The sequence below is a fragment of the Aurantimicrobium sp. INA4 genome (assembly GCF_027924525.1).
GTDB lineage: Bacteria > Actinomycetota > Actinomycetes > Actinomycetales > Microbacteriaceae > Aurantimicrobium.
In genome coordinates, this window is sequence record NZ_AP027040.1 from 286,264 (window position 1) to 343,934 (window position 57,671).

The window sequence follows — 57,671 nt, forward strand, 5'->3', positions numbered from 1 at the left end:
CAGGAAGTTATTGCCGCGAACCCAGGTCTTGCCCCACCCGCACAACAGTGGGCGTACTCTTCCTCGTTGGCAACCTCCACCGCAGTACTGGATGGAAGTCCAGCGTCGTCTGTGCAGTTGGTCTTTAGTAACCAGTCCGAGAACATGTGGACCTACGATGCTGCGTCGGGCAAATACCTGCGCACCCAGTGGGGCGGTCCCGACCTTGACCTCACCGGAGCTCAGCTGAGCACCAGCAACGTCGTTGTCATGAAGGTGAACGTGGACGAATTCGTTGGCGTTCCCCGCACCCGCATGGTTGATAGTGGCGAGATGTGGGTTCTCTCTGGCGGCAAGGCTGTCCACGGAACCTGGAGTAAAGCTGCAACTGCTGCGCCGATTGTGTTCAAGGGAGATAACGGTGTGACCGTGCGTCTGGCACCTGGAAACACCTGGATCGAAATGGTTCCCAACGATTCCTACGTTCCCGGTGGAAGCGTGACCATCAACCCTTAGAGTCGAACTCAGAGTTCTGTTCAGATAACCCCCAGCACATGCTGGGGGTTATCTGTTTCGCACTGAGCGTACACACTTGCACTCTGGTGCAGAGAGTGCCAATATTGAATTAGCACTCGAAAGAACTGAGTGCTAATCCTTTGCAGTATTCGTTACGTCCGGGAGGGACGAAAAACAACCATGGCAAAACTAATTGCTTTTGATGAAGAGGCACGTCGCGGTCTAGAGCGCGGTCTGAACATCCTCGCTGACACCGTCAAGGTCACCCTTGGCCCACGTGGACGCAATGTCGTCCTCGAGAAGAAGTGGGGCGCCCCCACGATTACTAACGATGGTGTGTCCATCGCTAAGGAAATCGAACTGGACGACCCCTTCGAAAAGATCGGCGCTGAGCTGGTCAAGGAAGTTGCCAAGAAGACCGATGACGTTGCTGGTGACGGAACCACCACCGCAACCGTTCTCGCTCAGGCACTCGTTCGCGAAGGTCTTCGCAACGTTGCTGCTGGCGCAGACCCCATCTCGCTCAAGCGCGGTATCGAGAAGGCTGTTGCAGCTGTATCTGAGGAACTGATCAACAACGCTAAAGAGGTTGAGACCAAGGAAGAGATCGCTGCAACTGCTTCTATCTCTGCAGCTGACCCCGAGATCGGTGCACTGATCGCTGAAGCTATCGACAAGGTTGGTAAGGAAGGTGTGGTCACCGTTGAGGAGTCCAACGCTTTCGGAACCGAGCTCGAGCTCACCGAAGGTATGCGCTTCGACAAGGGTTACCTCTCCGCATACTTCGTCACTGACCCAGAGCGTCAGGAAGCAGTCTTCGAAGACCCCTACATCCTGATTGTCAACAGCAAGGTTTCTAACATCAAGGACCTGCTGCCCATCGTGGACAAAGTTATTCAGACTGGTAAGCAGCTGCTCATCATCGCTGAAGACGTTGACGGTGAAGCGCTGGCAACTCTGGTTGTCAACAAGATCCGTGGCATCTTCAAGTCTGTAGCTGTCAAGGCTCCAGGCTTCGGTGACCGCCGCAAGGCCATGCTTCAGGACATCGCTATCCTCACCGGTGGTCAGGTTATTGCTGAAGAGGTCGGTCTCAAGCTCGAGAACGTTGAACTCGACATGCTGGGTAAGGCTCGCAAGGTTGTTATCACCAAGGACGAGACCACCATCGTTGAGGGTGCTGGCGACGCAGACCAGATTGCTGGCCGCGTAGCTCAGATCCGTGCCGAGATTGACAACACTGACTCCGACTACGACCGCGAGAAGCTCCAGGAGCGCCTGGCTAAGCTCGCCGGTGGTGTTGCAGTGATCAAGGCAGGTGCTGCTACTGAGGTTGAACTCAAGGAGCGCAAGCACCGCATTGAGGACGCTGTCCGCAACGCGAAGGCTGCTGTTGAAGAGGGCATCGTCCCCGGTGGTGGTGTTGCACTGATCCAGGCTGGCAAGACTGCTTTCGAGAAGCTCTCGCTGACTGGTGACGAAGCAACCGGTGCGAACATTGTTCGCGTCGCTATCGAAGCACCTCTTCGCCAGATTGCTCTCAACGCAGGACACGAGCCCGGCGTTGTCGTCGACAAGGTTCGTTCACTCAACATCGGCTGGGGCCTCAACGCCGCAACCGACGAGTACGTTGACCTGCTCTCTGCTGGCATCATCGACCCTGCGAAGGTAACCCGCTCTGCTCTGCAGAACGCCGCATCTATCGCAGCACTGTTCCTCACCACTGAGGCAGTAGTCGCTGAGAAGCCAGAGAAGGCTGCTCCACCTATGGGTGACCCCTCCGGTGGAATGGACTTCTAAGTCACACACCAACTAAAGAACGCCTCCCCGCCGATTGGGGAGGCGTTCTTTGTATGTATCCCGCTAGCCGCGAAACATTCGCGCAGTAGCGAGCTCAATGTCCATATAGTGCTGCGCGGCGAGGGAAAGTGCGTGATTGATGGAGCTGAGGTTCTCATCGACCCGTGCAGCCGTTGATCGCCATTCTGAGACCACCGCTTGAAAAGCTGTGGCAGCCGAACCACTCCAGGAGCTTTGCAGGTTGGTGAGCTGTGCGTGCAAAGCTGTGACCTCGGACTGAATGCGGGCTATGGATTGTTGGGCTTGGGCGCTCGCGGTACTGACAGCATCGCTGTCGACGTGAAACATAGGCATGACTACTCCTCCAGGATGTTCGTGATGGAAAGAGCGCATCCGATCCCTAAGCATGAGGGGGAGTGCTGCGGACCGGATGCGCTCTGGTGATGACGATAGAGCGCGAGAAGATCCAGCCGTGGAGCCTGTCTTGCTTCTGTGGAGGAGTTAGAGCTCGGTAGGGGTGTGGACGAGAGGAAGACTGACAGAGAAGGTTGCCCCGCCACCCTTGGTTGCGGTGACCTTGATGTCTCCGCCATGAGCCTTCACAATCGAGGCCACGATGGCTAGACCCAGACCGCTACCGCCTGTCTCGCGCGCACGAGAGTTGTCGGCACGATAGAAGCGTTCAAAGATTTTCTCGCGCAGTTGCTTGGGGATTCCTTCACCGTGATCAACGATGGAGATGGTGGCGTTTTTTGCCCCTTCGTTGTGAGAGACAACAAGTTCCAGCGGTGAGCCCACTGGGGTAAATCGCAAGGCATTACCCATCAGGTTGGTGACAACCTGGCGAATCTTGTTTTCTTCGGCTTGAATTTCGACCGAGTCACCGCTGACGGTGATGGTGCGCTCAGGATCAAAAGCTCCGGCATCCAATGCTGCATCCTGGGCAACCGTGAGGAGGTCGAAGGTGCTGATTTCGAGGGGACGGCTCTCATCCATGCGTGCTAGTTCCAGGAGGTCCTCAACGAGGGCACCCATGCGAATGGCTTCCTTCTCGATGCGGTCCATGGCTTGAGCTACATCCTCAGGTGTTTGGAGAGCACCCATGCGATAAAGCTCGGCATAGCCGCGGACAGAAACCAGGGGAGTGCGTAGCTCATGGCTTGCGTCACCGACGAAGCGCTGCATTTGATCAATCGTGCGTGCACGATCAGCAAAGGCGCGGTCAATGCGAGCAAGCATGATGTTGAGAGAGCGGTTCAGTCGCCCCACCTCGGTGTTGGTGGGAGCACTGGCAGGCAAACGAAGACTCAGGTTGCCGTCAGCAATCGCCACAGCTGTTTCTTCCACTTGGCGCAGCGGGGCAAAGGTTGTGGTGACCAAGAAGCGTGTCAGCAATGCTCCCACAATCACGATGGCAATGCCGAGGCCCAAGAAGATGGAGAGATAGGTAGTCATCAGCCGGTCCACGCTTGCGGTGGACAGCGCAACGACTACGGTGCCGAGTGTTCCAGTGGAATCATCGAAGGTGACGGGCACGGCAATCGCATGAAAAAGGGTGCGATTGTTTTCAGACTTGATGGGGAAGATGGCACCGTCAAGAGTTCCCGCCTGAGCAACAGTGATGCCGTTGGGGAGGTCGGGACGGCTGGCAGCGGGCTTATCTGACCAGTTTTGTTCAAGCAGTATTCCGCTGGCGCTATAGACCGCGTAGTAGTAGTCCGTGGGAGCTGTCTGCTGGGTTGTGCCAGTTTTGCTCAACTGCAGCACGCTGGAAAGATCCTGCTCCACAGCCTTGAGCTGGGTATCGAGCTGTCCGATCAAGGCGGGCTTGAGCATGGCCATGGTTCCGATGCCCGAAACCAGCAATCCAATCGTCAGCAACAACACAGTGACGCCGGTCACCTTGGTGCGCAAGGAGATGGCGTTCCATGTGTCTGTGAGATTGAAAGGCATCACTAGCAATCTAAGCAGGTGAGGTGTGTAAATGCTGAAAGGGCGAGATCCCTGGGAGGGAGTCTCGCCCTTTCTTATGGCGTTGGAGGCGCTGTGTTAGGAAGCTTTGGCAACCTTGAGCATGTAACCGAAGCCACGCTTGGTGGCAATCAGTGGCTCGGTGGAGACGGCATCAAGCTTGCGACGCAGGTAGGAGACATAAGACTCCACAATTCCTGCATCACCGTTGAAGTCGTATTCCCACACGTGGTCAAGGATTTGTGCTTTGCTCAGCACGCGGTTGGGGTTGAGCATGAGGTAACGCAGCAGCTTGAACTCGGTGGGGCTCAGTTCCACCACGCTGTCGTTGACAACGACTTCGTGAGTGTCCTGATCCATGGTGATCTCACCTGCACGAATGAGTGCTTCTTCATCTGCTTGCATGGTGCGACGCAGAATCGCTTTGATACGGGCCACAATCTCGTCGAGGCTAAACGGCTTCGTGACGTAGTCGTCACCTCCGACGGTCAGACCTGTGATCTTGTCTTGGGTGTCATCCTTGGCGGTGAGGAAAAGAATCGGTGCGGTGTATCCGGAGGAGCGCAAACGCTTGGTCACAGAAAAACCGTTCATGTCTGGGAGCATGACGTCGAGGACGATGAGGTCAGGTTCTTCTGCAAGCACTGCAGAAATCGCTGCGGCACCGTTTCCGACTGCCTGAACGTTGAACCCGGAGAAGCGAAGGCTGGTGGTCAGCAGGTCGCGAATGTTGGGTTCGTCATCAACTATGAGGATTTTTGGATTTTCCATGCCTCTAGTATCTGACTGTTTCCTGAACGTAACCTGAGATTTTTTAGGAAGGCATCTGTGCGCAACCTGTGGACAGGCGTATTCCCAGTGGTTAAGCGGGAGATTGCCAGAAATTAGATGGTGTGACCGTCAATAATTTCGTAGGAATACCCTTGCTCAGCCAAGAAACGTTGACGGTTCAGCGCGTAATCCTGATCGACTGTGTCTCTGGCAACCAAGGTGTAGAAGGTCGCGGTGAAACCACTCTTCTTGGGGCGCAACAGGCGACCCAAGCGTTGAGCTTCCTCTTGGCGTGAGCCAAAAGCACCTGAAACCTGAATAGCCACACTGGCCTCAGGAAGGTCCACCGAGAAGTTCGCCACCTTGCTGACCACCAAGACAGGCTCAGTACCATCACGGAACGCATTGAATAGGCGTTCACGCTCATCAACCGGAGTTGAACCAGTAATCTCGGGAACCCCCAAGGCATCCCCAAGCTCAGCGAGCTGGTCCAGATATTGACCAATCACGAGCACACGCTCACCGGGGTGGGCAGCAATGAGTTTCTTTGCAATCTCAATCTTGCGCGGAGATGTTGCGGCCAGGCGGTAACGCTCAGCATCACTAGCTGCGGCATAGATCAAGCGCTCCTCGGGATCGAGGTCAATGCGAATCTCTTTACACTCGGCTGGAGAAATGAAACCTTCTTGCTCAATTTCTTTCCAGGGCGCATCAAAACGTTTGGGACCAATCAGGCTAAACACGTCTGATTCACGGCCGTCCTCGCGCACCAGCGTCGCCGTCAAGCCCAGACGGCGTCGAGCTTGCAGCTCCGCCGTCAGCTTGAACACCGGCGCTGGCAGAAGGTGAACCTCGTCATAGATCACTAGACCCCAGTCGAGCGCATCCAGCAGAGCCAGGTGCGCAAATTCTCCACCGCGCTTAGCGGTGAGGATTTGATAGGTCGCGATGGTGACCGGTTTGATCTCTTTGGTTGCACCGGAGTACTCGCCAATTTCATCAGGCGTTAGTGAGGTGCGCTTGAGAAGTTCATCCCGCCACTGGCGAGCTGAAACAGTATTGGTGACCAGAATCAACGTGTCTGTCTTTGTGGCAGCCATCGCGCCGGCACCAACCAAGGTCTTTCCCGCACCACAGGGCAGCACGACAACACCGGAACCGCCCTCAAGGAAGTTGGACACGGCCTTCTCTTGGTAGTGACGCAGTGCCCACCCATTTGTGGCGAGATCGATGTCATGGTGAGCACCGGGCTTGTATCCGGCATTATCTTCAGCCGGCCACCCCAGCTTGAGAAGTTCCTGCTTGAGTTGTCCTCGAGCCCAGGCAGCTACTTCGTAGCTGCCATCCTCGCGGCGACCCACCAGCAAGTCGGAGACCTTCTTCGATCGCGATACTTCACCCAGCACAGCATTGTCTGTGCCACGAAGAATGAGCACACCCTCAGCATCGCGTTCTATCGTGAGGCGACCATAACGATTGACGGTCTCCTCGATATCAATCGAGACAGTGGCCGGGATTGCATACTTCGAATACTTCTCGAGAGTTCCCAAAATTTCTTCTGCGGTGTGCCCAGCAGCACGCGCATTCCACAGCCCCAAACGGGTAATGCGATAGGTGTGGATGTGCTCGGGAGCACGTTCAAGCTCGGCAAAGACAGCTAGGTCATGGCGGGCATCTGCGGCCTGCGGGTGAGCGACTTCCAGTAAAACGGAACGGTCGCTTTGAACAATGAGCGGTCCTTCGGGCATCTCTCTACGTTACTCCCGTTGGAGCAAGCAAGTTGACCGCCCTAGGCCATGCGAACAGAGGTGATGTGGCTTGCAGGAAGTGTTCTCTCCACCTCGGTGGTTCGATCCAGACAGCGCAGGCGTCCATTGGAGAAGCCTTTGGGCTCGATGGTGAACTCACGTTCGCCATCGGGCATGCTGACGCTCACAATCAGAATGCTCTTGTTGCGCACAGCAAGATCAAGCTGACGCGCAATCCAGGTGGCATCATCGGTGGTGCCAGCTTCGCGGCTTCCACGCAGACGCTCAATCAAAACAGTGGTGGCAGAGGGTGCGTCGGGCAGAATCTCAGGTGGTGTGCGCACAGGTCGTGAAGAAACAATGTTTCCGGCCTTGTCGACCAGTTGTGCCGAATACTTTGCTTCCAGCAAAGCATTGAGCACCACCTCAGTAGAGTGCGTACACACCAAGGTGTTCTCATAAGCTCGGCGCAAGGACAGAGCAGTCAGTGCGCGATCGGCTGCGATGGTGCGCAGCACCAACGGGTCGATTGCGGTGACGACCGCGCCAGATACACCTTGGCTAACGGTGATGGATCCAAAACGCTCACCGAGGTCGGTGATGAAGTAGCTCACAGCTTGGGGAATGTCTGTCGCGGCGAGGGCGCTGAGACGCTTGACTATCTCTGCAGCGCTGATGCCCTGAGAAAGCAGAGCATTCACTCCGTGAGAAGTGATGCGGTAGGTGCTGGCAATGCCGCGCGACTCCACAACACAGAGTTGCCTCATGAACTGCTCATCTTCAGGAGTCAGGGGACTAGGAGCAATCACCGTGAAGTCATGCTGCACGAAGACATGTGTGGCATAGGGAGGAATGAGCGCCGAGACAGCTTGCTCGGCATCAATGAGGTCACCGGTGACCACAGCACGGCCAATCTCGGTGACGATGCCCTGCACCTCAAGACCCAGCAGCTGAGCATGTTCCACTGCCGCCTGCATCTCGCTTTCGAGCCACTGGTGACCCAACGGATAGGTTGCTGTAACCCAGTCTGCGAGGGGGCGTCCCCAGTCACCGTTGGCGTGAAGTGCTTCACGCAGTTGAGGCGATAAAGATCGAGACCAACCTGATGCCATACTGACCCATTTGCCAGCCAAAGGTGTTTGTTGCCATGTTTCCACTGCCTGACCGGGTATCCACCAGTTTGAGACGACGGCAACGAGTCCTGCCTTGTTGCTCAGCGCGAGAAGAGACAGAGGGTTGCTCACCTGCGGAGGAAGCAGCGAAGACAGGCGTTGTTGATCCTGTGCGCTGAGGCCACCACGGGCAAGTTGCTTGACGGGGTGAGATTCCAAGCTGGCAATCACATCTTCCAGCGAGGACGTAATAGCCAGAGCCTGCTCAATAGCTGCTGCAGCTTTGACGGGCTCGAGTTGTTGTGTGGGGGAGGGAGGAACAGGGGTTGTGGGGAACTCTGGAAGGTTGTTCACAGCCTGAGCAACCTCGGGATACACCATCGTTTCTTCATCACCAAGAAGTTCTGACTTCAACACTGCAGACAGCTCTGCTGAAGCAGGGCGAGGACTGTGAGAGATCTCACGAAGTTCCTGCAACAACGTCACCGGGATGCGTTGCAAAGCGCGCTGCAGCGACTCGTCGCCCAGCAGCGCGTCAGCAACGTCGAAGTAGTCCTTGAGCCCAGAAACAGAACTGAGTCGCCAGCTCAGTAATTGCTGAAGCTGCTGATCATCCAACGCACGCAGGCTTTTGGAGAGAGTGAGAGAAGAAGACACTGAGTGCGCGGCTTAGCGTGAACTCTTAGAGGCGTCGCGACGGCGACGAATGATGTTCACAATAATCAAGGTCATCAACAGTAAGAACGCAATGGGCAGACCAATGCCAGGCAAAACGAGGATGAATTCGCCGACTGGGCTGGTCAAATCAAGTTGGGTGATTCCTGCAGTGATGATGGCGAGGAATGCCAATACGGAGACGGCGACGATGGACACAACCATGGTGCCGAGGATGCGTTCTAAACGAGTTGCTTCGTAGGTGTCTTCTGTAGCCATACTTCTAAGGATAGGTGCCACTTGTTACTCCTGAGTAAACTGGAGCTTGCACCAAACGCAGGAGGAAACCATGCCAACCGGCAAAGTGAAGTTTTACGACGAGGAAAAAGGCTTCGGCTTTATCTCAACAGACGACGGTCAGGAAGTATTCCTGCACGTCTCCGCCCTGCCCGAAGGTGTGAAGGTTCGTCCCGGAACCCGCCTCGAGTTTGGTATTGCAGAGGGCAAGCGCGGTGCACAAGCACTGTCCGTTCGTGTACTCGATGCACCCGCAGGTCGCGAGAAGCTGGACCGTAAACCAGCTGACGACATGGCGATCATTGTGGAAGATTTGGTCAAGCTGCTGGACGGTATTGGCAACAACCTCAAGCGTGGAAACTACCCAGACAAGGCCCACAGCGCCAAGATTGCTGCGCTGCTGCGCCGCGTAGCAGATGACTTTGATGTCTAAAGCTTTCCCTCAACTCACCGCGCTGCACCAAACCCTGGCTCTTGCCGCGCTGCATGAAATTACCACCCCAGAAAGCATTGGCGAACTTGAGGTGGAAACCATCGACCACGATGGCATTGCCACGCTGCAATACGCCTGCAAGCTTGATGGCTATCCCAACTGGCGTTGGAATGTGAGCCTGGCCACACTCGAAGGTGAAGACCCCACGGTGATGGAAGCAGAGCTTTTGCCTGCCGAGGGTGCACTTGTTGCCCCCGAGTGGATTCCATGGTCTGTGCGCCTTGCTGAATTCTTGGAAGCACAGAAGCAGGCTGCTGCTGCAGGTATTGAACTGGATGAGGAGCTCCCTGAAGGGCTGCTCGATCTGGCCGAGGGTGCGCTTGATGGCACTGTCCTCGATGACGAACTGGAAGATCTCAACGACAGTGATCACGGTGAGGATGACGAGGATGACGATCTTGACGAGGACGATGACGACCTCGATGAGGACGACCTCGACGAAGATGACGAAGACGATGAGGATGATGACGAGGAAGACCTCGTCTCAGCTCCCACCCACGGTGGAGATATCGACGGAGTCGATATTGATGACCTCGATGACAGCGCGAACGCTGAGCACGAGGACTAGCTCACTCTAGAGACGCTCGACGACGTATTCGATGGAGCTAATCAACGCCGCGACATCGCTAGGTTCAATTGCTGTGAACGTTGCCACACGCAATTGGTTGCGGCCAAGCTTGCGATAAGGCTCGGTGTCAACAATTCCGTTAGCGCGAAGAATCTTGGCGACAGCAGCAGCGTCAACGTCATTGGTGAAGTCAATCGTGACAACAACTTGAGAACGGTGCTCAGGGTTCGAAACAAATGGGGTCGCGTAGTCAACGCGGTCAGCCCAGTTGTAGAGCAGGTTTGAAGATTCTTTGGTGCGCGCATCTGCCCAGTCCAAACCACCGGAAGCATTCATCCAGTCGATTTGCTCTTCGAGCAACACCAAGGTTGCCACCGCAGGAGTATTGAGGGTCTGCTCGAGGCGGGAGTTATCGATAGCGTTCTTCAGGCTCAAGAACTCAGGGATGTAACGGTCACTAGCAGCAATGCGCTCAACCCGTTCAATGGCGGCGGGGGAGAACAGGGCAAACCAGAGGCCGCCATCAGAAGCAAAGTTTTTCTGCGGAGCAAAGTAGTAGACATCTGTTTCGGCTGCATCAATCTTGATGCCGCCGGCTGCGCTGGTGGCGTCCACCACGGTGAGGGCGTCCGCATCGCCGTGAACGCGAGTCACCGGAGACACCACACCGGTTGAGGTTTCATTGTGTGCCCAGGCGTAGACATCTATTCCTGCTGAGGCCTGTGGTTCAGCACGTGAGCCAGCTGGTGCTTCAATCACCTGTGGGGCGGTTAGCCACGGAGCTTTAGCTGCTGCCGCGAACTTGCCACCAAACTCTCCACAAACCATGTTTTGGCTCTGCTTTTCGATGAGAGAAAACGCAGCAGCATCCCAGAACGCGGTGGAACCACCGTTACCGAGCAAAACTTCATAGCCGTCGGGCAGATTGAACAGCTCAGACAGTCCCGAGCGAACGCGACCAACCATGTTCTTGATGGGTGCTTGGCGGTGGCTGGTACCCAGAAGCTCTGCACCACGGCCAGCAAGAGCTGCCACCTGCTCAGGGCGAACCTTGGATGGTCCGCAGCCGAAACGGCCGTCAACGGGAAGAAGTTCGCTGGGGATGGTGATCTCTGCCATTACATAATTCTAGGGTTTGGCCGAAGGCGATTTTTCCGGCGGAGCGTGCTCGGTAAAGTAGTGACTATGACGGATCTGATCGACACCACCGAGATGTATCTGCGCACCATCCTCGAACTCGAGGAAGAGAACATTGTTCCCATGCGTGCGCGCATCTCTGAGCGCGTGGGCCATTCTGGCCCCACTGTGTCTCAGACCGTGGCACGCATGGAGCGTGACGGTTTAGTGCTCGTCTCTGATGATCGTCATCTTGAGCTCACCGATGAGGGGCGCTCAAAGGCTGTGCATGTGATGCGCAAGCACCGCCTTGCGGAACGTTTGCTCAGCGACATTATTGGCCTGGAGTGGGAATACGTTCACGACGAAGCCTGCCGCTGGGAACACGTGATGAGCGACAAGGTGGAGCGCCGCATTCTGGAGATGCTGGGCAACCCAACCCAATCTCCCTACGGCAACCCCATCCCAGGTTTGGATGAGTTAGGTCTCACTCCTGCTGAAGGCTTCCTCGATGGCGTAGCTAATCTCTTGGATCTGCTGCAAGCCTCGGGAGAAGAAAGCACCGGTGTCGTTCGACGCTTGGGTGAACCTGCACAAATCAACCCTGAGTTGCTTCACGAGTTTGCTGAGGCAGGGTTGATTCCTGGCTCCACAATCTTCTTCACTCGTGACGGTGATCGGGTCCGTGTCCGGGCTGAGGGTTACACGGGTTCACTCGATTTACCCCTAGATGTTGCGGTTCACGTTTTCGTCGAACACAGCCTGTAGTAATTCACTGCGTTACCAATCTGTGACTTTGACGTGTCGCTGATGTGACTTTGAGGTCGTCCTCGCGTAGTCTGGGGAAGCTTTCACACCACAGTTAAGGTGCGGAAGATTCATAACGAGACGTCCCAACCCCCGTCTCTCGGTATGAACAATGACGCGAATTTCGCATCGTGACGGGGTAAGAGACCTAGCTTGTTGGGGCGCCGGAGGTTCCAACTTTGGCCGAATTAGGTAACGACAAAATCATGTCGCGTCGAGCACGCAAGCTCGCAAATAAAAAAAGCTTTAAGAAAAGCGCTCGCAGCGCATTTACGTCCGTCAAGGAATCTGCCAGCTCTGCCATGGCAGTTGCATCTCAAGCTGTAACAAACAAAGACCCTCGTGAGTCTCGCGAGCGCCGTTCTTTCTCGAGTTCTGGATTATTCCGTGCGGGCGTCATGACTGTTGCTGCTGGAATAGTCGCAACAATTGCTATTCCTGCCTATGCGTTCAACCCTGAAACTCGTGATCAGGAACTGCTCCAAAACTCTGCCTCGACGGTGTACCAGCGCAGCAGTGGGCAAGATGCTGAAGTTTCGGCAGAAGCTGCGTCAATTACTGCTGGCCGTGATGGCTACGCCATCACAGCAGCATCACGTGCGGCAACGAATGTTTCTGGTGGCTCCTCCTATGCCTCAGTGATGGCTAATCCGCCAAACCCAAACTTCAGCCTGGCTGGCATCTTTGCTGAAGGTTTGAAGTACATCGGAACTCCATACGTTTATGCCGGAAGCTCTCCAGCTGGATTCGACTGTTCTGGTTTCACGATGTACGTCTATGGAACCTTCGGTGTTTCTCTTCCCCACAACTCGCAGTCTCAGGCAGCAATGGGAACCCCCATTTCTGAAGCGGACGCCCAGCCTGGCGACATTGTCTGGATGCCTGGCCACGTTGGTCTGTGGGGTGGCCCCGGAATGATTCTCGATGCACCCGTTCCTGGTGGAACTGTGCAACTGCGCAAGATCTGGACCTCTGATTACCGAATCATCCGCATAGGTATCTAACTCCAGAACGTTTCGTGAACGCTGAATAACATTTCGGCGTGGCACTGGCCTGTGTTCTGGAAGAGGAATACTCTAACTCTCAAGCATCGTGAGAAATCGCGGAGGGTTACATGAAACTACACGACCGAATAGGCGGGCTCATACGAGCGCGTCTTCGCTAGGGCATTGTCTGTATTGACGGTGCCCTTTTGTGTTTCTTGACCAACCACGGTTGATGCGACCATTCGGCAAGTAGCCTGCACGCCATGCAGGCCCCAACTCGAAAAGGCCCCACATGCGAACACTGGTACTCAACGCGGGATATGAACCTCTTGCTATCGTGTCTTTCCGTCGAGCGCTCATGCTGGTCATGAGTCAGAAAGCGACCGTCCTGCGTGCCGACAGCGAGCATCCCGTCGAAGCCATCACGGCACGCTTCGATCGTCCTTCCGTCATTGTTCTTTCTCGCTATGTTCGTGTTCCCTATTCCCGCAGGGTTCCTCTGACCAGGCGCGGAGTACTGCGGCGTGACGGACATCACTGCGCCTACTGCGGCAAGAGCGCTAACACCATCGACCACGTGATTCCCAAATCACGCGGTGGGGCAGAGTCGTGGGAAAACCTCGTGGCGTGCTGTTTCAAATGCAACAACATCAAGTCTGATCGCACCCCCCAAGAGATGGGGTGGCGTTTGCGCATTACCCCTCGGATGCCGGCTGGACCAAGCTGGTTTGCCATGGGGCTTGAACACCGCGATACCGCATGGGATGACTACCTCGCCTCAGCTGCCTAGCTGGCTGCGGGTCGTAGAATGAGATACACGCCTCTGTAGCTCAATGGAAGAGCACCTCCGTCCTAAGGAGTTGGTTGGGAGTTCGAGTCTCTTCAGGGGCACTCAATAAGGTCAGTTTTTCTCGCCGGAGAAAGCTGACCTTTTGTGTTGCGTGTGGAAAACAATATATTCAGAATACGTTCTGAAGTATGATGAGTATATGTCAGTCACTCTTGATCGCAAGGTTTTTCAATCTTCTGAGCTTTCCCGTCAACCCCTGCCCGTTTTCGAAGCAGCCACAGTAGAACCTGTTGAAATAACGCGCCGGGATGATGACACATTAGTGTTGATGAGTAAGCGCGAAAACGATGCACGTGATCGGTTGCTCGAGTTAGCTGCCCAGATAATCGCCATTACTGTTGAGGACGACCCACGCCCGCTAGGGGAGAGGTGTGCTGATGTCTTCAATTGGATGTGGGCGTTAGATGCCGTGGATCGTGAGCAGTGTGCGCTGGATCTCATTCGTGCTTCTCGAGCATCTTTTGCTACGAAAAAGGCATACCTTGCCATGACTGAATTGGCTTCCTGGCAAGCAACAGCTGCTGCTTTGGCAGATGGCCTCACCAACCAGCCGATTCAATGGCTTGAAATTAATGAGTCAGTCGAGAAGCCCTAGAGATGGCCATGGGAGAGAGGGTAGATCGGCCTCTCAAAAAATCTGAATTTCAGATTGTGTACGGATCCTCTGGTGCGAAAAAAGGCTGGAGAGATCTGCTCGCTACACAACGATCCCAGTTGGTAGATGCATGGAATTTACTCACAACTGACCCCATGGCTAACACTGCTCAGATTCACCCGCTCAAAGGCAGTTTGGGGATCGTTACTCGTGGCGGGGTTGAACATGTTCAGCGCCAGTGTGAACTATCCCAAGGTGCGCGCATCTGGTTTTACGTCGAAGGATCACAGGTGGTGATTGTGAAAGTTCACACTCACCATCCGAATCAAACAAAGTAGTCGGTCTCTCCGGAGAATATCCAGAGACTGTCTCTTGTTCTTGCTGCCAAAGAGCTTGGCGAAGAATCCAGGTTCTGCTTCGTGACCTTGGCAGCGTTGGTTCTTGGGGATGCCACGCATCACTTGATCGACATGCTGGCCGCAACCAGCCCAGGTTGCTTTTCCGCACTTGCGGCAGCTGACTTCTCTACACATTCGTGGCTCCTTTACGCCGTCATTATTATACCCCCGGGGGTATAGCTCATGCCACACTTGATTCATGACCGAAAAGCGTGGCGCCAGGAACCTGACCGTTCGCTCAGATGAGCGACCTCAGGTTCGTCCCACCCCCGAAGGGTGGACGCAGAATGTTGACGCTGAGGGTCGCCCTACACTTCAATTCGAGGCGCCCAAGCGTGGCGCTAAGCCGCCTGTTCACCTAGCTGACCTCACACCTGAGGAGCGCAAAGCTCAAGTTACAGAACTAGGTCTTCCTGGCTTTCGTGCCAAGCAGATCAGCACGCACTACTTCTCTCACTACACGAGTGACCCCGAGAAGATGACCGACCTGCCTGCGGCAGGACGTGCTGAGTTAGTGGAGTCACTGCTGCCCCCGCTGATGACTGAGGTCAAGCGACTGAGCACCGATAACGGCGACACGATCAAGTTTTTGTGGCGATTGTTTGACGGGGCTCTCGTTGAGTCTGTGCTCATGCGCTATCCCGGACGCATCACGCTGTGTGTGTCTTCCCAAGCAGGCTGCGGCATGAACTGCCCATTCTGTGCAACAGGCCAGGCAGGTTTGACACGCAATATGTCGGCCGCAGAAATTGTGGACCAGGTCGTCCGCGCTAATGCTGTGATTGCCGCTGGTGAGCTTGGTGGTAAGCGCCGATCTGACGAAGGCCAGCCTGAACGCGTGAGCAACATTGTGTTTATGGGCATGGGTGAGCCATTGGCCAATTACAACCGACTCATGACGGCGGTGCGCACTATGCTGGCACCGCAACCAGAGGGCTTGGGTATGTCAGCGCGTCACATCACCGTCTCTTCAGTGGGACTTGCCCCCGCTATTCATAAGCTGGCAGACGAAGGTCTGCAACTAACTTTTGCGCTCTCCCTGCACGCACCCGATGACGAACTGCGTGATGAGCTCATCCCGGTGAATTCACGCTGGAAAGTCGATGAAGCACTAGATGCTGCCTATGCCTATTACGAAAAGACAGGTCGTCGCGTTTCCATCGAATACGCACTCATCAAAGACATGAACGACCACGCCTGGCGCGCCGATCTTCTCGCAGAGAAGCTCAATGCGCGCGGACGTGGCTGGGTTCACGTCAACCCCATCCCGCTCAATCCCACCCCGGGATCCATCTGGACTTCGTCAGAACCGTCGATTATGCGTGAATTTGTTCGACGTCTTGAAGAGCGTGGTATTCCCACCACGCTTCGAGACACTCGAGGTAAAGAAATTGACGGGGCCTGCGGGCAATTAGCGGCAGCTGACTAAACGCTCCAAAGGTGCCAAAAATAGGTGTCACTACAGGGATTCTTCCCCCTGCAGACATAGTGTTTTGATGTGTGGCCACGGAATCGACGCTCTGACGACGAGTCGTTAGAACCAGAAGAGACTGCCTCGAATATTGGCGAGCAGATCTCTCTCGATGACGACCCATTTCCTGAGCTCTCTGCCGAGAAAGATGAAGCAGTAGATCTGCTTGCTCCCACCGCCGGCAGCCTCAACTCCGCACTCTCCAACATCAATGTTGCTGAGCCAGTGTGGAACCAGTGGCGTGAAGAACTTTCCGTGGTTGGTGGTACCTCACCACTGATTCAATTTGTGGACACTCCCCGCACCAGGATTGAACTCACCTCGATTCACCCTGGCGGTTTGCCCTCATTTATTTCTGGCAAGCCCACCTTGCTCTCTAGTTTGATTCGCGAAGAGTTTGCTCTGCGTAACGCCAGATTGGCTGCGGCTGCCGTGACGGCTAAGTGCACCGAACTGCGTTCCATGCGCAGTATCGAATCTGTCTATTTGGCCCTCGGCATTGCTAAGTGGACGTTCCAAGACCGCGAGTATTGTGGCCCAGTCTTGCTGCGCCCAATGACTTTGCGTCGCTATGGCAAAGATTTTGAACTCAAACTCAGTGGCCAGCCTTTCCTGAACCCACAACTAGCCCGCGCTCTAGAGAGCCAATTGGGCATTGCCTTAGATGCGGACTCTTTTGTTGCGTTGGCAAACCTTGATGGCATGTTCAACCCGCTGCCGGTGATGGAGCGCCTTCGTGGATTGACCCAACATGTCCCCAGTTTCGAGGTCGAGCCTCGACTGGTTGCCTCGAGCTTTGCTGATCTTTCTGCTGCGATGGTTGCTGACGTTCGTGACCTGGCACACCCCATCTTGGATGCATTAGCCGGCAACATCACCGCCCGCACTCGTTTGACTGAAAGCCACAAAGAAGCTGTGGTCATTGGTCAGGATGAGCGTCCCCCAGCAACTGACACACTCCTTCTTGATGCTGATTCAGAACAAGAAAGCATCGTGGCAGAAATTGCTGCCGGTAATTCCCTGGTGGTCAAAACTCTTCCAGGAACTGGTGGAACCCAAACAATTGTGAACGCCATCGGTGTTCTCACTGCTGCCCACAAGCGTGTTCTGGTGGTGGGTGCTCGCCGGTCGAGCCTGGACTCAATTCACCACCGCCTGGCACAAGTCGGCCTAGAGGGTCTCACCGTTTCTCCACGCACCCTGCGTCGCGATCTCATCAACGCCATCTTGCGCAATGAGAAAGCAACCCGCCCTAACGTCACCGACGTCGACGACGCCCTGCTTCGATTGCGCAAGGTTCTGCTGGACTACCGCGGTTCACTCACTCGTCAAGACGAGGTGTTGGGTGTCTCGGTATTGGATGCCCTCGAGCAACTTTCCCATCTGAGCCTGTTGCCCACGCCACCGTCCACCACCGCACGCCTGCCACGCCGCGCAATTGAAGGACTGGCTAACTCCAGGCCTGAAGCAGCAGCAAGTCTCATCAAGGCGGCAGCGCTCGGTGAATTCCGTTACGGCCCAGATGACTCACCCTGGTACGGTGCAAACTTCCCCACCGCAGAAGAGACCACCGCAGCACACGAGCAGGCGAAGCGCCTTCACCAAACTGAGCTTCCCAAGCTGCTGGAGCGTGCAGAGGAAGTCTTTGGCCGCACCAAGATGCGTCCCTTCGAGAACCTCGAAGAACTCGGCATCTACATCACCTTGCTGGTTGATATTCGCGAGACGCTCGATAAGTTCTTGCCCTCGGTTTATGACCGCCCACTGACCGAACTCATTACCGCGACCTCTGGCCGCGGAAGTGGCATGAGCGGTGGAGATCGCCGTCGTCTGAAAAAGCTTGCCTACGAATATGTGCGCCCTGGAGCAAACGTTCCCGACATGCATGAGGCACTCATCGAGATTCAACAGCAGCGCGTGCTCTGGCAGCGCTATGTTGTGGCCGGCGCTGTTCCTGAGGTTCCTGTTGGTATTGCAGACCTGCAAAGCGCCTACGACAAGGTGGTTGCTGAGCTTGTTGTTCTTGATATTGCGCTGGGACTCAACGGTACTGACCAGTCTTTCCTCAAGCTTCCTATCGCTGCACTGACCAACAAAGTTTCAGGTTTGGCAGCAGAGTCGGAAGTTCTCAATAACTTGCAAGAGCGCACCGCGCTCTTAGCTCACCTGCGTGAGCTTGACCTGGATGTTCTTCTTGCAGACCTATCTGCACGTCACGTTCCCGAAGAGGAAGTCGCAGACGAACTCGAACTCGCCTGGTGGCAATCAGTTCTCGAGGGAATGCTCACTTCGGACAAGGCACTGCTCGGTGCCAACACGAGCATCTTGGATCGTCTCGAATCAGACTTCCGTCTCGTTGACGATGCTCACGCCTCGGCAAATGGTGGACTCCTCGCTGCTCGTTTAGCTGAACTATGGAAGATCGGCTTGGTTGATCTTCCCGATGAAGCAGAACGTTTACGTCAGGCTTTGCGTGGTGACTACCTCAGCCCCCAACAACTTGTTGAGCTTGCTCCACGCTTAGCTAAGTCGATTGCGCCAGTGTGGTTGTGCTCACCCTATGAGGCCCACCTCATTCCCGACACTGTTGGCTTTGATGCCGTGTTCCTCGTTGATGCCGGTGCAACCACGGTTGCCGAGAACGCTGGCGCGATTCGTCGCGGCAGCAGTGTTGTGGTCTTTGGTGATCCTGTTACTCAGACTCCCTCACGTTTCGAAACTGGTATGGGGGAATTTGAAAACCCACTTGCGCCGGTGACCGATGCCGACGCCTGGCACAGTAAATCTGCTCTGGCACAGTTCAGCGGCATACTGCCAGCACGCACACTCACCAAGAGTTACCGTGCCGGTGGTGAAGATCTGGCAGATGTTGTTAACCGCCGCTTCTATGGTGGAAAGATTTCCTCCCTGCCCTGGGCGGGAACATTCCTGGGTCACTCAAGTCTGCGCCTGCACTACATCGCCGACGGAACAGGCATGCCAGACTCTGCCACCGGTGCAGTGGAAAGCGTGGATGCGGAAGTTTCACGCGTGGTAGAGCTCGTTCTAGAACACGCAACTGAACGCCCCACCGAATCCCTGATGGTCATCACTGCAAGCCCTAAGCATGCGGTTCGAGTTGAGCAGTCTGTGCTCTCGGCGTTTGCTCGCCGTCCAGATTTAGCCGAGTTCATTCTTGAGGATCGTGCTGAATCCTTCGCTGTGATGACGCTTGAGCAGGCTGTTGCACAAAGCCGTGACCGCGTGATCTTCTCTATTGGTTACGGTCGCACCCCACACGGTCGACTGCTCTCTGACTTTGGTGCTCTTGCTCTTCCCGGCGGTGAGCGTTTGCTCGCCGTGGGTATGACGCGTGCGCGTCGCTCCATGGAGATTGTTTCTTGCTTCCGCCCCGGTGACATCGATGAAAGTCGCCTCTCAGACGGGATGCGTGCCCTGGCAGAAGTTCTCACCGAGACAGAAAAGCCACACACCACCGAGCTGGGCACAGACTCACCAGAACCCATGCTCATCGATTTGGCTCAGCGCTTGCAGCGCCGTGGCCTGCACGTCTCTCTCAACCATGCAGGTGAGATTGCCCTGGCTGCCTCCTATCAGGGGCGCGCCGTCGCGGTAGAGACCGATGCTGTTCTTGCCAAGGGTTCACTGCGTGAATCATTGCGTTTGCGTCCAGAAATGTTGCGTCGTCTTGGCTGGCACTACATCCGTATTCACGCTTTTGAACTCTTTGCTGACCCCGAAGCTGTTGCCACGCGCGTTGCTGCGCTAATCGGTGTCGAGCCCACAGAAGACGACCACTTCACTGGTCCAATCGATCTAACTCAGGTAGAAACCGTTGTGGACAGTGCCGACAACGACGTTGTCGAAGAAGAGGTCACCATTACGGAAGTTACCTCGACACCAAGCAGTGAACCTGATGCCATCACGGCACCGATTGATCTGCCCGAGAAATAATGCCTACCCAGCCTGAACAAGAGCCCAAGCCTCGTTCGCGCACCAACCGCCGAGTTCAATGGCAACCAGAAGGTGCCAGAGTCGACCCAGCTTTTGTGGATTCTCCTATCGAAGAGACTGGTGAAGATTGGGCTGAGCGTCAGCTCAGCAACGACGAACAGCTCAAACGGGATAAACCGCCCCACTGGGGTTAGTTCGTCGACGAACTGCTTCCACCAGAGGAGCTGCTGCTTCCACTGCTGCCAGTAGAAGAACCACTAGAGCTCTGACGTGAATCGGTTCGATAAAAACCTGAACCATTGAAGGTCACCCCGACCATGTTGAACAGTTTGCGAAGCTTTCCTTTGCAGCTGGGGCATTCGGTCAGGCTGTCCTCGCTGAGGGACTGCTGAATATCGAACGCGTTATCGCACTGCGTGCAGCGGTAAGAGTAGGTAGGCACAAGATCTCCGAATGAGTCGCGTTAGAAGGTAATCAGGGCGGAAGGGGTAACCACACCGGTCACCGGTTGGTCGTGAACTTCCTGAGGCAGAGAATCAACATATTCACTGTCGAATACAAGAGCATAAACAGGTGGGCGTTTTCCCATAGAGCCCAAGGTCTTATCGAAATAACCGCGACCCCAGCCCATGCGCACACCCTTTTTATCCACGGCAGATGCCGGAACAATAATCAGATCAACATCGTTGATGGCGATGGGGCCAATGAGTTCACCGGTGGGCTCGGGGATTCCATATAGACCCACGTTCTCATCGGGGGAGTCATTGGCGATAGCCCAGTCCAATAAACCGTCATCGCGGCTCACTGGCAAAAGCACTTCAATCCCGTTGTCATAAGCCCAAGAAAGAAAAGGTCTAGTTTCAGGTTCACTCGGTGTTGCCAAATAGCACGAGAGGCGTTTCACGCCCCGTGCTGCCACAAGATTCTTGAGGTGTTCAGTGAGCTTGGTGGTGGCCTCATCACGTTCATGCTGAGGCATCACCCGACGGCGGTCACGAATCTCGGCACGCAAAGCCTGCTTTGCAGTGACCAGATCTTCAGACATATCCATATTCTATTCGCCAGTAAAGAAGCCCAATCCTGTGGTTAGGCTTAGAGACATGGCAGCCATCATTCCCACACTGCGTGAAGGCCGTGTGAGTATTCGGGGAATCAAAACCCGTGATGCCAAAAAGCTCGAAGAAGAACTCATGCGCAACCGCGCCTGGTTGCGCCAGTGGGAAGCCACCGTTCCGCAAAGCTTTGTCAGCTTTGACACCAAAGCAGGAATACGCAACCTGCTCGCCCACGCACGCGTGGGGGCAGGTATTCCTTTCGCCATTGAATACGAGGGTGAATTGGTGGGCCAACTCAATGTTTCTGCCATTGCCTACGGGTCACTCTCTTCAGCGCAGCTGGGTTATTGGGTCGCCGAGCGCGTTGCCGGCCAAGGTGTGACCCCCACTGCTGTTGCGCTTGCCACCGACTACTGCCTGCACAACCTCGGACTCCACCGGATGGAAATCTGCATCCGTCCAGAAAACACCGCCTCGCTGCGCATCGTGGAGAAACTGGGCTTCCGCTACGAAGGTCTTCGCCGCCGCTATATACACATCAACGGTGACTGGCGCGACCACTTTGCTTTTGCACTCACCCAGGAAGAAGTCCCGGGTGGAGTGCTTGAGAGATGGAAGAGCGGCAACGTTCCCGAAGGAATCGGCACAGTCCCTGAAGCCGACTTTGATTTGCTGGGCTAAACCTCCTCAGAAACACACCCCGGGCTTACAGTAATCCGGCTCGATTCACTCGTACCTTAGAAGTCATGAGTGGTGATTTTCTTAGCGGAGGGATGGTATTCGTAATCGCAGCCGCCCTGTGGATTATGTATCTCATCCCTACCTACCTCCGTCGCAAGAACTTCGATGCGACCGAACGCAACGCCGTGCGCATGCAACAAACCATCCGCGCCCTGGCAGAAACTGCCGATGTCCCTGAGGAGATTCGCGTGGAAGCTTCCGCTCGCGCCGTGATCGAACAAAAGCGTGTCCTTCGACAAGCCGAAGCAGCCGCCCGCGCAGAAATGCGCCACGCAGCAGCACGGGCTGTGGGCTATGACGAGCAAGCCGTCATTGCCGCTCGCCGCGCTCGCCGCAACCGTTTTGCCAGTGCACTTTTCCTAGCTGCAACAGTGGTCGGCATCATTGCTGGGTCCATCATCTTGGCAACCGGTGGAAGCTGGGAAACACTCGCTATTTCCTGCCTCGCGTTCGCTCTTGCTTTGGTTATCCAAGAAGTTGTTGTTTCTTCCACCACCGCACAGGCAGCACCTGCGGCGTCGAACCGGTACGCCTCCGAATTCTTTGACCAGTCCCACTTCAAACCTGCACAGGTGTCACGAAGCTGGACTCCTACTGCATTGCCTCGTCCGCTGCACCTGTCTGAGGGCACGCTTTCCCAGGCGGTCGTGCAATCACAGATTGCTGCCGAGCGCATGCGCCAGTCTGCACAAGAATCTGCACTGGTTGAGCGCATGAGCATGGATCAGGCTGGACTTGAGCAGCTGCGTCGCACCGCAACCACTCCTCCGGTTCGTACCGAAGCACCTGCACCAGAGGTTGCTTCACGCCTAGCTGGTATGGGTGTGGTGGACTCCACTGCTTCTGCAGAGCTCGATCTGGACGCAGTTCTGCGTCGTCGTCGCGCCGGTTAAGTTAAACCGCTCAAACTTCCGCGGTACATTTGCTCTATGAGCACTCGTCGCGTAGTCATCACTGGAGCTAGTTCAGGTATCGGCCAGGCTAGCGCCCGGCTTTTTGCCCAGCACGGCTGGAATGTGGTGGGTGTTGCCCGCCGTGCAGACCGCCTTGCAGAACTCGAAGCAGATGCTGGCGTCAGCACCTTCGTTGCTGATGTGACCAAGCAAGAGGATGTCGACTCCCTCCGGGATTTCCTTGCGGACTCTGGTCCCGTGCACGCGCTGGTGAACAATGCCGGTGGCGCTTTTGGCGCATCCAGCGTGGAAGAGAGCGATCCTGCCGATTGGCAAAAGATGTTTGATGTGAATGTGTTGGGTGTGCAGCGGGTGACCAGTGCCCTGCTGCCGCTGCTGCGCAAGGCGGCAGCTGGTGGGCACGCCGACATCATGACCGTGACCTCCACAGCAGGTTTTGTTCCCTATGAGGGAGGCGGTGGATATAACGCAGCCAAGTTTGCTGCCCACGCTGTGGTGGGAGTCTTGCGTCTTGAACTTGCCGGTGAACCCATTCGCGTGATGGAGATTGCACCGGGCATGGTCAAGACCGATGAGTTTGCTCTCAACCGTCTCGCAGGTGACACCAGCAAAGTTGATGCGCTCTATGCCGGGGTGGAAGCACCGCTGGTTGCCGAAGATATTGCCGAGGCCATCGTCCACGCACTCGAGCTTCCTGGACACGTGAACTTGGACATGATCACGATTCGCCCCGTCGCTCAAGCAGCACAGCACAAGCTCATTCGTGGCGAACTCAAACCAAAGGCATAAGCATGGAATCGCTTTCGCGTCACACCGACTACGGCAATGTTCCCTTCGATGAGAACATTGCTCTGACAAACCCTCTCGAGCAGTTTGCGCAGTGGCTCACCCAGGCTGAAGCAGAAGACATCTTTGAACCGAACGCGATGGTTGCCAGCACGATTGACCCCGATGGCAACGTGAGCTCGCGCACGGTCTTGCTCAAAGGTTTAGATGAGAGTGGCTTCCAATTTGTCACCAACTACACCTCACGTAAGGGCAAGGCGCTCCTGGCCAACCCCAGTATTTCCCTGCTATTTCCCTGGTATAGCCTCAAGCGCCAAGTGATTGTTTACGGCACCGCCATCAAAGCCAGTGATGCCCTGAGCGATGAAATGTGGAACAGGCGCCCACAGGGCGCCCAGCTTGCCTCCGCAGCGAGTAATCAGTCTGAGCCGATTGCCTCACGCGCAGATCTCGATGCTCAGCTGGCTGAACTGGAGAAGCAGTATCCAGAAGGCACGGCTGTTCCCCGGCCAGAACACTGGGGTGCTTTTCATGTGGAGCCGCATGCCATTGAGTTTTGGCAGGGACGTTCCATGAGATTCCACGATCGTATCCGATACGACCTTGTGGATGGCCTCTGGCAGATAACGCGCCTACAGCCCTAGGCTGAAGGACATGGCAACTCCGTTCACCACGTATTCCCTCGACCAGCTTCGCACCCGCACCAGCGCTAAGTGGAGACAATACGGGCCGGATGTGTTGCCGCTGTGGGTGGCGGAGATGGATAGCACTATTGCTCCCTCTGTTGCCGAGGCAGTCAATGCCGCACTGACCGAAGGCGACACCGGCTATGCCCACGGAGATGCCTATGGTGAAGCTTTCGCGGAGTATTCGAAGCGCCACTGGGACCTCAACGTTGATCCCGCCTACACCCTCCCTGTTATTGATGTCATTCGTGGCTTGACCTCGGTCATTCTGGAACTGACAGAACCGGGGGCGCCGATTGTGTTGACTCCTCCTGTCTATTACCCCTTCGCCATGATTGTCGGCGGTACGGGCAGAACAGTGGTGAATGCTCCATTAACCGCTGAAGGTCGTTTCGATGCAGAAAGCCTAGAGAAGGCATTTACTGAAGCAGCAGCTCTGGGCAAGGGTGGCATGGTGCTGATCAGCAACCCACATAACCCAGGGGGTGCGGTTCATACTCGTGAAGAGCTCACCATGTTGGCAACCTTGGCTGCAAAGTACAGGATTCGTATTCTCTCGGATGAGATTCACGCTCCACTGACGATGCCTGGGTACACCTTTATCTCGATCCTCGATATTCCTGAAGCAGCCGATGCCATTGTGGTGACCAGCGCCTCCAAGTCATATAACCTTGCCGGGCTCAAGGCAGCGCTCATTGTGACCAACCCGGCTTCGTCTGAGTTTGTTCGTTCCATGAAGTCCAAGTATTTGGAAGGCCCCAGCCATCTGGGCACTATTGCTCACGTTGCCGCTTTGAACGGAGGAGACCAGTGGCTGGCCGATGTGAATAAAGACATCGATCGCAACCGCCACCTCGTCACGGAACTGGTGACCACCTTCCTTCCTGGTGCGAAATACACTCCCGTGGAAGCAACCTATTTAGCGTGGGTGGACTGCCGAGACCTCGGCCTGGGTGATGACCCGGGACAGGTGTTTCTAGAAAAGGGCAAGGTTGCCTTTAGTAGTGGGCACGTTTTTGGCCCCGGCGGAGAAGGTCATATCCGCGTCAATATGGGAACCAGTCCCGAGATACTGACCGAAGCATTCCGCAGAGCCTCACTGGCCCTCTAAACCAGTAGCGTTAGCTGATTGTTTCCAGTGGCCCTGTATCGGGCAGTGGCGCTCCGTGCGATCCGCGCAGGTCGGGGCTCCACCTCTTCGTAAAGAAGGCACCAACCGTGGTAATCAGCGCAAAGAGTGCTGCGGCCACAATCGCAGATGGCGCCCCGTAGTGATCTATGCAGAAACCAGCCACAGCAGCGCCTAAACCAGCACCAATGAGCTGGCCACTGCCAATCCAGGCATAGGACTCAGCAGTTTCACTGAATTTCATGGTCGCGCTGACGTTGGCAAAGAGCACGGTCAGTGCTGGGGCAACACCTAATCCAGAGATAAAGAGCATCAAGGCCAACCACCAGAAATCAGTGGACACAATGGCCAGGCTCAAACCGGTGGCCACGACGGCAAGTCTGCGGGTCATTGACCACGGTGCTATCTCGCGGTGACCCCAGCCCAATCCACCAACCAATGAACCTAAGGCATAGATAGCAAGAAGCCAACCGGCTTCTGCACCACCCTTGCCATACAGAGCAATGATTCCTGCTTCCACAGCAGAGAAACACGACACTAGCGTGAGACCTAGGAGGGTGCTGATAATCACGGGTGCTTTGGTGAGAACACCACCCAAACGCCGCTTGCTAGGTGGAATGCGAACCTGACCTACCGAAGGGGCCGTGATAAACCACAGTCCACCACCAGCGAGGAAGGCCATCGCGGTTAGCACAGCCTCCACGCTGCCAACTTGCACCGCCACAAACGTGGTGAGCACGGGGCCAACAATCCAAATGATTTCTTGGGCTGTGGCATCGAGAGAAAACAGGGGAGTGAGCAGTCGGTTAGGAACAAGCTTGGGGTAGATCGTGCGCACAGCAGGCTGAATAGGGGGGAAGGAACATCCGCCAATGAAGCCCAACACAATCAACACAGGAACCGAGAAGGGGAAAATTGCCATCGACGACAGTGTGATTACCGCAACAATCGTCATCACGGTCAAGAGAGGCCTCATGCCCCAGCGAGACATCAAACGTGAGCTAATGGGACCCGCGATGGCTTCACCAACAGCGATAGCTCCCACAACAAGACCGGCAGCGGCATAAGAGTTATGCACGGATTCCACGTGAATCAGGAACGCAATGGCCAGCATGCCATGGGGAAAACGTGCAAGAAGCTGCGACAAAACAACGCGGGTCACCCCGCGTACTTTGAGCAGTTCCGCATATGTTTTCACAGTTTCTCCAGTCTATGGGCCGGGTCATAAGGGTGCGAATGAGCGCAAAATCCTCGCGAGAGTGTCCGTGGGTGGCCAGAAGATGTATTTCACGTAAAAAATGAACGAAAAACGGTGTGAATATGTGCACAAACGAGGAAAAGTTATCCACAACTGGGGATGACACGCCCACAACATGTAGGGGATTCATTTTCGAGCCAACCCCTTATATAGTGGTCAAGCACCTAGAGCAGAAAATTTACGAGGAAGAGACAAAAGACGTGGGAATCACTGTCGTAAAGCGCAATGGACAGCGCGAACAGTATGACGCCAACAAGATCAACATGGCGATTGAAGAGGCAACACATGGCCTCCACGACAACATTGCGTGGGTGACCCAGATTGCCACCGAACTCGAAATCACCCTCTTTGATGGCATCACCACCCAGCAGCTCGACGAAGCAGTCATCCAGGTTGCTCTGCAGAACGTCAAAGATGACCCTGCATTCGACGTTGTTGCTGCCCGTCTGCTGCTCAAGACCATCTACAAGCGTGTACTCGGAGACTTCTCGACCCCCGAACAGCTGAAGAAGCTGCACCGCGACCACTTCGCAGAGAACATGAAGCGCGGCGTCGAGGAAGGTCTGCTCGACCCTCGACTGACCGAACTGTTCGACCTCGAAGCACTCGCAGCTGAGATTGACCCCAGCCACGATGACCTGCTCAAGTACATCGGTGTTGTCACCCTCAACAACCGTTACGCCATTAAGGGTCGTAACGGTGACCCACTTGAGGTTCCTCAGTACTTCTGGATGCGTATCTCCATGGGTCTGTCTCTCAACGAGAAGAACCCCACCGAGCACGCCATCAAGTTCTACAACAAGATGAGCCAGCTTGAGTACCTTGCAGCTGGATCTACTCTGGTCAACGCCGGAACCATCTACCCACAGCTTGCTAACTGCTTCGTTCTCGAAATGCAGGACGACATGGAGCACATTGCGAAGACCACTCGCGACGTGATGTGGCTCACCAAGGGAACCGGTGGAATCGGTCTGTCCGTCACCAAGCTCCGTGCACAGGGTTCACCAATCCGCTCGAACAACACCACCTCGACCGGTCCTATCCCCTTCATGCACACCATTGACTCCATCCTGCGCGCTGTGAGCCGCGGTGGTAAGAAGTTCGGTGCTCTGTGCTTCTACATGGAGAACTGGCACATGGACTTCCCCGAGTTCCTTGACCTGCGTCAGAACTCCGGTGACCCCTACCGTCGTACCCGTACCGCGAACACTGCTGTATGGATCTCTGACGAGTTCATGAAGCGCGTCCAGAACGATGACGACTGGTACCTCTTCGACCCACTCGAGGTTACCGACCTCAACGAGCTTTACGGCAAGGCATTCTCCGAGCGCTACAACTTCTACGTAGCAGAGGCAGAAGCAGGACGTATGCACCTTTACAAGAAGATTGGTGCACGCGAGCAGTTCAAGCAGATCCTGATCTCCCTCCAGTCCACCAGCCACCCCTGGCTGACCTGGAAGGACACCATCAACCTGCGTGCCCTCAACAACAACACTGGAACCATCCACTCCTCCAACCTGTGCACCGAAATTACGCTGCCTCAGGACGAGGACAACGTCTCGGTATGTAACCTCGCATCAATTAACCTGTCTCGTCATCTCACCGACGAGAACACCGTTGACTTCGCCAAGCTTGCCGAAAGCGCCAAGCTTGCTGTTCGTCAGCTCGACAACCTGATCGACATCACACGTTCTTCTGTGGATGAAGCAGACTTCTCCAACAAGGAAAACCGTGCAATCGGTCTGGGTCTCATGGGCTTCACCGACATCGTGGAGCGTATGGGTTACTCCTACGAGTCTGAAGAGGCCTACGATCTCATCGACGTCATTACCGAGCACATCTCTTATGCAGCAATCGAAGCATCGGTTGAGCTTGCACAGGAGCGTGGCGCCTACAAGAACTTCGAAGGAAGCCGCTGGTCACAGGGTCTCGTACCTTTCGACAGCATTGACCTCACCGAAGCAGACCGTGGTGTTCCCATCACCGTCAACCGCAACACCACCCTGGACTGGGATGCGCTGCGCAAGAAGGTCAAGGGCGGCGTTCGCAACGCAACTCTGATGGCTATTGCTCCCACCGCATCCATCGGTCTTGTTGCTGGAACCACACCAGGTCTGGACCCCCAGTTCTCACAGATCTTCAGCCGTGCAACCAGCTCCGGTAAGTTCCTTGAGGTCAACCGCAACCTTGTTGCTGACCTCCAGAAGCTCGGAATCTGGGAGACGGTTCGTGAAGACCTGCTGCGTAACCAGGGTGACGTACAGAACCTCCCACAGATTCCAGACCACATCAAGGCTGTCTACAAGACCAGCTTCCAGCTCTCGCCCTTCTCCTTCCTCGAGGTTGCGGCACGTGCACAGAAGTGGATCGACCAGGCCATCAGCCGCAACATGTACCTGGAAACTCGTGACCTCGGCGACATGATGGAGATCTACTCCGAAGCATGGAACCGTGGCGTGAAGACCACCTACTACCTCCACATGAAGCCACGTCACACTGCTGAGCAGTCCACCGTCAAGGTGAACAAGGCAGAAGACATCAACGCCAGTGGCGGACCCAAGAAGGGCTTCGGCTTCGGTAGCGGTTCCGGTGCAAACCCAGAACCACACGCAGTCTCAGCTGTTGCAGAAGCAGAACCTGCTGTTGCTGCACCAGCACGCAAAGGCTTCGGATTCGGCGCAGCGGGAGGTGGAAACTAATGAACTACACAACCCCCGTAGACGAGTACTTCGTTCCCGTCGACCCGATGGACGAACTTCAGTGCGAGTCCTGCCAGTAGGCAATTCGCTCTGATCTCCAGACACCCCTGCAACACCAGCACCATCTGTAACAACCCCGCCGCACCCCACTAGAGCACCCGCTCTAGAAAAACGGGACACTACAGAAACACCACACTTTAACGACGAACTAAGGAGAAACACCATGGGTATTCTCGGTACCGGAGTCCAGGATGGACTCATGCTTAAGCCCGTCACCTACAAGTGGGCGATGGACCTATACGACCAGGCAGTAGCAAACACCTGGTTCCCCAACGAAATTCAGCTCGGTGAAGACATCGCTGACTTCAAGAAGATGACGGATGAAGAACGTCACGCCATCACCTTCTTGATGAGCTACTTCAACCCCAACGAGCTGCTCGTAAACAAGGCACTCGCCTTCGGCGTGTACCCCTATGTCAAGGCTCCAGAGGCTCACCTCTACCTCGCCAAGCAGATGTGGGAAGAAGCAAACCACTGCATGAGCTTCGAGTATGTTCTCGAAACCTTCCCCATTGACCGTGAGATTGCCTACAGCTCACACGTCAAGGTTCCTTCCATGGCACGCAAGGAAGAGTTCGAGGTCAAGTTCATCAAGCGCATGACCGAGCAGACTCTCGACATCACCACCACCGAGGGTAAGAAAGACTTCGTTCGCAACCTCGTTGCGTACAACGTCATCCTCGAGGGAATCTGGTTCTACTCCGGCTTCATGGTTGCTCTGAGCTTCCGCCAGCGCAACCTGCTGCGTAACTTCGGATCTCTCATGGACTGGGTCGTTCGCGACGAGTCTCTTCACCTCAAGTTCGGAATCAACCTGATTCTGACCGTTCTTGAAGAGAACCCAGACCTGCAGACCCCTGAGTTCGCAGAAGAAATCCGTGACATGATCCTCAACGCTGTTGAGATGGAAGAGGAATACAACCGTGACCTCCTCCCCAACGGCATCTTGGGTCTGAACTCCAACTACATCAACCAGTACGTGAAGTACCTGGCTGACCGTCGTCTCGAGGAGCTCGGTTTCGAGGCCCACTACAAGGTCTCTAACCCTGCAAAGTGGATGGCAACCGCCAACGACACCCTGCAGCTGGTCAACTTTTTCGAGTCGACCAACACCAGCTACGAGTCCAACGGCGCAACCGCCTAAATACTCGAACAGAGTTAAGGGCCTTCCTGATTACAGGAGGGCCCTTTTCTGTACCCCGAATGGTGACAAAACTCTAAAACTTTTGTCTAAACTAAACCTATGAAAAAGTTTTCTCTCAAAGCGCTCGGCGCTGGAATTTTGACCCTGGGTCTCGTCGTTGCTGGGGCTGCGTTGCCTGCAAATGCAGGAACACTTACCTCGGCCTCAGTAACTGCCACAGGAACAATTGGAACTTCTGGAACCAACGCATATCCAATTACTCTTGCGGCAACTACAATTACCTCGACTGGCCAGTTCGTGATTACTTTGCCAACTGGTTGGACACCCACTTTTTTCGGTGGGCCAACTTGTGGAGGAATCACACTCACTGGCATCAATATCACTAACACTGGATGTAACGTATCTGGAAATGTAATTACCCTGTACGGATCTGATGGAAATACTTCGGCCCCTATTCCTACGGGTGCGAAAACTGTAACTTTCGCCGCTGGTAAACTGAACACGGCTGCAGCACGTGATTTCGTCCTAGCCTCAAGTAACAGCGGAACAGCCGTGGACAGTGTTACAGTCACCCTTGCGTCAGCATCATCCAGCTACACTGTCACCTTCAATTCAAACGGTGGTTCTGGTGCGATGGCTGATCAGTCGGCAAGCACAGCTACTGCTCTGAGTGCGAATGCATTTACTCGCAGTGGCTACACATTCGCCGGTTGGAACACTGTGGCTGATGGTTCTGGTACCGCATACGCTGATGGTGCCAGCTATGCCTTCACTGCTAACACAACTCTTTACGCGCAGTGGACAACAACTCTAGCCACAACCGGCTTTGACGCCGCGCCTTACCTCTTCGGTGGTCTGGCTCTTGCCCTAACTGGTGGAGCACTCATGCTGATTGCTCGACGCAAGCAGAGCAACTAGTAGTTATCCCAACAGAACACCCCGCTCCTTGGAGTGGGGTGTTCTGGTTTTCTGCCCAACAGATAATAAAACTTTTGTCTAGGATGGAGCTATGCAGAAGTTATCGCTCAAGGCTCTTGCCGCATCAATTTTGTCTTTATTCCTTATTGCCTTTGGCGCCGCGATTCCGGCAAATGCAGCCACGAACGTCACGCCATCGGATGTCGTTGTTGCGGGTGGCAACAACACCAGCAGCTTCACGGTTAATTTAGATTCGCTTCCGAACAGTGTCTATTCCTTTGGAATTCGGATTTACGGTGGATCCTTTGTCACACAAGTTGGTGCACCTGGTTCTGCAATTACTGTTTCCGCTTCAAGCCCCACTCAATGCTCTTCTTCTGGGATTTCTTTTCAAGCAGGAGCTTCGGTTTCCGGGTTTTGCGTCGCATTGAACTCGACAGTTAACCGCGCATTTTTTTATGCTACTCCGAACAACGTAAATCCAGCCGGTACAGCAAGTCTCTCCTTTGCCACTGGATCAATCCTCTTTGATGCAAGCGCACCAGCAGGTGGCTACAGAATTGAGGCGTACTACCAAACTTCCAGTGGTGGAGGGTCCACAACCCTTGCAACTATTGCACTAACTACAGCTTCAGCTTCAAAAACTGTCACCTTCAACTCAAATGGTGGTTCGGGTGCGATGGCTGATCAGTCGGCAAGTACTGCTACTGCTCTGAGTGCGAATGCGTTTACTCGTTCTGGCTACACATTCGCCGGTTGGAACACTGCTGCTGATGGCTCTGGTACTGCATACGCAGATGGCGCTAGTTTCCCTTTCTCTGCCAACACAACGTTGTACGCGCAGTGGACAGCAACTCTTGCTACAACCGGTTTTGATGCAGCGCCGTACCTCTTTGGTGGTCTGGCTCTTGCTCTCACCGGTGGTGCACTGATGCTGATTGCTCGACGCAAGCAGAGCAACTAGTTGTTATCCCAACAGAACACCCCGCTCATTGGAGCGGGGTGTTCTTGTTTATCCCAAGACTTTCTTGATGCGCTGGAGTGAGATGGGTTCTGCCGTGCCCAGGGATTGGGCAAACAGGCTAACCCTGAATTCTTCAATCATCCACCGTGCTCTGACGATGTGTGCAGGGGAGTTGGGGGCCAGAGGAATCTTGCCTCCCGCTGCTTCATAAAGTGAGAGTGCCTGGGTGAGCTCAACAGATGCCGTTCTGTCTCGACCTGAGTCTTCGAGCATGCGCTGAATGCGCATGGTGATGGCGCGGACATAAATCAAGATGCGAGGTAGTCGTGCGAGACCGGCGTCGCTGATGAAGCCTGGTTGGAGAAGGTTTTCCAAATGAGCCTTTTCTTCGGTGAGTTGGGCAAGGAACGTCATCGGGTTTGCTTGAGACATAGCTTTCTGGGCATCTTTGGCCGCGGAAAGAATTCGAGCTGTTTGGGAAACTGCATCAAAAATGTTGTCCATGATGGCGCCCTGGACGCGGTCCCTCAGGGTTTCAAACTCTGGCTTTTGGAAGATCATGCCGTCTTCACGCATGGAGTAGAGAACGCTATCAACACTGGCTGCAATGGCGTCAGCTATGAGTGCATTAAGGCTGGGATAGGGGCTCTGGGTGAGGATGAGTTTCTCAGCTGCAGTGAGATGTTCTTGAACATACTTTGCTGGTGAAGGTACAGCCGCGATTGCGAGTGCTCTCGTGCCCAGAGGGTGTTCTCTGCGCTGGTTAGCTTCGGTGGCCATGAGTCTGATGTTGACCTCTTGGCGTGCTGTTCCGGGGTTGGTGACAACAAGTGCGGGGTATGCGCGCACTGTGTTGCCACCGTGCTGTGCATCCACGGTGCGGGGCAGCTCATCAAAGTCCCAGCTAGTTAGACCATCACGTTCGAGTGGCGATGTCACCCGCTCTGCTACTTCAGCAACCGCATCCCTAGTTTTCTCTGCCAAACCTCGCTGGAGTTTCTCTAGGTTCTTGTCCGTGCCCATGTTCTTGCCAGTGCTGCCAATCACTCTGTAGGTCATGCGCAAGTGATCTGGAAGTCTCAGCGGATCAAAGTCAGCTGCGCTGACGAGTGCTCCGCTGAGACTTTGCAGTGCTTTGGCCACGGAGGTGAGGAGGTTGCCCTGCGGTGTCTCAGGCAGCGTGGCAGCAGCCTTGGCTGCCCAGTCCGCTGCCGGGACGACCTGGCGGCGAATGTTCTTCGGCAGCGTCTTGATCAGTCCTGTAATGAGCTCAAGACGAAGTCCTGGAACCAGCCAGTCAAACGGTTCTGGATCAAGACGAGCCAAGAGAGGCAGCGGAACTTCAACGGTGACGCCGTCATCTTCTCGACCCGGTTCGAAGCGATATTTCAGCTTGAGCCGCTGGTCGCCATAGACCCACTCAGAGGGGAATTCGATCTCGTCATGCTCCGCTTCTGTTTCTTCCAGAAGGTCAGACCGTTGCATGGTGAGCAGGTCGGGGTTGGTGTTCTTTTCTTTTTTCCACCAGCCTTCAAAGGTTCGGGTGGAGAAGACATCTGCAGGGATGCGTTGGTCATAGAACGCGAAGACGACTTCGTCGTCTGCCAATATGTCTCTTCTTCGTGAACGTTCTTCGAGTTCTTCTAGTTGCCTGCGGAGCGCACGGTTGCTTCTGTCGAAAGCTTGTTTGGAATCCCATTCGCCATCGACGAGTGCATGGCGGATGAACAGTTCACGGCACAGCTCAGGGTCGATCCGTGAATATTGCATTCTGCGGTGGGCAACGAGCGTGACACCAAAGAGCGTTACACGCTCATAGGCAACAACGGCTCCTTGGTTTTTCTCCCAGTGCGGTTCGCTATAGCTTCGCTTACACAGGTCTCCGGCAATCTTTTCTGCCCAGCTGGGATCTATTGCTGCGTTGGTTCTGGCAAAGAGTCTGCTGGTTTCTACCAACTCTGCACTCATCACGGCTGCAGGGGGTTTCTTGGCTAGGGCAGAGCCAGGGAAGATGACGAATTTCTGGTTTCGTGATCCCAGGTATTCGTGCTGCTGCTTGCGTGGGTTTGAGTGAGGGCCACGCTTGTCTGCGAGCTTGTTGTCACTGACTTGCTTGAGACCAATATGGGAGAGCAATCCTGCCAGCAGAGACTTGTGAATGCCGTCTGGATCAATCTTGGGTTCACCCAAGGTGAGGCCTAGGGGTTTGGTAAGTGTTCTGAGTTGCCGATAGACGTCATTCCATTCACGCACGCGCAGGTAGTTGAGGAATTCTGCTTTACACATCCTGCGGAAAGCACTCGAGGACAGTTCCTTTTGCTTCTCTTCCAGATAGTTCCATAGGTTCAACAATGTGAGGAAGTCACTGGTGGGGTCTGTGAAGCGGGCATGGGAAAGGTCTGCTTGTGGTCGCTTTTCTAGCGGGCGCTCTCTTGGATCTTGAATAGTGAGCCCTGCCACAACCGCCATGACTTCTCTGGTGACACCGTGGTGGCGTGACTCAAGTACCATGCGCGCAAAGCGAGGCTCTATGGGCAAGCGAGCTAAATCGTGACCAATCTTGGTGAGCGTGGTTGCCCCGGAGGTGTTCTGGATGGCCCCGAGTTCTTTGAGCAGATCAAGACCGTCTTTCACACCACGAGAATCGGGTGTTTGCAGGAAGGGGAATTGGGAGATGTCTCCCAAACCTAGTGAGGCCGCTTGCAGAATCACCGAGGCGAGATTGGTGCGCAAGATTTCGGGGTCGGTGAATTCTGGGCGGCGCTCGAAGTCCTCTTCGGAGTAGAGGCGTATTGCTATACCGTCGCTGGTTCGACCACAACGGCCAGAGCGCTGGTTCGCACTAGCTTGCGAGATGGCCTCAATGGGAAGTCGCTGCACCTTGGCTCTCGGCGAATACCTGGAGATGCGTGCTGTTCCGGCATCGATGACGTATTTGATGCCAGGAACTGTGAGGCTGGTCTCGGCCACGTTCGTGGCCAGAATGATGCGTTTTCTTAATCCCGGAACTTTGCTTGGTTCGAAGACTTTGTGTTGATCTGCTGCAGAAAGGCGGCCATACAGTGGCAGCACTTCGGTGCCGGCCTTCATCCGGCCGGCAGTGATGTGGCCTTCTATGGCTTCTTGAACATCGCGAATCTCTGTCTCACCCGAGAGGAACACCAAGACATCTCCAGGTGCTTCTTTATCGAGCTCGTTGAGTGCAGCAATGATGCCGTCGAGGTAATCACGTACTGAATGTTCCGGGATGGCCGTTGCTGTGTTCTTGTCGTCAGCGAGTTCGTCATCGTCGACGTCATCACTATTGACCTTGTCTTGGACGAGTGGGCGGTAACGAATTTCGATGGGGTAGGTGCGGCCTGAGACTTCAATAACCGGAGCATTACCGAAATGAGTGGCAAAGCTTTCCGGGGCAATGGTGGCTGAAGTAATGATGACTTTGAGGTCAGGTCGCTGAGGAAGTATCTGCTTGAGATAGCCCAGAAGGAAGTCAACGTTGAGGCTGCGCTCATGGGCTTCATCGATGATGATGGTGTCGTAGTTTTTGAGAAGTCGATCGCGTTGTAGGGCATTGAGCAAAATGCCGTCGGTCATGACTTTAACTTCGGTCTCAGCACTGGCTTGATCTGTAAAGCGCACTTGGTAGCCAACGAGACCACCGAGTTCCACCTTGAGTTCTTCTGCAATGCGCTCTGCTACAGCGCGGGCGGCAATACGTCTGGGTTGTGTGTGGGCAATGCTCGTGCGGCCAAGTTCCAGGCACATCTTCGGTATTTGGGTAGTTTTTCCCGAGCCGGTGGCCCCGGCAATAATGACCACTTGGTTCTCTCGGATGGCTGCCAGTATCTCCTCGCGCCGCTCACTGACGGGTAAGTCAGGGGGGTAAGTGATGAGTGCGGCGTCCATGGTCTTTATCCAGCCTACGCGAGGGGTGTTTATACCTGGCGTCTAATGTGACACACTTACACAGGTCCACTTTCTAGGAGGAAATGTGTCTTCAACCGCTGCGTCGTCTACTGCGCCCGAGCAAGGCTTCCGCCGCTATGCAGTTATTCTGCTTGGAATGCTCGGAGCAATCCAGGTAGCAGACCCCATTCTTTCTTCGTTGGCACTCGTTAAGGCCTCCGATGAACTCAACTTCTCTGCATCTACACAGTCGCTTGCTGCAGGTATTTCAACCCTGGCACTAGCAGCCACTGCTATCCCCGGCGGTATGCTCGCAGACCGCTACGGCCGCCGCTTGCTGCTTGCTCTCTCGGTACTGGTAGCTGCTGCGGGTCAGCTCATGACCGCAAGCGCGGGTCTGATTGACCCCAAGGCAGACACTGCGGTGCTGTTCTATCTTCTGGGCCGCGTCATCACCGGTGTTGCACTGGGTGTGACCTTCGGTGCTTCCTACGGCATGCTGCGCAACGTTTCCAGCGCCAAGTCGCTGGGTCCCGCTATGGCGACCTTCAACATCGTCAACGGAATTATTCCAGTTATCGCCATGGTCCTCGCCGGTGTGCTTATTGCAACCAGCTGGCGTTTGGCTTACTTGATTCTTCCTGTGGTGGCTGTGATCGGGTTCTTCCTGGTCAAGCCCATCTTGCCCAAGATTGACAAGCTCCCACCGTCAAAGGTGGATTACCTCGGCATGCTGTTTGTTGCCATTGGTATCGCTGGATTGCTCTACGGCATCAGCTCAGCAACCAACGGTTTTGACCACCCTGCCTTCTACGTCCCCATCATCGTTGCGCTGATTTCCCTCGCAGCGTTTGGTATTCGTGAGAACCGCACCAAGTCTCCCGTCTTCCCCATTAAGCTGCTGAGCCACCCCGCATTCTTGGGTGCTGTGGTCATGGGTATTTTCTGGAACATGGCTTCTGCGTCGATGAGCCAGATGCTTCCTAACATGTGGCAGTACGTCACCCACATTCCTGAAGCACTCCTGGGTGCTGCAAGCTTGCCCATGTCCGCAGCTGGAATCATAGGTTCGGTTATTGCCGGTGCTCTGCTCGGTAAGGGTTCGGTGCCTCGCACCACCGCTTTTGCCGGCTACATTCTCATGGTTGTAGGTTTTGCTAGCTACCTCATCATTGGCCCCACCTCGAGCTACCAGATGTTCCTTCCCGGAATGATCATTGCTGCTGTGGGTTGGATGATGAACGCCACCAGCCAAGGCAACCTGTTCATTACCTTGGCTCCTGCCAAGTTCTATGGCCCCGTAACCTCCAGCAAGCTTGCTGTGGGACAGTTCGGTTACGCACTGGGACTTACCGGTAGCACCGTGATGGTCTCCTTGTTTACTCTCGCTGGTGTGAGCTCGGCAACCAAGGGTGCTGTTGCTGGTGACTCCAACTGGGATGCCATCACGTCCTACATGTCAACAGGTCAGACAACCAACTCTGATCTTGCTGCTGTAAGTACCTCTGATCTGGCCGGTATTTACACCACGGCATTCGTCTCCACGATTTCCATCATCGCGGTGGTTGTGGCTGTTGCTGGTATCACGATGTATCTCCTCCTCAAGAACAAGAAGGCTTCTGTTCCTGTCGAGGAATACCTCGGTTTGACCAACTAAGTAATATCAACAGCGTTCAGTTACAAATCTGTCTAGGCTCGGCTCATGCTGTCACACGATGAGTTTGTGAACTTTGTCTCTTCCCCCGTCGTTATCGACGGGGGAATGAGCACAGAGCTCGAGCACCAAGGCTGGAAGCTTCAAGGTTCACTCTGGACAGCACAAGCACTGTTAGATAACCCAGAGGTCATCCAGGCAGCTCACCGCGCCTATGTGGATGCCGGGGCGCAGGTAGTGATTACCTCCAGCTACCAAATCTCGCGCGCGGGATTTGAAGAAGTTGGTTTGAGCGCAGCAGATGCAGACCGTGCTTTGCGCGCCAGTGTCGAAGTGGCCAGTGCCGCAGTTGCCGGAAGCACTGCGCTCGTTGCAGCATCGGTGGGGCCCTATGGTGCCATCTTGCACGACGGCAGCGAATATCGAGGCAACTATGGTCTGAGCCGTGAGGTGCTTCGAGCTTTCCATGCAGAACGCTTAGCGGTCTTGCTGGAGGCAGAACCAGACTTGCTTGCCATTGAAACCATTCCTGATGCCCTCGAAGCACAGGCACTCGTGGATGCGCTTGAAGAGTTCCCTGGCGCTCTGGGCTGGATGAGTTTCACCATCGGACCTGATGGAAAGTTATGGGCAGGTCAAAGCCTGTCGGAGGCAGCGCAGATAGCTTCGTCATCTCCGGCCATTGCGGCCATTGGCGTCAACTGCGTTGACCCTGCTTTGGTTTCTGCAGCCATTGCCGAGATTCGCACGGTAACTGATCTGCCTGTGGTGATTTATGCCAACGGAGGCGGCACCTGGAATTCAGAGAGCGGTGTGTGGGAGAACGCTGATGCTGATGCTCTTGTTGCCTATGCTTCGACCTGGATCAGCCAGGGAGCACGCCTGATTGGTGGGTGCTGTGGCACACATGCTGGCGATATTCGCCAGCTTGCTGCAGCGCTCTAGCTAGCACTCAATCACGTTGACGGCGAGGCCGCCTTCGCTGGTTTCTTTGTACTTTGTCGACATGTCGAGACCTGTCTGACGCATGGTCTCAATCACGGTGTCGAGCGAGACGAGGTGGTTGCCATCCCCGTGGAGCGCCAGACGAGCTGCACTGACCGCGGTTGAGCTAGCAATGGCGTTGCGCTCAATACACGGAATCTGAACAAGACCACCCACAGGGTCACAGGTCAGCCCGAGGTGGTGTTCCATGGCGATTTCTGCAGCGTTTTCAACCTGGCGTGGTGTTCCACCCAGGACGGCGCAGAGGCCACCTGCGGCCATGGCGCAGGCGGGGCCTACTTCGCCTTGGCAGCCAGCTTCAGCGCCTGAGATAGAAGCGTTGGATTTGAAAAGGGATCCAATAGCAGTCGCGGTGAGAAGATAGCGCCGGATTCCTTCCTGGTTCGCACCTGGAACAAAACGGAGGTAGTAGCTGGCAACAGCAGGAACAATTCCAGCAGCACCATTAGTGGGAGCAGTGACCACGCGGCCTCCGGCTGCGTTTTCTTCGTTGACGGCCAGAGCAAAAGCATGAAGCCACTCAATGGTGGTGTCACGGCTATTGGCAGCATCAGCAGTGACAAGGTGTTCGCGCAGTTCAGCTGCGCGACGCTTCACGCTCAACCCACCGGGCAAAGTTCCAGCTGAGGTGAGTCCAGACTGCACGCAGGAATGCATGGTGTCCCAGATGGCATCCAGGCGCGCGTTGACTTCCTCCTCAGTGTGTTGAGAAAGCTCGTTCTGCATGGCGACCTGGTCAATGGTCATGTTCTGCACATCACACAGAGCCAATAAAGCTGCGGAGGTTCCATAGGGCAGAGGCCACTGCGTGGTGATGGTGCTGGTTTCTTCGCCGTCTCGGCGAATGAATCCGCCCCCAACGGAGTAGTAGGTCTGTTCGTGAAGCGGGGCGCCATCTGCGCCGAAGGCGCGGATGGTCATCGCGTTGGGGTGGCCTGGAAGGCGCGTGCGGGGCTCAAAGCTGATGTCACCTGGGGTGAAAGCAATGGTGTGGCTTCCGCCCAGATCGAGTGTGGGGTCATTCTCAAGGTTGCTCCAGGCATTGCGAACCTCATCGGGCATGCAGGTTTCTGGGGCCAGGCCGGTCAAGCCGGCAATGACTGCTCCGGGGGTGCCGTGACCTATCCCGGTGGAACCGAGTGAGCCATACAGGCTGCAGTTGACGGAGACTACCTTCTCAATGAGGCCCTGTGATCTGAGCTGTGTAACGAAGTCCAGGGCAGCACGCATGGGGCCCACAGTGTGAGAACTGGAGGGACCGATACCTATCGAGAACAGGTCAAAGGCTGAGACGTACGCTGTCACAAGTTTGAGCCTAGAGTGCTTGGGCAGGTGAGTGCCATATTTACTGAAGCATCATGTCCGGTAGGTGGGACAACCTAAATCCAGCTAGGAAGCCACATGTGGATCTGCCAATACCAATAAGGAATCTGCATACCCGTCCACAGCGGATAGAAGAAGATACTCAGCAGGACGGCCACGATGCCCAGCACCGTCAAGATGGCTATTCCAGTTGAACGTTTGTAGTCATCTTTTATGCGCAGAATCAGCCCTACCACAAAGGTGATAGCCAAGATCATGTAGGGCTCAAAGATGATGCCGTAGAACTGGAAAACGGTGCGGTTGAGGTACATCAACCAAGGCACATATCCGGCAACCATTCCCATCAGGATGATGCCAACCTTCCATTCGCGGTAGCGAACGAAACGGTAAACCAGGTAGCCCACCGCAACTGCACCACCCCACCAAATCAGCGGGTTTGCAATAGCGGTAATCACTGACGAGCAGGAGTCAAAGTCACACCCGTTCTCGCCCAAGCTCGCACCCTGGTAGTACATGCTGGTGGGGCGAATCATCAATAGCCAGGTCAACGGGTTGGCTTGGTAGGAGTGTGGGGTGACCAGGCCTACATGGAATTGGTAGGCGGAGACGTGATACGCCCACAAACTTTGGAACCAATCTGGTGCCCACGCCAAGGGGCCACTCCAGCGCAGACCGGGATTGGTGGTGACGAGGTCGCGGTAATACCCGCCGGAGGTAACAATCCAACCTGTCCACGTTGCAAGATAGGTCACTGCAGCGATGGGGACCATGAGGACAAAGGTGGCAGGCGCTTGTTTGAGGGCGGCAGCAGAGAGCCAAAAGTGCAAACCAGCCCGACGCCGATCCAGCGCATCCATGACAACGACATATACGGCAAAGGCGGCCAAGAAGTAGAGACCTGACCACTTCACGCCACAGGCCAAACCAAAAGCTAGTCCAGCAAGGATCAGGTAGGGCCGATTCCACAGCGTTGGCCCCCACGTCGGACCTTCACTGTTTTCTGCTTGAGCTTTTCGTCGGGAAATCCATGCCATCAGGCTTGGAAGATTCTGCCGTCGATCGAGCAGCACAAAGAAAAATCCCGTCAAGGTGAATAACGCTGCAAAGTTATCCAACAGGCTTACTCGAGATAACACGATGGCGTGGCCATCGATGGCCATGAGGCCACCGGCAATCATGGTCAGCACAGTTGAGTGGAAAAGCTTCTGTGCAATCAGCATCACAAGAAGAACAATGAGAATGCCGGCAACCGCCACACCTACACGCCAGCCGAAAGCGTTCGCAGGCCCAAATGCGGCCATTCCCAGGGCAATCAGCCATTTACCTAAAGGTGGGTGGACCACATAGGAGGGGTCATCGGTAAACCCATCCGTAACTCCCGCATTGAACTGGGGGTCAGGGTTCTCTCCCCACGTGGATTCGTAACCGTTATTCCACAGCGTCCACGCATCCTTCACATAGAAGGTTTCATCAAAAACAAGAGAGTGAGGATTGCCCAGATTCCACAAGCGCAGCCCGGCAGCCACCAACAGAACTACTAAAGGTCCCGCCCAGTGGCCGATAGATGCCCACACCCTTTTCACCCGTTTAGCCTACCGACAACGAACCCTGCCAGACTGGGACTGTGATCATTCTGGCGGCAACCCCTATTGGCAACCTCGGTGATGCCTCGAGCAGACTCATTGAGGCGCTCAGTGAGGCAACCGTCATTGCCAGTGAAGATACCCGCACCACGTCCAAGCTCTTGAGTGCATTAGGAATTGAGAACCGCCCCAAACTCATTGCTCTTCATGACCACAACGAAACCTCCAAGAGCCCAGAGATTATTGAGCTTGCCCGTGAAAACGATGTCCTCGTGCTTTCTGATGCGGGAATGCCCACCGTCAGTGATCCTGGCTTTCACCTTGTTGAAGCAGCGGCGGCAGCAGGGATTCACATCACTGTTATTCCCGGGCCCAGCGCGGTGATTACCGCGCTCGCTGTGGCGGGGCTTCCCACAGACCGTTTCACCTTTGAAGGTTTTCTTCCACGGAAGCAGGGTGAGCGAAAGTCGGCCTTTCGGGAACTTGCTCGCGAATCTCGCACGATGGTTTTCTTTGAATCTCCCAACCGAATTGCTGAATCACTTGCGGACGCCCGTGATGAGTTAGGTGCTGACCGGCCAGCGGTTGTCTGTCGTGAACTCACCAAAATGTATGAAGAGGTCAAGCGGGGGACTCTGGCCGAACTCGCCGACTGGGCTGCCGCAGGCGTCCGCGGCGAGATTGTTCTCGTAGTTGGCGGCGCAACTGCGGCGACTCTCACGTTGGAGGATGGTCTTGCGCAAGTTCAAGTTCTTGTCGCTGACGGAATGCGCTTGAAAGAGGCCACTACGCAGGTTGCGGAAGAAACGGGCTTGTCCAAGCGAGAGCTGTATCAAGCCGCACTTTCTACTAGGTGAAAGAAATCACTTGCTGATGAGGTTAGGCTACCCTAACCTAGAATTAGTTAGGTAAGCCTTACCTAATACCATCCGCAAACATCATGCGTTTTTAGCTCTGAAAGACCTCATGAACATCTCCTCCCTGAAATCCTCACTTCTTGCTGCCGGCACGGCACTCGCCCTGGTAGTTGGCTTATCCGCCTGCACTACAGAACCTGCGGCAAATGCGGATGGAACCGTCGTTGTCTATGCCGGACGAGATGAAGCACTGATTGCTCCGCTGATTGAGCAATTCACCGAGGAAACCGGAATTGATGTTGACGTTCGCTTTGGATCCACTCCCGAACTCTCTGCATTGCTCTTAGAGGAAGGGGAGAGAACTCCCGCGAACGTATTCCTTTCTCAAGACGCAGGCGCATTAGGTGCGCTTTCTGATGCAGGACTGCTCGCCACCCTCCCTGCGGACATCACCGATGCAGTTCCTGCCGAATTCACCTCCACAGATGACACCTGGGTTGGAGTGACCGGGCGTGCCCGTGTCATTGCCTATGACAGTGAAAAATACACAGAATCTGAGATCCCCGATTCTGTCCTGGAACTCACTGACCCCAGATGGTCTGGTTTGGTTGGTTTCCCACCGGGGAACGCGAGCTTCCAATCTTTTGTGACCGCGCTTCGTGTTCTTGAAGGTGAAAAAGTTGCAGAGCAGTGGGTTGCCGATATGGCTAAGAACTCACCTGTTCTGACCGAGAAAAACGGAGCAACCCTGGATCTGGTTAACGCCGGCCAGCTCGATCTCGCCCTCATCAATCACTACTACTGGTTCGAGCGTGCTGCTGAGCTGGGCCAGGACAATATGAGAGTTCAGATTAAGTTCCTTCCCGGCGACCCTGGTGGAATTGTGAACGTCACCGGTGCAGGAATTCTTAAGAATTCTGCAACGGATGCCGACGCTCTTGCGTTTGTGAAGTATCTGGTCAGTGAATCAGCACAGAAGTATTTCGCCACAACAACATTTGAATATCCGCTGGTGCCGGGGGTTGCTTCCCCAGAAGGCCTGCCTGCTCTCGAGGAGCTAGTTAACACCCAACTTGATTTGGCAGACCTTGCTTCATTAGCTGAAACCCAAGCGCTATTGGCCAAGTACGGGCTGTTATAGGTGAGCACGCTCGTTAACGTCGTCCGCCCGCCACTGTGGTTAACAGTGGCTGGCTCACTCGCGTCGTTAACGACACTGATTCCCTTGATCTATCTTTCGCAACGTGCGTTTGGCGGCGGCTGGGAAAGTGTTGTTGAACTGCTCAACAGGCCACGCATGGCTTTATTGCTGTGGAACACCCTGTTACTTGGTGTTGCCGTTACTGCTACAGCGATTGTTCTGGGGTTGGTCAGCGCGTACTTCCTAGCCCGCGTTTACCTTCCTGCGCGCAGATGGTGGCTGGTGATGGCCACCATCCCGCTGGCGGTGCCAAGCTATCTGGCCGCCTACGGTTTGCTGGCTGCGTTTCCCACCACGCAGGGTTTTTGGGGTTCGTGGCTCGTGCTCGTAGCGGTGACAACTCCCTATGTCACCCTCCCAGTTACAGCAGCACTGCGCGCTGGGACCACAGATTTTGATGACCTTTCCAGGACCTTGGGAGCACCTGGGTGGAAAGCGCTTCTGCCCGGAACCTGGCATCAAATTCGCGGAGCAACGTTGGCCGGTGGATTGCTGGTCTTTCTCTACACAATCGCTGATTTTGGTGGCGTGGCCCTGTTCCGTTTTCCCGTCCTCACCACAGCAATCCAGCAAGCGTATGGCGCCAGCTATGACCGTAACCTGGCTGCACTCCTGAGCATGATTCTGGTTGCGCTGGCACTTGTCACAGTGTTTTTTGAACGCCGTGCTCGAGGAAGACTCTTTACTTCGAAGACCTCTACCCGAGGCCGTTCACGCCTGAACCCATTGACGGGCAAAAACATCTGGCTTGGGATTGTTTTGTTGATTGCTCCCGTGGTTGGAGCTGTCATTCCCGTTGGCGTGATGCTGGTGCGCATGTTTGATGTCAACGCCCTGCAGGAAGTCCGCTGGGAAAACCTCGCCTCAGCCACCGTCAACACGGTTGTCTTGAGCTTTGCTGGGGCAACAATTGGTCTGCTGTTGGCTCTGCCGATAGGAATTTTGGCGGGAAGATATCGCTCGAAAATAGTGAGCGCCATCGAATCACTGGGATATCTCCCACTGGGACTACCAGGAATCGTTGTCGGCCTTGCTCTGGTCTTCTTTGCATTGTCTACAGTTCCGGTGCTGTATCAGACGGCGTTCTTGTTGGCTTGCGCATACGGTTTGCTGTTCATGCCTAAAGCGTTGGGAACTATTCGCCAATCTGTGCGCGCTATTCCAACGTCCCTGGTAGATGTGTCATCTTCCCTGGGATATTCCACGAGGCAGCGTTTGGTGTCGGTGTATTTACCGTTGACCCGCACGAGTTTCCTTGTGGCATGGCTATTAATCGGAGTCACCGCCATGAAAGAGCTGCCAGCCACCTTAATGTTGCGTCCAACCGGAATGAATACCCTGGCTACAGAGTTGTGGGCTAAGACAGATGTTGCCTCTTATGGTGCAGCAGCGCCCTATGCCCTTATGCTCGTCATCATTGCCGCCATCCCCACACTGTTGTTGGTGCGTTCGGAAACTACCCAGGAGGTTAAGTCATGAGCGCTTTTCTTGAAATCACAGACCTCAACGTCTCCTATGGGCACACTCAAGTCCTTTTTGACATCAACCTTGCAGCCCAGCAGGGAGATTTCGTCGCGATTGCAGGACCCAGCGGGTGTGGCAAGACAACCTTGCTGCGCACAATCCTTGGCCTCGAGCGGGCACAAAGCGGAACTATTCGTCTGGGCCGCAGCATTCTCACCATGCACGGAATCCACTTGGTTCCTGAAAAGCGCAACATCGGTTGGGTTCCCCAAGATGCAGCATTGTTTCCCATGCTGACAGTGGCAGAGAACATTGCGTTCTCCCTGGCTAAAACTCCTCGAGGAGTGAAAAAGCAGGCCCAATCAAGTCGTGTGGACGAACTGTTAGAACTGATCAACCTCACGTCGCTGCGCAACAGAATGCCCAGCGAACTTTCTGGCGGTCAAGCCCAACGTGTTGCGTTAGCTCGGGCACTGGCTGCACAACCCCAACTGGTGTTGATGGATGAGCCATTTGCCGGGCTAGATCCTGTCTTGCGATCTGACCTTCGCGCGGAGGTTAAAGCCATCCTCAAAGCCAGTTCGACAACGGCACTGTTGGTCACCCATGACCAAACAGAGGCGTTGTCTATCGCAGACACGGTTGCTCTACTAAACCAGGGACGTATTGAGCAGGTTGGATCACCTTCAGTGGTTTACAACACTCCTGCAAGCAAGTGGGTGGCACAGTTCCTTGGTGAAGCAAACCACCTGGTGGGCACCCGACGTGGTGACGAGGTGGAGACAATTTTGGGAACATCACAGTTCACCTGGAGTGGTGAACCTTCGGAGCAGGAAACGCTTGACGTGTTAATTCGACCTGAGTCATTGCGCATTACCGACTCGGGGGACTGGAAAGTCACAGCCATTGAATATTGCGGTCATGACGCCCTTTTGACCTTGCAGAGAGGCGTGGACAGGCTCGATGTTCGTGTTGCGCCTCAAGAGATACGCTCTCGCGGCGATGAGGTTGGTGTGGCACTGGCAGGGCCAGTGCTGGCATACCCCACCACCTAAGGATTGAGCGTGGTTCAATGGCTGAGCTGAGCAAAATAGAATAGTAGCTATGTCTGCCGGCAAAAGCTTTTATGTAACCACGCCTATCTTCTACGTGAACGACGTGCCCCACATCGGTCACGCCTACACCGAGGTTGCTGCTGACGTGCTCGCACGCTGGCACCGCCAGGCCGGAGACCGTACCTGGATGCTAACCGGTACTGACGAGCACGGTGAAAAGATCTTGAGGACCGCAACCGCTAACGGGGCAACTCCTCAAGAGTGGGTTGACCGCTTGGTGGAGTCTGCCTGGAAGCCTCTGCTGGACACTATCGACATTTCCAATGACGACTTCATTCGTACAACCGATGCTCGCCACGAGGACAACGTCAAGAAGTTCCTGCAGCATCTGTATGACGCTGGGTTTATCTACACGGGCGAATACGAAGGTTCCTACTGCGTAGGTTGCGAAGAATATAAGCAGGATTCAGACCTCGTAGACGGCACCGGTGAATTCGCCGGTGAGAAGGTCTGCGCGATTCACTCCAAGCCGGTTGAGAACCTGCACGAGAAGAACTATTTCTTCCGCATGAGTGACTTCACTCAGCCTCTGCTGGACATGTATGAAGCTAACCCCAACTTTGTGCAGCCAGAGTCTGCTCGCAATGAGGTTGTGCAGTTTGTGAAGCAGGGTCTGAACGACCTCTCCATTTCACGCTCCAGCTTCGACTGGGGTATCAAGCTTCCCTGGGATGAATCCCATGTTGTGTATGTGTGGTTCGATGCTCTGCTGAACTACATCACGGCAGCTGGCTATGGCTATGACGAAGAGAAGCTTGCTTCTCTCTGGCCTGCCACCCACATTGTGGGCAAGGACATCCTGCGTTTCCACGCCGTGATTTGGCCAGCAATGTTGATGGCAGCCGGTGTGGAAGTTCCTCACCAGGTCTATGGTCACGGTTGGTTGCTTGTTGGTGGCGAAAAGATGTCCAAGTCCAAGCTCACCGGTATTGCGCCGAACGACATCACCGACACCTTCGGTTCAGATGCGTTCCGCTACTACTTCATGAGTGCCATCAGCTTTGGCCAGGATGGCTCCTTCAGCTGGGAAGATCTTTCTGCCCGTTACCAGGCAGAGCTTGCTAATGGTTTCGGTAACCTTGCCTCGCGCACGCTGGCCATGGTCTCGCGCTACTTCGATGGTGTTGTTCCTGCGGCAGGTGAGCTCACTCCTTCAGATAAAGCCATCGTGGATGTTGTCGCTGCCTCCGTCGCTGAAGCAGACGCTGCAATCGAACGCCTTGCCATCCACGAAGCCGTGACTTCAATCTGGGCTATCGTTGACGCACTCAACGGCTACATCACCGAGCAAGAGCCATGGGCTCTTGCAAAGGATCCTGCTCAGTCAGAACGCTTGGCTACGGTGCTCAATACTGCGACCGAAGGTTTGCGGGCCCTTGCTGTCCTCCTTTCTCCATTTATGCCTCAGGCAACCCAGAAACTATGGGATGCCCTTGGCGTTGAAGGTAGCCTCGGTGCGTTGACTGCACAGCCTATTCGTGAGGCTGGAAACTGGAATCAGATTCCTGTGGGAACAACTGTGGGAACTCTGGAAGCACTCTTCCCACGCATTGAGTCGGTTGCTGAGTAATTCTCAGGACAACGTATGACCGAATCGGCATATATCCGCCACCGGGACACCACCTCGGAGCACGGGCAGAAGCGTGATTTGTCCTACCCGCCACTTCCAGAACCACTTCCGGTGGCGGTCTATGACAATCACACTCACCTCGAGATCTCTGATGGTGATCAACCCATTGATTACCGTGAACACCTTGAACGTGCTGCAGAGGTCGGCATTGTCGGCGTAATCCAGGTCGGCGGGGATGTCGAGACATCGAAATGGTCTGCGACTGTCGCTGCTGCAGAACCACGTATGTTGGCAGCAGTTGCTATCCATCCCAACGAAGCTCCGAACTACGAAGCAGCTGGCACTCTCGATGAGGCCCTTGCGGTCATTGATGAGCTAGCTGCCTGGCCTCGCACGCGCGCGGTGGGCGAAACAGGGCTGGACTTTTTCCGAACAGGACCAGAGGGCCTTGCCGCCCAGCACCGCTCGTTCGAAGCGCATATTGGGATTGCTAAAAAGCACAACATCGCCATGCAGATCCACGATCGTGATGCGCATGATGAGGTTATTGAAACTCTGCTGCGAGTTGGTGCGCCGGAGAAGACCGTGTTCCACTGTTTCTCCGGGGATGCTGCCATGGCTGCCATTGCTGCCGATAACGGCTGGTATCTCTCCTTCTCAGGAACAATCACGTTCAAAAAGAATGAAGAACTTCGCCAGGCGCTCAAAGTCATTCCGCGTGAACTTGTGCTCGTGGAAACGGATGCACCATTTCTGACCCCCACTCCTTTCCGTGGTCGCCCCAACGCACCCTATTTGACCCCACACACGGTGCGAGCCATGGCAGAGGTGCTCGAGGTGGACTTAGGAGATCTGTGTGCACAGATTGCCTTCAATACCGAAACGGTTTACGGCTCGTGGCAAGACGGGCTTGTTGAATGAGCGTGAAGCTACTCGGTCCTGCCGAGATACGTGACCTTGCAGAATTGCTGGATGTCACGCCGACCAAAAAACTGGGACAGAACTTCGTCATCGACGCCAACACGGTGCGCAAGATAGTCAAAGTTGCCCATGTTGAAGCTGGGGACTCGGTGGTGGAGATTGGCCCAGGCCTGGGCTCACTCAGTCTTGGCATCGTGGAAGCGGGAGCTACTCTCGTTGCAGTCGAGATTGATGGTCGACTTGCAGCGCAGCTGCCGGCAACCTTCTCTCAGATGGCACCTGAAGCCCAACTGAGGGTTATTCATGAAGACGCCATGAAAATCATGGAATTGCCGAACAAGCCCACGCGCCTCGTGGCAAATCTTCCCTATAACGTGTCCGTTCCTGTGCTGCTTCACTTCCTGGAGCACTTCCCGAGTATTCGCTCTGGAGTTGTTATGGTGCAGGCAGAGGTTGGGCACCGCCTAGCTGCTGAGCCAGGCTCGAAGGTTTACGGCGGCCCTAGCGCTAAAGCTGCCTGGTATGGCGCATGGCGTATTGCAGGAACCGTGAGCAGACAAGTGTTCTGGCCAGTACCCAACGTGGATTCTGTATTGGTCGGTTTTGAACGCGATGCCGAAGAGCCAGGTGACGAGGCACTTCGCCGCCGCACATTCGACATTATTGATGCCGCCTTTGGCCAGCGTCGCAAAATGCTTCGCCAAGCTCTGGCCGAATTGTGTGGTTCTAGCGCCCTGGCAACGGAACTTCTTGAGCGTGCTGGCATTGAACCTACCTTGCGTGGGGAGCAGTTGGGCATCGCTGAATTCGTATCTATCGCCCGCGCCAGTTAGGTTGGAATTATGACCGACACTGGCGTCCGCGAGATGGCACACGTCCGAGCCCCCGGCAAGATCAATGTCTCACTCGCTGTTGGCGCAGTGATGGAAGATGGCTACCACGATGTGGCAACCACCTACCAGGCTGTTTCACTCTACGAAGACATTCGTGCCTATCACGCTGATGATTTCTCAGTCAGCTTCACTGGCGACTTTGATCTCAGCGGCATCCCATTGGATGCTTCCAACTTGGCCATCAAGGCTGCTCAGCTCCTCGCCCGCACTGCGAAGTATCGCGGCGGGGTTCGCCTCGAAATTCAGAAGAACGTTCCTATCGCCGGCGGTATGGGTGGAGGTTCCGCAGATGCTGCCGGGGCACTCGTTGCCTGTGACGCACTCTGGGGAACCAACCTGGGCAAGGATGCACTCCTTGAACTTGCTGCGCAGCTGGGAGCAGATGTCCCCTTTGCGTTGATGGGTGGCACCGCCATTGGTACTGGCCGTGGTGATCGACTCAGCCCTGTACTTACCAGCCACGAACATTTTGAGTGGGTTCTTGTCTTGGCAGAATATGGACTGAGCACTCCTGCTGTCTATGGTGAGCTTGATGCGCACCGTGAACGTCACGTCGCAGACATCAAGCCCGCACCACAATCTCCCACAGTAGACACCCACGTTTTGCAGGCGCTGCGCGCAGGAGACCCCGTCATGTTGGCAGACTCCCTCAGTAATGATCTGCAAGCTGCTGCCCTGCACCTGCAACCAGCTCTCGTGGACATTCTCGAACTGGGTGAAAGCAATGGTGCCCTTGCGGGTATTGTTTCCGGTTCTGGCCCCACCTTGGCTTTCCTCGCGCAAGACGTCGAGTCAGCTATTGATCTTCAGGTCACCCTCAGTGCTGCAGGTCACAAAGTTGTTCGAGTAACTGGTCCCGTTCATGGTGCCAGACTCGTGAACGACTAATGGCACACCTTCTCGGTGGCGAAAACATCCACCTCGAATTTCCCACCCGTGTCATCTTCGAGTGCGTCACTGTCGGCATCAACGATGGTGACCGCATCGGTATCGTCGGTCGCAACGGTGATGGTAAATCCACCCTGATGAAAATTCTGGCAGGACGACTCGAGCCAGACGAAGGCCGTGTCACCCGCCGCGGAGGCATCACCCTCGGCATGCTTGATCAAGCCGATGAGGTCGACCCTTCCCTCACCGTGGGTGAGGCAATCGTGGGCGGTATCGAAGAACACGTGTGGGCTGGGGACGCCAAAGTTCGTGATGTGCTGGCAGGGCTAGTCGCCGATATTCCCTGGGATGCGAAAGTAGGAGATCTCTCAGGTGGTCAACGTCGCCGCGTTGCACTGGCCGCGCTTTTGACCGGCGACTGGGATGTAATTTTCCTCGATGAACCCACCAACCACTTGGATGTGGAAGGTATCGCGTGGCTTGCTAGTCATCTCAAGAAACGCTGGCCTGCCGGCCAGGGTGGTCTTCTTGTTGTGACCCACGACCGCTGGTTCTTAGATGAAGTCTCCACGGCCACCTGGGAAGTTCACGATCGCATCTTGGAGCCCTTCGAGGGCGGCTATGCAGCGTATGTGTTGCAACGGGTCGAACGCGATCGCATGGCCGCGGTCAGCGAAGCAAAACGCCAAAACCTGATGAAGAAGGAACTAGCGTGGTTGCGTCGCGGTGCTCCTGCTCGCACAGCCAAGCCTAAGTTCCGCATCGAGGCTGCCAATGCCCTCATCGCTGATGAGCCACCTGTTCGTGACACAGTCTCGCTAGCTTCGATGGCCATGCAGCGACTAGGTAAGGACGTGGTTGATCTCGAGAATGTCTCAGTCAGTTATGGCGACAAGCAGGTCCTTCGCGATGTCACCTGGCGCATTGCGCCGGGGGAGCGAACCGGAATCCTCGGGGTCAACGGCGCCGGCAAATCAACGCTCTTGGGGTTGGTCTCCGGCCACGTTCAGCCCACCTCTGGACGTGTGAAGCAGGGTAAGACAGTCAAAATTGCCACGCTCACCCAGCAACTGGATGAACTCACCGCTGTTCAAGACATGCGAGTAAGTGCGGTGGTTGCGGAAAAGAAAACAACCTACTCCGTCGGCGGCAAGGAGATGACCCCAGGACAACTCTTGGAGCGTCTGGGTTTCACATCTGCCCAGCTGGCAACCCCCGTGAGAGATCTCTCCGGCGGTCAAAAGCGCAGGTTGCAGCTGTTGCTGATTTTGCTGGACGAGCCCAACGTGTTGATTTTGGATGAGCCCACCAACGACCTCGACACAGACATGCTCGTGGCCATGGAGGACCTGCTTGATACGTGGCCTGGAACTTTGCTCGTGATTTCTCACGACCGCTATCTACTCGAGCGCATTACAGATAATCAATACGCCGTCCTCGAGGGGCACTTCACCCACTTGCCCAATGGCGTTGATCAATACCTGGCTATCCGCGCCAAACAGCTGGCTGCGCCTGCAACAGCGACGACTAATGTGTCAGCTCCTGCCAAACCACAAAGTTCTCTCAGCGGTGCGGAGCTGCGCAACGCGGAGAAAGAATTTTCCTCCATTGAGCGCAAGATTGCCAAGCAGCAAGAGGACGTGAAAGCAATCCACGCCAAGATGGCCGAGCATGACCCCAATGACTACGTTGGCTTGGGTGCACTGGCTGAAGAAATCAGTAAGTGTGAAGGTACTATTGCAGATTTGGAAATGCGCTGGCTTGAGCTCAGTGAGCTTCTGGGCTACTAACTAATCTGTTGAATCCTGCTCAACCACATCAATGCTGAGTCGGCGCAGAGATTCGGCCAAGCGGTGCTGTTCTGAGCGGGAAAGAGACGCCAATAGCAGAGCTTCGGCATCAACCAAACGCGTGATTGCTGCATCAACACGGGTGAGTCCAGCTGCGGTCATCTCCACCAGGACTCCACGACCATCGTTGGGGTCCTCGCGGCGGATCACCAAACCATTCTCAACCAAGCGGTCGATACGGTTCGTCATTGTTCCACTGGAAACAAGGGTTTGTTTCAACAAAGCCTTCGGGCTCAGTTGATAGGGAGCGCCCTCACGACGCAACGCTGCAAGAACGTCAAACTCCCATGATTCCAGCTTGGATTTGTGGAAAGCATCCTTACGGGCCCGGTCCAAAAGCTTCGCTAAACGCCCAACACGCGAGAGAACTTCGAGCGGAGAAAAGTCGAGATCCGGGCGTTCGCGCTTCCACGAACGCACAATGCGGTCGACTTCATCATTCTCTGGGGCCATGAAACCATTATCCCTTCTGGAATCTGGCAGACTGTACTAGTGACATCCAGTGCTGGATTTCACAATTCCGCCATAGTGTAATGGCAGCACAACAGTCTTTGGATCTGTTGGTCTAGGTTCGAATCCTGGTGGCGGAGCTCCCCATAACAACATTGGAGAAACTTTGGCCGACGCACAGCTAGCAATCGTTGTTCTCGCGGCAGGCCAAGGAACTCGAATGAAGAGCTCAACTCCCAAGCTGTTACACAAGCTTGGTGGAGTCTCCGTAGTCAGCCATGTTCTTGCAACAGCACGCCAGCTTGATGCAGCTCACGTTGTTTCGGTAGTGCGCCACGAGCGGGATCGCTTAGTTGAAGTCATCGAGGTTGATCTGCCTCAGAGCATCATTGTTGATCAGGATGAAATTCCTGGAACCGGTCGAGCTGTTGAGCTGGCTGTTGCAGCATTGCCTTCTGGTTTTGCTGGTGATGTTCTCGTTGTCAACGGTGATGTTCCACTCTTGGATGCCGAAACGTTGCAGGGGCTGATCAACCAGCACCGTCAAGCTCAAGCAGCAGCCACAATCCTCTCCACCGTCTTAGAAGATGCCACCGGCTATGGCCGTGTTGTTCGCTCGGCAGATGGCAACCTTGAAAAACTCGTTGAGCACAAAGATGCCACGGCAGATGAACTAACCATCAATGAAATCAACGCGGGAATTTATGTGTTCTCCGCTCCTGAACTTCGTGCACAGCTCAGTAACCTTACCCTCGATAACGCGCAGGGCGAGAAATACATCACGGATGTCATTGGCCTGCTGCGTGAAGCAGGTGCAACAGTGGCTGCTGTCGAGATTCTAGATTCGTGGAAAGTTGAGGGAATCAATGACCGCGCTCAACTCTCGCGCGCAGCGGGATTGCTCAACGGCTTGATTGTTCGCGGTTGGCAGCTAGCAGGTGTGACCATCACCGACCCTGCCACCACCTGGATAGATATTCAGGTTCAGCTTGCTCCCGATGTTGAAATCAAGCCCGGAACGCAGCTTCTGGGTGCAACGGTTGTGGAGACTGGGGCAGTGATTGGTCCTGACACAACCTTGATGGATACCGAAGTTGGCGAAGGTGCTGTGGTTAAGCGCACTGATGCCACACTTTCTGTCATTGGTGCCGGCGCATCTGTTGGCCCGTTCTCCTATTTGCGTCCAGGAACCTACCTCGAAGCTGACGGCAAGATCGGTACCTTCGTGGAGACCAAGAACGCACGCATCGGAAAGGGAAGCAAAGTTCCCCACCTGTCTTATGTTGGCGATGCCACCATCGGTGAAGGCAGCAACATCGGTGCCGGCACAATCTTCGCGAACTATGACGGCGTGACCAAAAGTCACACCACCGTGGGTTCCCACGTGAGAACTGGTTCTCACAACACATTCGTTGCGCCAATTAGTATTGGCGATGGAGCATACAGTGGCGCTGGTGCGGTCATCCGTAAGGATGTCCCAGCCGGAGCTCTCGCCATCAATGTTGCTCCACAGCGCAATATGGATGGCTGGGTTCAAGCCAACCGTCCCGGCACCGCCGCAGCGAAAGCTGCGGACGAGGCTAAATAAGTTCCTTCTCATCAGAGAAACCTCACCCGAAAGGCCTTCAATGTCCGAACTCTCCGTGCCGACAAAGAAGAAGCTTGTAGTGGTGAGTGGGCGAGCTCACCCCCAGCTCGCCACTGAGGTTGCTGCTCAGCTCAAGACTCATGTCTCAGGCACGGACCTGCGCACCTTTGCCAATGGTGAAATCTATGCCCGCTACGACGACAGTGTTCGTGGTGCGGATGTCTTCGTAGTCCAGTCACACACCGCGCCTATCAACGAATGGGTGATGGAGACGTTGATTATGGTGGACGCTCTCAAGCGAGCTTCTGCCAAGCGCATCACTGTTGTTGCGCCGTTCTACCCCTACGCTCGACAGGACAAGAAGGGTCGTGGCCGTGAGCCCATCTCTGCTCGTTTGATTGCAGACCTGTTCAAGACCGCTGGTGCTGACCGCATTATGAGCGTGGATCTTCACGCTGCTCAGATCCAGGGATTCTTCGATGGCCCCGTGGACCACCTTTTTGCGATGCCTGTTCTCCTCGAGCACTTCCGAGCACAGCTCGATCCTGCAACCCTGACCGTGGTCTCTCCAGATATGGGCCGTGTTCGCGTGGCAGATATTTGGTCTGAGAAGTTGGGCGCACCGCTGGCAATTATTCACAAGCGTCGTGACCCTAAGGTTCACAACCAGGTCACCGTCCACGAAATCGTCGGTGAAGTAGAAGGCCGTGTCTGTTTGCTCGTAGATGACATGATCGATACTGGTCGCACCATCGTCAAGGCTGCTGAAGCACTAGTTGCCAACGGGGCTATAGGTGTTGTTGTTGCCGCTACCCACGCTGTGTTCTCTGACCCTGCCTGTGAAATTCTGCAGTCGGAGTTCATCTCAGAGGTTGTCGTAACAGACACCCTTCCTGTTCCAGAAGAGAAGCGTTTCGACAAACTCACCATCTTGCCGATTGCGCCACTACTAGCCAGCGCTATTCACGAGGTCTTCGAGGAAGGTTCGGTTACCTCAATGTTTGATGGTGCTGCTTGAGCACTCTAGATAGTGCAGCGAACTTAGTTAGCCGGAGTCTCCGGACACGCAGATAACAATGCGGAGCCGGGGAAGGACTCCTGAATTGTTGTCAGCGCCTCAGTAATAGCTGTGGGCTCAATTGTGGGTGTTCCCAAAATTGGAGCCAGTGGTGAGTCCAGTACGGTGAGAGCCAGAAGGATCACTGCAAGCATTCCCCAGGCCATCGCCGCAGAGATGCGGGCTAGCCACTTTCGGTCGGCAAGGTGCATTGCGAGCAATGCAGCCATGATGAAACTTGCGAAGAAAATCACCATCCAGACCACTTCAGGAATCATGGCGGTGTTTCCCATCACAAGCTCTTCACGAGCATTTGTCAGGTCAGAAACGCTGCTGAGAAGTACGGGGTAGCTACCCTGTTGCTGATTGGTTTCCAGGGAGACTCTGCTTACGTCAGTGTTGAGTTTGAGCAGCCATTCTTCCGTCGACTGAGATCCACCGATGACACCATTTCCGATTGCCTGCCAATCAGAGGTTGAGATGGAGCGCAGTGTGCAGACTGTGTCACGACGTACTTCGAAGCGTTGTGATTCTTCGAGAGTTTCTGACGCAGTGAACACTCCCACGCTGCTGCGAGCGACGGCCTGAATGTTGCTCTTCGTGTCATCGAATTCGGTGACACCGAAGCTCAGGAGCAAACCCAGCAAAATTCCAACAGCACCACCGACAAAGGCAAGAGTGTCGGTGAGGCGACCGAGCTCATGGCCTTGAAGAGAACCTTCGGTGAAACGGTTGTCTGCAAAACGGTGGATTGCCCTGCCCACAAACCAACCAACCAAAACACAGGCAAGAAGGATGCCTTGGGTGATCAGAATCTGAGCATACATAGTTTTACAAGCCTAGTTCGGCCAAGGTTGGTGGGTTACATCCAGCACGTGAACAGGTGATCGCACCGACTTCTGCGGCTAAGGTGAGCAGGTCAATCCAGTCGTCTAACGTGACTTTGGCCAGGAGTTCTTCTGCATTAGCTCCCAGTGCACCTCGGTGCTGCAAACCATAGAGTGTTGCTCCCAAGAAAGAGTCACCGGCTCCCACGGTATCTACGAGCTCAATGACGGGGGCCTTCACACTGACGGTGTCACCGGTTGGTGTAAACAAGGTTGCACCATCAGCTCCGCGGGTCATGATGACGTGGTGTCCTGCAGCTGCCCATTGGCGTGCAGTGTCAACGGGGGAGCGGTCTGGGTAGAGCCATGCCAAGTCATCATCTGAGGCTTTGACGATGTGAGCAAGTTTGATTTGGCGCTCAACGCGAATAGTTTCGCTTTCGCGCTGGAACCCGAGACCCGGACGAATGTTGAGGTCGATGACCACAGTCGAGCCTTGGGTGGAGTGGAGATGTCCTGCCAGGTTTTCAATCACCGATGCGCCAGGTTCAATGGCGGTCGCCACAGAACCAATCACCAACGCTGCAGGTGGTTCGACTTCGAGGTGAACAAAAGCACCTAGAGTCCAGCCCCAGTCGGCAGTGCCCTTGAGATAGAAGCTGTAACTCGCCTTACCCTGCTCATCTAGTGAGGCAACGGCGAGCGAGGTGGGATCACTGGTGCGCTCCACGAGAGAGAGGTCAATGTTTTCTGGACTGAGCCAGTCGTGCAACTTCTCACCAAATTTGTCGGTGCTCATGCGGCCAGCAAAGCTGACATGGGCACCCAAACGGGCAAGTGCAATAGACACATTTGCTGGCGCACCACCAGGCTTGGCCTGATAGCTGCCATCTGCTTGTTGGATGAGGTCAATGAGTGCCTCACCGATGACCACAATGCGATCACTCATCGATGTCTCCTTCGACAGTGTGGGGGAGGGACGCCCCAAACAAGTTAGTGGGTGCTGGGCTCAGCTTCGACCTCGGTGCGGTCGCCAGACCACAGAGTGTGGAAGGTTCCAGGCATATCAACACGCTTAT

General features: G+C 55.1%; 51 protein-coding genes and 2 tRNA genes (2 of these 53 only partly in view). 36 read left to right on the plus strand and 17 right to left on the minus strand.

Features of this window, described 5'->3' with window-relative positions; genetic code table 11:
- Together AINA4_RS01505 and groL are read left to right on the plus strand one after the other, a co-directional pair.
- Window positions 1-495, plus strand: partial view of a DUF3048 domain-containing protein gene (locus AINA4_RS01505; protein ID WP_281787212.1) — the 3' end only. Its footprint begins 543 nt before the window's first position; 495 of the gene's 1,038 nt are visible here — the last part of the coding sequence; its start codon lies beyond the left edge, outside the window; its stop codon occupies window positions 493-495.
- 180 nt (window positions 496-675) lie between these two features.
- Entirely contained in the window at window positions 676-2,295 is a 1,620-nt protein-coding gene (gene groL / locus AINA4_RS01510; protein ID WP_096382168.1) for a chaperonin GroEL, read from the plus strand.
- A 63-nt stretch (window positions 2,296-2,358) separates the two neighbouring features.
- Here groL and AINA4_RS01515 read toward each other — a convergent pair whose 3' ends face one another.
- The 6 genes from AINA4_RS01515 to AINA4_RS01540 all read right to left on the minus strand — a co-directional run bounded on the left by AINA4_RS01515 (window position 2,359) and on the right by AINA4_RS01540 (window position 8,830).
- On the minus strand, window positions 2,359-2,649 hold the full coding sequence (locus tag AINA4_RS01515) for a WXG100 family type VII secretion target (RefSeq protein ID WP_280799254.1): 291 nt from the start codon (window positions 2,647-2,649) through the stop codon (window positions 2,359-2,361).
- 147 nt (window positions 2,650-2,796) lie between these two features.
- Window positions 2,797-4,248, minus strand: coding sequence for a HAMP domain-containing sensor histidine kinase (locus AINA4_RS01520; RefSeq protein WP_281787213.1), 1,452 nt, complete (start codon window positions 4,246-4,248; stop codon window positions 2,797-2,799).
- Between the two features lie 96 nt (window positions 4,249-4,344).
- Complete coding sequence (locus AINA4_RS01525) at window positions 4,345-5,037, minus strand: response regulator transcription factor (RefSeq protein WP_096382161.1); 693 nt, start codon at window positions 5,035-5,037, stop codon at window positions 4,345-4,347.
- Between the two features lie 113 nt (window positions 5,038-5,150).
- The gene (locus AINA4_RS01530; protein ID WP_281787214.1) at window positions 5,151-6,785 is read right to left on the minus strand and encodes a DNA repair helicase XPB; all 1,635 of its coding nucleotides are present in this window, start codon (window positions 6,783-6,785) and stop codon (window positions 5,151-5,153) included.
- A 41-nt stretch (window positions 6,786-6,826) separates the two neighbouring features.
- Window positions 6,827-8,554 (minus strand): helicase-associated domain-containing protein, encoded by a 1,728-nt coding sequence (locus AINA4_RS01535; RefSeq protein WP_281787215.1) that lies wholly within the window; start codon window positions 8,552-8,554, stop codon window positions 6,827-6,829.
- Window positions 8,555-8,566: 12 nt separating this feature from the next.
- Window positions 8,567-8,830: a hypothetical protein gene (locus AINA4_RS01540; RefSeq protein ID WP_096382153.1), complete on the minus strand. Its 264-nt coding sequence runs from the start codon at window positions 8,828-8,830 to the stop codon at window positions 8,567-8,569.
- Window positions 8,831-8,900: 70 nt separating this feature from the next.
- Between AINA4_RS01540 and AINA4_RS01545 the strand changes: the two genes are divergently transcribed.
- Window positions 8,901-9,281 (plus strand): cold shock domain-containing protein, encoded by a 381-nt coding sequence (locus AINA4_RS01545; RefSeq protein ID WP_281787216.1) that lies wholly within the window; start codon window positions 8,901-8,903, stop codon window positions 9,279-9,281.
- Window positions 9,274-9,909 (plus strand): DUF3027 domain-containing protein, encoded by a 636-nt coding sequence (locus AINA4_RS01550; protein WP_281787217.1) that lies wholly within the window; start codon window positions 9,274-9,276, stop codon window positions 9,907-9,909. The genes AINA4_RS01545 and AINA4_RS01550 overlap by 8 nt, the downstream gene beginning before the upstream one ends.
- A gap of 6 nt (window positions 9,910-9,915) precedes the next feature.
- On the opposite strand, the gene serC is transcribed toward AINA4_RS01550, so the two are convergent.
- Entirely contained in the window at window positions 9,916-11,028 is a 1,113-nt protein-coding gene (gene serC / locus AINA4_RS01555) for a phosphoserine transaminase (protein WP_281787218.1), read from the minus strand.
- Between the two features lie 66 nt (window positions 11,029-11,094).
- Here serC and AINA4_RS01560 point away from each other — a divergent pair, with 66 nt between their 5' ends.
- The 9 genes from AINA4_RS01560 to AINA4_RS01600 all read left to right on the plus strand — a co-directional run bounded on the left by AINA4_RS01560 (window position 11,095) and on the right by AINA4_RS01600 (window position 20,280).
- The gene (locus AINA4_RS01560; protein ID WP_281787219.1) at window positions 11,095-11,793 is read left to right on the plus strand and encodes a metal-dependent transcriptional regulator; all 699 of its coding nucleotides are present in this window, start codon (window positions 11,095-11,097) and stop codon (window positions 11,791-11,793) included.
- Between the two features lie 245 nt (window positions 11,794-12,038).
- Complete coding sequence (locus AINA4_RS01565) at window positions 12,039-12,836, plus strand: C40 family peptidase (protein WP_281787220.1); 798 nt, start codon at window positions 12,039-12,041, stop codon at window positions 12,834-12,836.
- Between the two features lie 274 nt (window positions 12,837-13,110).
- Entirely contained in the window at window positions 13,111-13,608 is a 498-nt protein-coding gene (locus AINA4_RS01570; protein WP_281787221.1) for an HNH endonuclease, read from the plus strand.
- Between the two features lie 29 nt (window positions 13,609-13,637).
- Window positions 13,638-13,709: transfer RNA gene (locus AINA4_RS01575), tRNA-Arg, on the plus strand.
- 98 nt (window positions 13,710-13,807) lie between these two features.
- Entirely contained in the window at window positions 13,808-14,263 is a 456-nt protein-coding gene (locus tag AINA4_RS01580) for a prevent-host-death protein (protein ID WP_281787222.1), read from the plus strand.
- Between the two features lie 8 nt (window positions 14,264-14,271).
- Window positions 14,272-14,601, plus strand: a complete 330-nt coding sequence (locus tag AINA4_RS01585) for a hypothetical protein (RefSeq protein WP_281787223.1) — start codon at window positions 14,272-14,274, stop codon at window positions 14,599-14,601.
- A gap of 259 nt (window positions 14,602-14,860) precedes the next feature.
- Complete coding sequence (rlmN, locus tag AINA4_RS01590) at window positions 14,861-16,090, plus strand: 23S rRNA (adenine(2503)-C(2))-methyltransferase RlmN (protein ID WP_281787224.1); 1,230 nt, start codon at window positions 14,861-14,863, stop codon at window positions 16,088-16,090.
- Between the two features lie 69 nt (window positions 16,091-16,159).
- Window positions 16,160-20,086 (plus strand): AAA family ATPase, encoded by a 3,927-nt coding sequence (locus tag AINA4_RS01595; RefSeq protein ID WP_281787225.1) that lies wholly within the window; start codon window positions 16,160-16,162, stop codon window positions 20,084-20,086.
- Complete coding sequence (locus AINA4_RS01600) at window positions 20,086-20,280, plus strand: hypothetical protein (protein WP_281787226.1); 195 nt, start codon at window positions 20,086-20,088, stop codon at window positions 20,278-20,280. The genes AINA4_RS01595 and AINA4_RS01600 overlap by 1 nt, the downstream gene beginning before the upstream one ends.
- Here the strand turns inward: AINA4_RS01600 and AINA4_RS01605 are convergent.
- Together AINA4_RS01605 and AINA4_RS01610 are read right to left on the minus strand one after the other, a co-directional pair.
- Window positions 20,277-20,528 carry an FmdB family zinc ribbon protein gene (locus tag AINA4_RS01605; protein ID WP_281787227.1) on the minus strand — a complete coding sequence of 84 codons (252 nt, stop codon included), beginning with the start codon at window positions 20,526-20,528 and terminating at the stop codon, window positions 20,277-20,279. The genes AINA4_RS01600 and AINA4_RS01605 overlap by 4 nt on opposite strands.
- A 21-nt stretch (window positions 20,529-20,549) precedes the next feature.
- Window positions 20,550-21,131 carry a 5-formyltetrahydrofolate cyclo-ligase gene (locus AINA4_RS01610; protein ID WP_281787228.1) on the minus strand — a complete coding sequence of 194 codons (582 nt, stop codon included), beginning with the start codon at window positions 21,129-21,131 and terminating at the stop codon, window positions 20,550-20,552.
- 55 nt (window positions 21,132-21,186) lie between these two features.
- Between AINA4_RS01610 and AINA4_RS01615 the strand changes: the two genes are divergently transcribed.
- The 5 genes from AINA4_RS01615 to AINA4_RS01635 all read left to right on the plus strand — a co-directional run bounded on the left by AINA4_RS01615 (window position 21,187) and on the right by AINA4_RS01635 (window position 25,379).
- On the plus strand, window positions 21,187-21,822 hold the full coding sequence (locus AINA4_RS01615; RefSeq protein WP_281787229.1) for a GNAT family protein: 636 nt from the start codon (window positions 21,187-21,189) through the stop codon (window positions 21,820-21,822).
- A gap of 65 nt (window positions 21,823-21,887) precedes the next feature.
- Window positions 21,888-22,775 (plus strand): hypothetical protein, encoded by an 888-nt coding sequence (locus AINA4_RS01620; RefSeq protein ID WP_281787230.1) that lies wholly within the window; start codon window positions 21,888-21,890, stop codon window positions 22,773-22,775.
- A gap of 36 nt (window positions 22,776-22,811) precedes the next feature.
- Window positions 22,812-23,585: an SDR family oxidoreductase gene (locus AINA4_RS01625; protein WP_281787231.1), complete on the plus strand. Its 774-nt coding sequence runs from the start codon at window positions 22,812-22,814 to the stop codon at window positions 23,583-23,585.
- A 2-nt stretch (window positions 23,586-23,587) separates the two neighbouring features.
- A complete protein-coding gene (pdxH, locus tag AINA4_RS01630) occupies window positions 23,588-24,226 on the plus strand; it encodes a pyridoxamine 5'-phosphate oxidase (protein ID WP_281787232.1) in 639 nt (212 codons plus the stop codon).
- Window positions 24,227-24,236: 10 nt separating this feature from the next.
- A complete protein-coding gene (locus tag AINA4_RS01635) occupies window positions 24,237-25,379 on the plus strand; it encodes an aminotransferase class I/II-fold pyridoxal phosphate-dependent enzyme (protein WP_281787233.1) in 1,143 nt (380 codons plus the stop codon).
- Window positions 25,380-25,389: 10 nt separating this feature from the next.
- Here the strand turns inward: AINA4_RS01635 and AINA4_RS01640 are convergent, their stop codons facing one another.
- Window positions 25,390-26,595 (minus strand): MFS transporter, encoded by a 1,206-nt coding sequence (locus tag AINA4_RS01640; RefSeq protein ID WP_281787234.1) that lies wholly within the window; start codon window positions 26,593-26,595, stop codon window positions 25,390-25,392.
- Between the two features lie 260 nt (window positions 26,596-26,855).
- Here AINA4_RS01640 and AINA4_RS01645 point away from each other — a divergent pair, with 260 nt between their 5' ends.
- The 4 genes from AINA4_RS01645 (at window position 26,856) to AINA4_RS01660 (ending at window position 32,440) form a co-directional block, all read left to right on the plus strand.
- Window positions 26,856-29,354, plus strand: a complete 2,499-nt coding sequence (locus AINA4_RS01645; protein ID WP_280799562.1) for a ribonucleoside-diphosphate reductase subunit alpha — start codon at window positions 26,856-26,858, stop codon at window positions 29,352-29,354.
- A gap of 223 nt (window positions 29,355-29,577) precedes the next feature.
- On the plus strand, window positions 29,578-30,558 hold the full coding sequence (locus tag AINA4_RS01650) for a ribonucleotide-diphosphate reductase subunit beta (protein WP_281787235.1): 981 nt from the start codon (window positions 29,578-29,580) through the stop codon (window positions 30,556-30,558).
- Between the two features lie 99 nt (window positions 30,559-30,657).
- Window positions 30,658-31,476 (plus strand): InlB B-repeat-containing protein, encoded by an 819-nt coding sequence (locus AINA4_RS01655; RefSeq protein WP_281787236.1) that lies wholly within the window; start codon window positions 30,658-30,660, stop codon window positions 31,474-31,476.
- A gap of 91 nt (window positions 31,477-31,567) precedes the next feature.
- Window positions 31,568-32,440 carry an InlB B-repeat-containing protein gene (locus tag AINA4_RS01660; RefSeq protein WP_281787237.1) on the plus strand — a complete coding sequence of 291 codons (873 nt, stop codon included), beginning with the start codon at window positions 31,568-31,570 and terminating at the stop codon, window positions 32,438-32,440.
- Between the two features lie 48 nt (window positions 32,441-32,488).
- Here AINA4_RS01660 and hrpA read toward each other — a convergent pair whose 3' ends face one another.
- Complete coding sequence (gene hrpA, locus AINA4_RS01665) at window positions 32,489-36,346, minus strand: ATP-dependent RNA helicase HrpA (RefSeq protein WP_281787238.1); 3,858 nt, start codon at window positions 36,344-36,346, stop codon at window positions 32,489-32,491.
- An 85-nt stretch (window positions 36,347-36,431) separates the two neighbouring features.
- Between hrpA and AINA4_RS01670 the strand changes: the two genes are divergently transcribed.
- Window positions 36,432-38,003: an MFS transporter gene (locus tag AINA4_RS01670; RefSeq protein WP_281787239.1), complete on the plus strand. Its 1,572-nt coding sequence runs from the start codon at window positions 36,432-36,434 to the stop codon at window positions 38,001-38,003.
- A 45-nt stretch (window positions 38,004-38,048) separates the two neighbouring features.
- On the plus strand, window positions 38,049-38,945 hold the full coding sequence (mmuM, locus tag AINA4_RS01675; RefSeq protein WP_281787240.1) for a homocysteine S-methyltransferase: 897 nt from the start codon (window positions 38,049-38,051) through the stop codon (window positions 38,943-38,945).
- On the opposite strand, the gene AINA4_RS01680 is transcribed toward mmuM, so the two are convergent.
- Window positions 38,946-40,310 (minus strand): L-serine ammonia-lyase, encoded by a 1,365-nt coding sequence (locus AINA4_RS01680; protein WP_281787241.1) that lies wholly within the window; start codon window positions 40,308-40,310, stop codon window positions 38,946-38,948.
- Window positions 40,311-40,384: 74 nt separating this feature from the next.
- Window positions 40,385-41,911: a phospholipid carrier-dependent glycosyltransferase gene (locus AINA4_RS01685; RefSeq protein ID WP_281787242.1), complete on the minus strand. Its 1,527-nt coding sequence runs from the start codon at window positions 41,909-41,911 to the stop codon at window positions 40,385-40,387.
- A gap of 41 nt (window positions 41,912-41,952) precedes the next feature.
- Between AINA4_RS01685 and rsmI the strand changes: the two genes are divergently transcribed.
- From rsmI to AINA4_RS01730, 9 genes are all read left to right on the plus strand, one after another.
- On the plus strand, window positions 41,953-42,768 hold the full coding sequence (gene rsmI, locus AINA4_RS01690) for a 16S rRNA (cytidine(1402)-2'-O)-methyltransferase (protein WP_281787243.1): 816 nt from the start codon (window positions 41,953-41,955) through the stop codon (window positions 42,766-42,768).
- 109 nt (window positions 42,769-42,877) lie between these two features.
- Window positions 42,878-43,909 carry an iron ABC transporter substrate-binding protein gene (locus AINA4_RS01695; RefSeq protein WP_281787244.1) on the plus strand — a complete coding sequence of 344 codons (1,032 nt, stop codon included), beginning with the start codon at window positions 42,878-42,880 and terminating at the stop codon, window positions 43,907-43,909.
- Window positions 43,910-45,448: an iron ABC transporter permease gene (locus AINA4_RS01700; RefSeq protein ID WP_281787245.1), complete on the plus strand. Its 1,539-nt coding sequence runs from the start codon at window positions 43,910-43,912 to the stop codon at window positions 45,446-45,448.
- Window positions 45,445-46,488 (plus strand): ABC transporter ATP-binding protein, encoded by a 1,044-nt coding sequence (locus AINA4_RS01705; RefSeq protein ID WP_281787246.1) that lies wholly within the window; start codon window positions 45,445-45,447, stop codon window positions 46,486-46,488. Before AINA4_RS01700 ends, AINA4_RS01705 begins: the two co-directional genes overlap by 4 nt.
- Before the next feature lie 49 nt (window positions 46,489-46,537).
- Complete coding sequence (metG, locus tag AINA4_RS01710; protein WP_281787247.1) at window positions 46,538-48,118, plus strand: methionine--tRNA ligase; 1,581 nt, start codon at window positions 46,538-46,540, stop codon at window positions 48,116-48,118.
- Between the two features lie 15 nt (window positions 48,119-48,133).
- Entirely contained in the window at window positions 48,134-49,039 is a 906-nt protein-coding gene (locus AINA4_RS01715) for a TatD family hydrolase (protein WP_281787248.1), read from the plus strand.
- Window positions 49,036-49,872, plus strand: coding sequence for a 16S rRNA (adenine(1518)-N(6)/adenine(1519)-N(6))-dimethyltransferase RsmA (gene rsmA, locus AINA4_RS01720; protein ID WP_281787249.1), 837 nt, complete (start codon window positions 49,036-49,038; stop codon window positions 49,870-49,872). The genes AINA4_RS01715 and rsmA overlap by 4 nt, the downstream gene beginning before the upstream one ends.
- 9 nt (window positions 49,873-49,881) lie before the next feature.
- Window positions 49,882-50,820, plus strand: coding sequence for a 4-(cytidine 5'-diphospho)-2-C-methyl-D-erythritol kinase (locus AINA4_RS01725; protein WP_281787250.1), 939 nt, complete (start codon window positions 49,882-49,884; stop codon window positions 50,818-50,820).
- A complete protein-coding gene (locus tag AINA4_RS01730) occupies window positions 50,820-52,610 on the plus strand; it encodes an ABC-F family ATP-binding cassette domain-containing protein (RefSeq protein WP_281787251.1) in 1,791 nt (596 codons plus the stop codon). The genes AINA4_RS01725 and AINA4_RS01730 overlap by 1 nt, the downstream gene beginning before the upstream one ends.
- Here the strand turns inward: AINA4_RS01730 and AINA4_RS01735 are convergent, their stop codons facing one another.
- A complete protein-coding gene (locus AINA4_RS01735) occupies window positions 52,611-53,123 on the minus strand; it encodes a MarR family transcriptional regulator (RefSeq protein ID WP_096382065.1) in 513 nt (170 codons plus the stop codon). It abuts the gene before it with no gap.
- A 66-nt stretch (window positions 53,124-53,189) separates the two neighbouring features.
- Between AINA4_RS01735 and AINA4_RS01740 the strand changes: the two genes are divergently transcribed.
- The 3 genes from AINA4_RS01740 to AINA4_RS01750 all read left to right on the plus strand — a co-directional run bounded on the left by AINA4_RS01740 (window position 53,190) and on the right by AINA4_RS01750 (window position 55,726).
- Window positions 53,190-53,260, plus strand: a tRNA-Gln gene (locus AINA4_RS01740).
- 26 nt (window positions 53,261-53,286) lie between these two features.
- Window positions 53,287-54,708: a bifunctional UDP-N-acetylglucosamine diphosphorylase/glucosamine-1-phosphate N-acetyltransferase GlmU gene (gene glmU, locus AINA4_RS01745; RefSeq protein WP_281787252.1), complete on the plus strand. Its 1,422-nt coding sequence runs from the start codon at window positions 53,287-53,289 to the stop codon at window positions 54,706-54,708.
- 40 nt (window positions 54,709-54,748) lie between these two features.
- Window positions 54,749-55,726: a ribose-phosphate diphosphokinase gene (locus tag AINA4_RS01750; RefSeq protein WP_096382060.1), complete on the plus strand. Its 978-nt coding sequence runs from the start codon at window positions 54,749-54,751 to the stop codon at window positions 55,724-55,726.
- 23 nt (window positions 55,727-55,749) lie between these two features.
- On the opposite strand, the gene AINA4_RS01755 is transcribed toward AINA4_RS01750, so the two are convergent.
- The 3 genes in view from AINA4_RS01755 to gndA are tightly spaced (at most 44 nt apart) and all read right to left on the minus strand, a layout consistent with a single transcriptional unit that may run on beyond the window.
- A complete protein-coding gene (locus tag AINA4_RS01755) occupies window positions 55,750-56,592 on the minus strand; it encodes a hypothetical protein (protein ID WP_281787253.1) in 843 nt (280 codons plus the stop codon).
- A 4-nt stretch (window positions 56,593-56,596) separates the two neighbouring features.
- The gene (locus tag AINA4_RS01760; protein ID WP_281787254.1) at window positions 56,597-57,541 is read right to left on the minus strand and encodes a carbohydrate kinase; all 945 of its coding nucleotides are present in this window, start codon (window positions 57,539-57,541) and stop codon (window positions 56,597-56,599) included.
- A 44-nt stretch (window positions 57,542-57,585) separates the two neighbouring features.
- Window positions 57,586-57,671, minus strand: partial view of an NADP-dependent phosphogluconate dehydrogenase gene (gene gndA / locus AINA4_RS01765; protein WP_281787255.1) — the 3' portion only. 1,363 nt of this gene lie beyond the right edge of the window; only the last 86 of its 1,449 coding nucleotides appear in the window; its start codon lies beyond the right edge, outside the window; its stop codon occupies window positions 57,586-57,588.

Bases quoted from the DNA above. Each gene is read 5' to 3' on its own strand.
- groL (WP_096382168.1), top strand. From the start codon at position 676: ATGGCAAAACTAATTGCTTTTGATGAAGAGGCACGTCGCGGTCTAGAG.
- AINA4_RS01515 (WP_280799254.1), bottom strand. From the start codon at position 2,649: ATGCCTATGTTTCACGTCGACAGCGATGCTGTCAGTACCGCGAGCGCC.
- AINA4_RS01520 (WP_281787213.1), bottom strand. From the start codon at position 4,248: ATGCCTTTCAATCTCACAGACACATGGAACGCCATCTCCTTGCGCACC.
- AINA4_RS01525 (WP_096382161.1), bottom strand. From the start codon at position 5,037: ATGGAAAATCCAAAAATCCTCATAGTTGATGACGAACCCAACATTCGC.
- AINA4_RS01530 (WP_281787214.1), bottom strand. From the start codon at position 6,785: ATGCCCGAAGGACCGCTCATTGTTCAAAGCGACCGTTCCGTTTTACTG.
- AINA4_RS01540 (WP_096382153.1), bottom strand. From the start codon at position 8,830: ATGGCTACAGAAGACACCTACGAAGCAACTCGTTTAGAACGCATCCTC.
- AINA4_RS01545 (WP_281787216.1), top strand. From the start codon at position 8,901: ATGCCAACCGGCAAAGTGAAGTTTTACGACGAGGAAAAAGGCTTCGGC.
- AINA4_RS01550 (WP_281787217.1), top strand. From the start codon at position 9,274: ATGTCTAAAGCTTTCCCTCAACTCACCGCGCTGCACCAAACCCTGGCT.
- serC (WP_281787218.1), bottom strand. From the start codon at position 11,028: ATGGCAGAGATCACCATCCCCAGCGAACTTCTTCCCGTTGACGGCCGT.
- AINA4_RS01560 (WP_281787219.1), top strand. From the start codon at position 11,095: ATGACGGATCTGATCGACACCACCGAGATGTATCTGCGCACCATCCTC.
- AINA4_RS01565 (WP_281787220.1), top strand. From the start codon at position 12,039: ATGTCGCGTCGAGCACGCAAGCTCGCAAATAAAAAAAGCTTTAAGAAA.
- AINA4_RS01570 (WP_281787221.1), top strand. From the start codon at position 13,111: ATGCGAACACTGGTACTCAACGCGGGATATGAACCTCTTGCTATCGTG.
- AINA4_RS01580 (WP_281787222.1), top strand. From the start codon at position 13,808: ATGTCAGTCACTCTTGATCGCAAGGTTTTTCAATCTTCTGAGCTTTCC.
- AINA4_RS01585 (WP_281787223.1), top strand. From the start codon at position 14,272: ATGGGAGAGAGGGTAGATCGGCCTCTCAAAAAATCTGAATTTCAGATT.
- rlmN (WP_281787224.1), top strand. From the start codon at position 14,861: ATGACCGAAAAGCGTGGCGCCAGGAACCTGACCGTTCGCTCAGATGAG.
- AINA4_RS01600 (WP_281787226.1), top strand. From the start codon at position 20,086: ATGCCTACCCAGCCTGAACAAGAGCCCAAGCCTCGTTCGCGCACCAAC.
- AINA4_RS01610 (WP_281787228.1), bottom strand. From the start codon at position 21,131: ATGTCTGAAGATCTGGTCACTGCAAAGCAGGCTTTGCGTGCCGAGATT.
- AINA4_RS01615 (WP_281787229.1), top strand. From the start codon at position 21,187: ATGGCAGCCATCATTCCCACACTGCGTGAAGGCCGTGTGAGTATTCGG.
- AINA4_RS01620 (WP_281787230.1), top strand. From the start codon at position 21,888: ATGAGTGGTGATTTTCTTAGCGGAGGGATGGTATTCGTAATCGCAGCC.
- AINA4_RS01625 (WP_281787231.1), top strand. From the start codon at position 22,812: ATGAGCACTCGTCGCGTAGTCATCACTGGAGCTAGTTCAGGTATCGGC.
- pdxH (WP_281787232.1), top strand. From the start codon at position 23,588: ATGGAATCGCTTTCGCGTCACACCGACTACGGCAATGTTCCCTTCGAT.
- AINA4_RS01635 (WP_281787233.1), top strand. From the start codon at position 24,237: ATGGCAACTCCGTTCACCACGTATTCCCTCGACCAGCTTCGCACCCGC.
- AINA4_RS01650 (WP_281787235.1), top strand. From the start codon at position 29,578: ATGGGTATTCTCGGTACCGGAGTCCAGGATGGACTCATGCTTAAGCCC.
- AINA4_RS01655 (WP_281787236.1), top strand. From the start codon at position 30,658: ATGAAAAAGTTTTCTCTCAAAGCGCTCGGCGCTGGAATTTTGACCCTG.
- AINA4_RS01660 (WP_281787237.1), top strand. From the start codon at position 31,568: ATGCAGAAGTTATCGCTCAAGGCTCTTGCCGCATCAATTTTGTCTTTA.
- hrpA (WP_281787238.1), bottom strand. From the start codon at position 36,346: ATGGACGCCGCACTCATCACTTACCCCCCTGACTTACCCGTCAGTGAG.
- mmuM (WP_281787240.1), top strand. From the start codon at position 38,049: ATGCTGTCACACGATGAGTTTGTGAACTTTGTCTCTTCCCCCGTCGTT.
- AINA4_RS01695 (WP_281787244.1), top strand. From the start codon at position 42,878: ATGAACATCTCCTCCCTGAAATCCTCACTTCTTGCTGCCGGCACGGCA.
- AINA4_RS01705 (WP_281787246.1), top strand. From the start codon at position 45,445: ATGAGCGCTTTTCTTGAAATCACAGACCTCAACGTCTCCTATGGGCAC.
- metG (WP_281787247.1), top strand. From the start codon at position 46,538: ATGTCTGCCGGCAAAAGCTTTTATGTAACCACGCCTATCTTCTACGTG.
- AINA4_RS01715 (WP_281787248.1), top strand. From the start codon at position 48,134: ATGACCGAATCGGCATATATCCGCCACCGGGACACCACCTCGGAGCAC.
- rsmA (WP_281787249.1), top strand. From the start codon at position 49,036: ATGAGCGTGAAGCTACTCGGTCCTGCCGAGATACGTGACCTTGCAGAA.
- AINA4_RS01725 (WP_281787250.1), top strand. From the start codon at position 49,882: ATGACCGACACTGGCGTCCGCGAGATGGCACACGTCCGAGCCCCCGGC.
- AINA4_RS01730 (WP_281787251.1), top strand. From the start codon at position 50,820: ATGGCACACCTTCTCGGTGGCGAAAACATCCACCTCGAATTTCCCACC.
- AINA4_RS01735 (WP_096382065.1), bottom strand. From the start codon at position 53,123: ATGGCCCCAGAGAATGATGAAGTCGACCGCATTGTGCGTTCGTGGAAG.
- AINA4_RS01750 (WP_096382060.1), top strand. From the start codon at position 54,749: ATGTCCGAACTCTCCGTGCCGACAAAGAAGAAGCTTGTAGTGGTGAGT.
- AINA4_RS01755 (WP_281787253.1), bottom strand. From the start codon at position 56,592: ATGTATGCTCAGATTCTGATCACCCAAGGCATCCTTCTTGCCTGTGTT.
- AINA4_RS01760 (WP_281787254.1), bottom strand. From the start codon at position 57,541: ATGAGTGATCGCATTGTGGTCATCGGTGAGGCACTCATTGACCTCATC.